This is a genomic window from Pseudomonas sp. AAC, from assembly GCF_000725445.1.
GTDB classification, from domain to species: domain Bacteria; phylum Pseudomonadota; class Gammaproteobacteria; order Pseudomonadales; family Pseudomonadaceae; genus Pseudomonas; species Pseudomonas citronellolis.
This window is the reverse complement of the sequence record NZ_KL647095.1, coordinates 937,319-979,719: the sequence shown is the minus strand read 5'-3', so window position 1 is coordinate 979,719 and position 42,401 is coordinate 937,319. Positions and strand designations below refer to the sequence as shown.

Below are 42,401 nucleotides of genomic sequence, written 5' to 3'. Positions count from 1 at the left end.
GGAACGTTGTCCCCCACTACCAGGCAGATTCCTAGGCATTACTCACCCGTCCGCCGCTGAATCAGGAAGCAAGCTCCCCTCATCCGCTCGACTTGCATGTGTTAGGCCTGCCGCCAGCGTTCAATCTGAGCCATGATCAAACTCTTCAGTTCAATACTGATCGGGTTTTGAGAAAACCCTAAACTTGGCTCAGCAATCGCAAAAAACTCTCGAATTCACGAGTGTTACTTGTGATGCTGATAATCTTGCGATCACCAGTCTTAACTCACAAGCACCCACACGAATTGCTTGATTCAACTTGTTAAAGAGCAGTTGGTTAAGGCTTTCGTCTCAACCGAGGCCGCGCATTCTACGCCAACCTCTTATTTCGTCAAGCGTTATTTTCAGAATTTTTCGTTCCTACTCAACCGCTTGCGCTTTCGATCGGCCGGAGCTTCTCGTCAGCGGGAGGCGCATTCTACAGCGATCAGGCTCGCTGTCAAGCACCTCGGCGATCTCCCTTTTGGCTCGCTGCCGGAGCAGCTGTCGAACCCAAAGGCGGCGAGTGAACCACCCGCCTGATCACCACTCTCAACTTCGAACCTGCTTAAGTGCTTGATTTTCAAGCTCTTTCAGCGCTTCATCGCTGGGAGTGGTGCGCATTATAGGGACTTCAGAATGCCCGTCAACACTTTTCTGAAAGTTTCTTCAGCGGGATGCGAAACGGGCCCGCAGCGCCGGCAATTGCCGCGCCACCGGCGGCAGGCGCAGCAACAGCAGGAATACGCCTATGGCTGCATATAGCGACCAGCGCTCGATGTCCGAACGCACCACCCACAGCATATGCAGGAGCCCCAGGGCGAGGATGACATAGACCAGCCGGTGCAGCTTCTTCCAGCCGCTGCCCAGTTTGCGCATGCTGTATTTGTTCGAGGTCAGGGCCAGCGGCAACAGGCCCAGGAAACCCAGGGTCCCGACGATGATATAGGGCCGCTTGCGTAATTCGACGCCCAGTTGCGTCCAGTCCAGACCGAGGATGAACACCAGGTAGGCGCACAGATGCAGGCATATATAGGCGAAACACCACAGGCCGAGCTGCCGGCGCACCAGGATCCAGCCGTTCCAGCGCGTCAGCTTCTGCAGCGGGGTCATGGCCAGGGTCAGCAGCAACAGGACCAGGCCGCCCTGCCCCAGGTTGTCGACCAGCGCCTTGCCCGGGTCGGGCCCCAGGGCGAAGATCCAGGCCAGGTACAGCCAGTAGAGCGGCGGTATCAGCGCCAGCAGGAATACGCTGGCGCGCCAGATGGGATTGCGCATCTGCATCAATAGTTCTTCCTCAGGTCCATCCCCGCGTACAGCGAGGCCACTTCGTCGGCGTAGCCGTTGAACATGAGGGTGGGACGAACATTGGGGCTGAATAGTCCGCTGGGCAGGCGCCGCTCGCGAGCCTGGCTCCAGCGCGGGTGGTCCACCGTCGGGTTGACGTTGGCGTAGAAGCCGTACTCGTCGGGCGCCAGGCTTTCCCAGGTGGTCTTCGGCTGCTCGGCAACGAAGCTGATGCGGATGATCGACTTGGCGCCCTTGAAGCCGTATTTCCACGGCACTATCAGGCGCAGCGGCGCGCCGTTCTGGTTGGCCAGGATGCGGCCGTACATGCCCACGACGAGAATCGCCAGCGGGTGCATGGCCTCATCCATCCGCAGGCCCTCCACGTAGGGCCAGTCGATCAGGGCGAAATTGGATTGCACGCCGGGCATGCGCTCGCGATCGACCAGGGTTTCGAAGCGCAGGTACTTGGCGTTGCCCGTCGGCTCGACACGCTTGATCAGCTCCGACAGCGGGAAGCCGATCCAGGGGATGACCATCGACCAGGCCTCCACGCAGCGCAGGCGGTAGATGCGCTCTTCCAGCTGGTAGGGCTTGATGAAGTCCTCTAGGGCGTACTTGCCGGGCTTCGCCACCTCGCCATCGATCACCACCGACCAGGGCTCGGTCCTCAGCGCGCCGGCGTTGGCGGCCGGGTCGCCCTTGTCCGGGCCGAACTCGTAGAAGTTGTTATAGGTGGTCGCATCCTTGAAGGGGGTGATGCTCTCCCCCTGCACGGTGACGGCATCCCATTTGATCGCCGGCAGCTTCTCACTGAACCAGCCCGGTGTGCTCGCAGCGGCTTCCACATCGGCATAGCGGGAAGGATCAGCCAACCCCATGGCCGGCAGACCGGCAAGGGCGGCACCTGCCGCACTGGCGGCGAGGAAACGGCGGCGGGAGAGATAGAGGGTTTCGGGGGTGACTTCCGACTCGTGGCAAGCGGAAGGTCGGGCAATACGGATCAGCATGGCGGGCTCCGCAACGACTGGCTATGTGCGCCAATAGACTGCGGAGCCCGGGGGAAATTACATCAGCTCGGACGGCGGCGACGGCGCAATTGCAACAAGTATTGCACCGGACCGGACGCGGCATAAGCGAGGAACAGCAGCAGCAGGATGCGCGGCGGGTCGGTGAAGACCACGGCGAAGGCCAGCACCACCACCAGGATCGCCACGAAGGGCACGCGGCCGCGCAGGTCGAGATCCTTGAAGCTGTGGTACTTGATGTTGCTGACCATCAGCATGCCGGCGGCGGCGACCATCAGCGCGACCAGCAGGGAGACCTTGGCGCCCTGGATGTCGAAGTCGGCGAAGGCCCACACGGTGCCGGCCACCAGGGCGGCGGCGGCCGGGCTGGCCAGGCCGATGAAGTAGCGCTTGTCGGCCTTGCCCACCTGGGTGTTGAAGCGCGCCAGGCGCAGCGCGGCGCCGGCCACATAGATGAAGGCGACCATCCAGCCGACCTTGCCCAGGCTGCTCAGCGCCCACTCGAAAGCGACCAGCGCCGGGGCCACGCCGAAGGCGACCATGTCCGACAACGAGTCGTACTCGGCGCCGAAGGCGCTCTGGGTGTTGGTCAGGCGCGCGACGCGACCGTCCAGGCCATCCAGGACCATGGCGACGAAGATGGCGATGGCGGCGTTGGAGAAGTCGCCGCTCATGGCGTTGATGATGGCGTACAGGCCGGTGAACAGCGCCGCGGTGGTGAACAGGTTGGGCAGCAAGTAGATGCCGCGGTGGCGCACCTTGCGGCCGTCGGCGTCGTGCCCTTCCTCGACGTGCTCGTCGATGGGCAGCAGGCTTTCGGTTTCTTCGGAGGCCTTGTTCGGCTCCTCGGGACCTTCACTCATGGAGACTTCCTTAGGGAACTCAGCGGAAAAAGATCGAGCGCGGGGCACGGACGCCCGGGCGCACAGGCTTTATACCAGAACCCCGGGCAAGAACGAAAAAACGCGGCCGGGGCCGCGTTTCTTCGAGTGTCGCTAAGCCCTTAGTTCTTGGACTTGTCGACGATCTTGTTGGCGGCGATCCAGGGCATCATGGCGCGCAGCTGCTCGCCGATGACTTCGATGCCATGGGCCGCGTTGTTGCGGCGGTAGGCGGTCATCGACGGGTAGTTGGTGGCGCCTTCGCTGATGAACATCTTGGCGTATTCGCCGTTCTGGATGCGCTTCAGGGCATTGCGCATGGCAGCACGGGATTCGGCGTTGATGACTTCCGGGCCGGTCACGTACTCGCCGTACTCGGCGTTGTTGGAGATCGAGTAGTTCATGTTGGCGATGCCGCCTTCGTACATGAGGTCGACGATCAGCTTCAGTTCGTGCAGGCACTCGAAGTAGGCCATTTCCGGCGCGTAGCCGGCTTCGACCAGGGTTTCGAAACCGGCTTTCACCAACTCGACGCAACCGCCGCAGAGAACGGCCTGCTCGCCGAACAGGTCGGTTTCGGTCTCGTCCTTGAAGGTGGTTTCGATGATGCCGGTACGGCCGCCGCCGACGCCGCAGGCGTAGGACAGGGCGACGTTCTTGGCATTGCCCGAAGCGTCCTGGTAGATGGCGATCAGGTCGGGGATGCCGCCGCCCTTGACGAACTCGGAACGCACAGTGTGGCCCGGAGCCTTCGGCGCGATCATGATCACGTCGAGGTCGGCGCGCGGTACGACCTGGTTGTAGTGGATGGAGAAGCCGTGGGCGAAGGCCAGGGTAGCGCCCTTCTTCAGGTTCGGCTCGATCTCGTCCTTGTACAGGCGGCCCTGGAACTCGTCCGGGGTCAGGATCATCACCAGGTCGGCGGCGGCGACGGCGCTGGCCACGTCGGCGACTTTCAGGCCGTGGTTCTGCGCCTTGACGGCGGACGGCGAGCCCGAACGCAGGCCGACGGTGACGTCGACGCCGGAGTCTTTCAGGTTGCAGGCATGGGCGTGGCCCTGGGAACCGTAACCGATGATGGCAACTTTCTTGCCCTGGATGATGGAGAGGTCACAGTCTTTATCGTAGAAAACGCGCATTTGGGTAATCCCCTGGTCTAGTGGCCTCGTGGGCCGTCTTTCAAATTCAGATGCTGAGAGTCTTGTCGCCGCGGGCGATGCCGGTCACGCCGGTGCGCACCGTCTCGATGATCGCAGCGGTACCGATGGCCTGGATGAAGCTGTCGAGCTTGTCGCTGGTGCCGGCCAGCTGCACGGTGTAGACGCTGCTGGTGACGTCGACGATCTGCCCGCGGAAGATGTCGGTGGTGCGCTTGACCTCGGCGCGCTGGGCGCCGGTGGCCTTGATCTTCACCAGCATCAGCTCGCGCTCGATGTGGGCGCTTTCCGACAGGTTCACCAGCTTCACCACCTCGATCAGCTTGTTGAGGTTCTTGGTGATCTGCTCGATGACTTCGTCATGCCCGGCCGTGGTCAGGGTGAGGCGCGACAGGGTCGGGTCCTCGGTCGGCGCCACGGTCAGGGTCTCGATGTTGTAGTTGCGCTGGGAGAACAGGCCGACCACGCGGGACAGCGCGCCGGGTTCGTTTTCCAGCAGCAGGGAAATGATGTGTCGCATGATCAGGTACGCTCCGTCTTGCTCAGCCACATGTCGCGCATCGCACCGCCGCGGATCTGCATCGGATAGACGTGCTCGCTGGTGTCGACCTGGATGTCGAGGAAGACCAGGCGGTTCTTCATGGCGAACGCCTCTTCCATCTTCGGCTTCAGGTCCTTGAGGTCGGTGATGCGCATACCGACGTGGCCATAGGCCTCGGCCAGCTTGACGAAGTCAGGCAGGGATTCCATGTAGGAGTGCGAGTAGCGGCTGTTGTACTGCATGTCCTGCCATTGGCGGACCATGCCCAGCGCACCGTTGTTCAGGTTGACGATCTTCACCGGCAGGTCGTACTGCAGGCAGGTCGACAGCTCCTGGATGTTCATCTGGATGCTGCCTTCGCCGGTCACGCAGGCCACGTCGGCCTCCGGGAAGTTCAGCTTCACGCCCATGGCCGCGGGGAAACCGAAGCCCATGGTGCCCAGGCCGCCGGAGTTGATCCAGCGATTGGGCTTGTTGAAGCGGTAGTACTGGGCGGCGAACATCTGGTGCTGGCCCACGTCGGAAGCCACGAAGGCGTCGCCGCCGGTGACTTCCCAGAGGGTCTCGATGACGCTCTGCGGCTTGATGATGCTGCCGTCGCCCTTGTCGTAGGGGAACAGGCCGCGGTTGCCGCGCCACTCGTCGATCTGCTTCCACCAGGCGGCGAGGGCTTCCTTGTTCGGCGTCTCGCCGATTTCCTTGAGGATGGTGGCCATCTCGGCCAGCACGCTGTCCACCGGGCCGACGATCGGGATGTCGGCCTTGACGGTCTTGGAGATCGAGGCCGGGTCGATGTCGACGTGGATGATCTTGGCGTTCGGGCAGAACTTGGCCGCGGTCTCGCCGTTGATGACGCGGTCATCGAAGCGCGCGCCGACGGCGAAGATCACGTCCGCGTGGTGCATCGCCAGGTTGGCGGTGTAGCTGCCGTGCATGCCGAGCATGCCGACGAACTGGCGGTCGTTGCCGGGGAAGCCGCCCAGGCCCATGAGGGTGTTGGTCACCGGGACGTTGAGCAGGCGCGCCACTTCGGTCAGCGGCTCGGAGGCATTGCCCATGATGACGCCGCCACCGGAATAGATGATCGGGCGCTTGGCCGACAGCAGCAGCTCGGCGGCCTTGCGGATCTGGCCGGAGTGGCCGCGGACCGCGGGGCTGTAGGAGCGCAGCTTGACCTTCTTCGGGTAGGCGTACTCGAACTTCTGCGTCGGGTCGCCCATGTCCTTCGGAATGTCGATCACCACCGGGCCGGGACGGCCGGACTGGGCGATGTAGAAGGCCTTCTTGATGACCTCGGGGATTTCCGAAGGGTGCTTGATGATGAAGCTGTGCTTCACGATCGGCCGGGAAATGCCGACCATGTCGGTTTCCTGGAAGGCGTCGGTGCCGACCATGTTGCTCGACACCTGGCCGGAGATCACCACCATCGGGATGGAGTCCATGTAGGCGGTGGCGATGCCGGTGATGGCGTTGGTCGCGCCGGGGCCGGAGGTCACCAGGACCACGCCGGGCTTGCCGGTGGCGCGCGCATAGCCGTCGGCCATGTGGGTAGCGGCCTGCTCGTGACGCACGAGAATGTGGGTCACGTCGTTCTCTTTGAAGAGAGCGTCGTAGATGTGCAGGAGGGCACCGCCCGGGTACCCGTAGATGTACTTAACGCCTTCGTCACGCAACGAGCGGACGACCATTTCAGCGCCGGATAAAAGCTCCACGTTGTCACCTCTAGAACGCTAAACGATCTCCCAGGGGCGGGGGACCGAAACTTGGTTGGCTGCCCGGCAGACAATTGGGCGAATGTAATCGCCGGCTACGTCGACTGCCGAATGAGCAGAACTTGGAGGCGCACCTGGTGTGTTACGGAGGGCCTCCACCCAGCGCGAGGTAACGCGAAGCAGGGTGAAACTTAGCGGCGCGGGTAGCGCCTCTTGTCTGCCGAGTAAAACCAGCTTGCGGCCGGCCCACTGCAGCGAACCTTGGATTCTTCTGATTCGGCCGCGTCAAGTCAAGCCATATATGGATTTGTGTCTAACGCAGGTTGTGATCTTTCTCTGCGGACGCATCGACACTTTTGGTTATAGTTACCCGCAGTTTCCGCATCCAAGGACCGAAACCGCATGCGACGGACGATTGTGATGGGCGCCCTGATGTTCGCCCTGAGTGCTCCGCTGATGGCCGCCCAGGTATACAAGTGGGTCGACGCCCAGGGCGTCACGCATTTTGGCGCGCAGCCGCCGCAGGGCGCCGAAGCCGCCACCGTGGACACCAAGGTCGCCCCGCCGCCCTCGGGCTTCCCGCTGCCGCCCAGGCCGGCTCCCGCGCCAGCGCCTTCGGCCAGCGACAAGCAGAAGGCCGCCGACGAGAAGGTGCGCCAGGAGGTCGCCCAGCAGGAGGCCGAGCGCGCGCGTTACTGCGACACCCTGCGGACCAACCTGGCGCAGCTGAAGAACAACCCGCGGGTGCGGGTGGCCGACGACGACGGCGAGATGCGGCGCATCCCGGAAGAAGAGCGGCAGGCCCGCATCACCCAGACCGAGCAGGACCTGCAGAAGAACTGCAACTGACAGGCGCGTAGGCGCGGCTCAGGGCGCCTCGCCGATCAGCCGGTCGAACTCGCCCAGGGCCTCGAACAGGGCGTGCATGTGTTCGCCCTCGTCCACGTAGACCATTTCGGCGATGGCGCGAATGCCCGAGGCGCGCGGCAGCTGCGCGCCCGTCTCGATGATCAGCTTCATGCGCGGCAGGAAAATCCACTGCAGCCATTCCTCCAGCTCCAGCGTATCCACGCAGAACGGCTCCTGGCTGGCCAGCGCCTCCTCCGAGGGCGGCTGCTCCCCCCACAGCGACAGCGCGCGCAGCTCCCGCTCGATCAGCAGGAGCTGGTCGGCCACGGCCGGCAGGCGATCGTCCATCACAGCGTTGCCTTGGCGTTCTGCCGCGCGGTAGCCGCGCCGGCCGCGTCACCCTGGGCCTCGCGGGCCTTGGCAATCACGTCCCACAGGCTGGCCTGCAGCGTCGGCCGGCCATTGGCCAGCGACAGGCCGCGGCGCGCCACCTGTTCGGCCTGGGCGGCGTCGCCCTGGGCCAGGCGCACCTGGGCGAGCTTGTAGAGCACCTGCGGCTCGCGCGGGGCGATGCGCTGGGCGCGCTCCAGGCTGGCCGAGGCGCCGTTGAGGTCGCCGCCGCCCTGCTGTTGCTGGGCGGTGGTGAGCAGCGCCAGGACCGGGCCATCGAGTTGCTCGTCGGCGGCCAGCGGCGCGTTGCGCGAAGGAATGCCCGACGGCGCCTGCACCGGCGCGGCCGGGGCCTGCTGCTGGTAGCTGGGCTGTTGCTGCTGGTAGACCGGCTGCTGGTAGGTCTGCTGGCTGAAACCGCCGGTGGCGCTGATGTTGCTCGGTGCGCTGGCGGCGGGGGCCGCGGGGACGCTGCCGGATGTGATCGGGCCGGTGGACAGCGGCGCCGCGCCGCTCTGCGCCGGGAAGGTCTGGATCGGTGCCATGCCGGCATCCTGGGGCACCATCACGGTCACGCCGGAATCACCCGCTGGCTGCGAGGCCGCGCTCGGCGCGGTGCTGGCATTGGCCGGGCGGTTGGCATTGGAATAGCCGACCCGCTCCTGGTTGGACACCGAGGTGCCGGAATCCCGTACCGGGATGGCGCCCTGCTGCGGGGAAGCGCAGCCGGACAGCACGGCCGCGGCGGCAGCCACGGCAAACCACGCGTTTTTCACTTCGAATCCTCTCGCCTCAGTTCAGCCAGCCACGGACCCAGTCCATGACCTCGCCGGCCGGCGTCTGGTTGTTGCCACAGCCGGCGCCGGGCGCCGGCTCGCTTCCGCGAATATAGGGCATCTGCACGGCGCCCGGACAATTGGCGTCGCTGCCCTGGCCGGTACGCGGATCGACCCAGGCCATGCTGACATTATCCGGCATCGGCATGTCCAGCGGCAGGGGGTCGGCCTTGCGCATGAAGCTGGTCCAGATCTGCAACGCGCCGGTGGCGCCGGTGAAGGGCGTCTTGCCGTTGTCGTCGCGGCCCAGCCAGACCACCGCCAGCAGGTCCTGGCCGAAACCGGAGAACCAGCTGTCGCGGGAGTCGTTGGTGGTGCCGGTCTTGCCCGCCAGGGTCAGGTTCGACGGCAGTTGGTTGTAGGCCGAGCGCGCGGTGCCCTCGCGCATCACCCGCTGCATGGCGTTCTGCAGCAGGTAGATGGAGCCCGAGTCGAAGCGCTGCTGGACCTGGAACGGATAGCGCTTGAGCGGCTGGCCGTCGGCGGCGACCACGCTGCGGATGCTGCGCAGCGGGGTGTTGAAGCCGCCGCTGGCGATGGTCTGGTACATGGTCGCCACCTGCATCGGCGTCATGGCGCCGGCGCCCAGCAGCATCGACGGGTAGGCCGGCCAGTCCACCTGCACGCCCAGACGTTCGAGGGTCTTGAGCACGTTGGGCACGCCCAGGTCCAGGCCCAGCTTGGCGGTGGACAGGTTCAGCGAACGCGCCAGCCCCTGGTAGAGGAAGATGGTGCCGTTGGAGCTGCCTTCGTAGTTCTTCGGCGTCCACACCTGGCCGTCCTTGCCCTTGATGGAGAACGGCTGGTCCTGGATCCAGGTGGTCAGGGTGTACTGGCTGGGCCGTTCGAGGGCGGTCAGGTAGACCGCCGGCTTGACCAGCGAGCCGATCGGCCGGGTGGCGTCCACCGCGCGGTTGAAGCCGGCGAAGCGCGAATCGCGGCTGCCGATCAGCGCCTGCACCTCGCCGGTCTCCGGATTGGTCACGACCATCGCGGTTTCCGTCTGGTCCAGGCCCTTGCGCCCGGCGAAGCGCTTGAAGGTCTCGCTGACCGCGGTTTCCGCCTTGTACTGCAGGATGGGGTCGAAGCTGGTGAAGATGCGCAGACCTTCCTCGGTCAGGTCTTCCTCGCGGTAGTCCTGGCGCAGCTGGCGCTTCACCAGGTCGAGGAACGCCGGGTACGAGCTGTTGGCCATGCTGCCCTGGCGCGTCACGCCCAGGGGCGCCTGCTTGGCCGCCGCGGCCTGCTCGGGGGTGATCACGCCCTGCTCGGCGAGCACGTCGAGCACCACGTTGCGCCGCTCCATGGCGCGCTCCGGGTTGCGCCGCGGGTTGTAGTAGGACGGCCCCTTGACCATGCCCACCAGCAGCGCGATCTGCGGCAGCTTGAGCTCGGCCAGCGGCTGGCTGAAGAAGTACTGGCTGGCCAGGCCGAAGCCGTTCACCGAACGCTGGCCGTCCTGGCCGAGGAACACCTCGTTGAGGTAGCCCTCGAGGATCTCGCGCTTGTCGTAGTGCAGCTCCAGCAGCACCGCCATCATGGCTTCGGTGAGCTTGCGGCTGAGGCTGCGCTCGTTGGTCAGGAAGAAGTTCTTCACCAGCTGCTGGGTCAGGGTGCTGCCGCCCTGGCGCAGCTGCCCGGCGCTGGCGTTGACCCAGACGGCGCGGGCGATGGACTTCAGCGAGACGCCGTGGTGGGACCAGAAGTCGCGGTCTTCCACCGCCACCAGGGTGTCGACCAGGTACGGCGGCACCTCGTCCAGCTTGATGAGGATGCGGTCTTCGTTGTGCGAGGGGTACATGCCGCCGATCAGCAGCGGCTCCATGCGCGCCACGTCCAGCTTGGAACCGTCGGCGCGGGACAGGCCGGCCACGTAGTCGCCCGAGAAACGCACGCGGATGCGCTGCGCGGGCTCGGCGCCCTCGTAGAACTGGAAGCCGCGGGTATTGAGGTCGACCGTGCCGCCGGACACGGCCACCATGCCCGGGCCGCTGACCGTGCCGTCGCGGCGGTAGCCCAGGGCGCCGAGTTCCTGGAGGAAGTCGTCCTTGTTCAGCTTCAGGCCGACGAACAGCTCCAGCGGCCGGGCATAGACCTTGGCCGGGATGGTCCAGCGCTTGCCGGAGAACTTCTCCTGCACGACCGCATCGAGGTACACGGCGAAACCGGCCAGCACGACCAGGCCGACGAGGCTGAGCTTGAGCAGCCAGCCCAGCCACTTGCGCGACGGAGCTGCTTTTTGATTCTTACGGGAACGGGGGGATCGGGGACGCGTCATGGCGGCGCATTATACGTACTTTATCCACAGGGGACAGACGCCGCGCGAGGCGGTGTCCGGGCTCTGTCGCAGGCGCGCGGAAGTGCCCCGGCCAAAGCGACGCAGCTTCGACCAGCGGGCGGCCGATTGGTTGCCTGCGGCGCCAGGCAAGTTTGCAGCCACCGGCGATGCCGCCATAATGCCTGCCTCCCGAATCCGGACAGCCAAGGACAATATCCCGTGAGCCAGACTCTGATCGCTGCCCTGCAGAACCCTGCCCTGTACCCCCACCCGGTGGAGCAGGTGCGGGTCATCGAAACCCACATTTCCTGGGTCCTGCTCACCGGCCAGTACGTTTACAAGATCAAGAAGCCGGTGAACTTCGGCTTCCTCGACTTCACCGACCTCGCGGCGCGCAAGCACTTCTGCGAGGAGGAACTGCGCCTGAACCAGCGCCTCACCGAAGGCCTGTACCTGGAAGTGCTGCCGATCACCGGCAGCGAGGCCGCGCCACAACTGGGCGGTGAAGGCCCGGCGATCGAATACGCGCTCAAGTGCCGCGAATTCCCGCAGAACGCCCTGCTCAGCGAGGTGCAGACGCGCGGCGAGCTGAGCTCCGAGCACATCGACGCCCTGGCGAAGCAGATCGCCGGCTTCCACCTGCGCACCCCGCAGGTGCCGCAGGACAACCCGCTGGGCTCGGCCGAGGCGGTGATGGCACCGGTGCGGCAGAACTTCGAACAGATCCGCCCGCTGCTCAGCGACAAGGCCGACCTGCTGCAGCTGGACGCCCTGGAAGCCTGGGCCGAAAGCTCCTACGACCGCCTGGAAGCGCTGCTGCAGGCGCGCAAGGCGAACGGCTTCATCCGCGAATGCCACGGCGACATCCACCTGGGCAACGCCGCGCTGATCGACGGCCAGGTGGTGCTGTTCGACTGCATCGAGTTCAACGAGCCGTTCCGCTTCACCGACGTCTGCGCCGACTACGCCTTCCTCGCCATGGACCTCGAGGACCGCGGCCTGAAGTGCCATTCGCGGCGCTTCGTCAGCCAGTACCTGGAGCAGACCGGCGACTACCAGTCCCTGGAAATCCTCAACTTCTACAAGGCCTACCGCGCCCTGGTGCGGGCCAAGATCGCCCTGTTCAGCCTGGCCCACCAGAACGACGCCGTGCAGAAGGCCGCGACCCTGCGCCAGTACCGCAACTACGCCAACCTGGCGGAGAGCTACAGCGCCATCCCCTCGCGCTTCCTGGCCCTGACCATGGGCGTTTCCGCAGTGGGCAAGAGCTCGGTGGCGCTGCGCCTGGTCGAGGCCCTGGGCGCCATCCGCCTGCGCTCGGACGTGGAGCGCAAGCGCCTGTTCGGCGAACAGCAGCAAGCCCAGCGCGGCGCCCTGCAAGGCGGCATCTACAATGCCGAATCCAGCGCGGCCACCTACGAGCGCCTCAACGCCCTGGCCGGCGACATCCTCCGCGCCGGCTACCCGGTGGTGCTCGACGCCACCTTCCTCAAGCACGCCCAGCGCCAGGCCGCGCGCCATATCGCCGACGACACCGGGGTGCCCTACCTGATCCTCGACTGCCAAGCGCCGGAAAGCGTGATCGCCGGCTGGCTGGCCCAGCGCCAGGCGCAAGGCGGCGACCCGTCCGACGCCACCCTCGAAGTGGTGCAGGCCCAACAGGCCGGACGCGAAGCCCTGGACGCCGACGAACAGGCCCACAGCAAGCGCGTCGACACCCAGGACAGTGCCAGCCTGGATACCCTGGTGGAAAGCATCCGCCAGCGCCTGCCGGGCATCTGACCCCCTCGACGCGGCCCGGGCACGATCGATGCCCGGGCTGCCGTTCGTCATGCCGAGGGCGCTTTGGCGCCTGCCGATATCACAAAGCCACATTGCCCCGCCAAGGGCCCGCTACACTTCATCGTCAAGTGAGCCGGCCGTCTCCAGCAGTTCACGGCCCTCGCCGCCATGCATGACCCACCCCGAGTGCCGCATCGCAAGGACCGACGATGAACGACGAACTGCTGCATCTGAAGAATCTCGGCAAGACCTCGGCCCAGTGGCTGCACGCCGTGGGCATCCACAACGCTTCCGACCTCCGCCGCCTGGGGGCGGTCGGCGCCTACCGCGCCGTTCGGGCCCGCGGCTTCCGGGCCTCCAAGGTGCTGCTCTATGCCATCGAGGGCGCCCTGCTGGACGTCCACTGGAACGACCTGCCGCCGGCGCACAAGGCCGAACTATTGGGCCAACTGGAGACTTTTCCTCAAAGGAATCAGAGTTAGCTCACAAGCCTTCCAGGAAATGATTTACGGCCGCGGGCCAGAACCCTATCGTTTCAGGGCCCTTCGTGCGCCCCGACCGCCAACGTCCGTCCAAGGAATTACGGCCCATGTACCTACTCGGTGAACAACCGGCCTATGCCGACCAGCTGATCAGCCGTCTGCAGGGGATTCCCGCCCAGCTGCTTTCCGGCCTCGCCCCCTGCGCGGAGCCCATCCGCCTGGAACGTACCGACGACCTGTCGGCCGAGCTGCCGAACCAGCAGCTGTTCCTGATCGAGAACGGCCTGCTCCACGCGCTGGTCGACGAACGCCCGCTGTTCTACCTGCAGGAGGGCGACCTGGTAGGCCTGCGCCAGGGCATCGACCTGCCGCCGTGCCGCTACACCAGCGACGAGCCGCTGTGCCTGGTGCCCTACTCGCGCAGCGACGTGTTCCGCCACATCCACGCCGACGAGCAGCGCCAGGAACTCTTCCTGCACTACCTGATCGGCCACACCGCCCTGCTTTCCGATGCCCTGGCGCACCTCAAGCAGCCGGACATCCGCCCGTCTACCGGCTTCCGCCACTTCGCCGCCGGCGACCAGTTGATACAGCAAGGCGACGACGCGGAGCATGTGTTCATCATCATCGAGGGCCATGCCGAGGCCTTCGTCGACGGGCAGAAGGTCGGCGACGTGCAGAAGGACGAGATCTTCGGCGCCATGGCCGTGTTCACCGGCGAGAAACGCAGCGCCAGCGTGGTCGCCAGCGAGCCCTGCACCGTGATGGTGATCCCCAAGGACCAGTTCCTCAGCCTGATGCAGAGCAACCCACGCATCGCCCACAGCCTGATCGAGGGCATGGCCCGGCGCATCGACCTGCTCAACCGCGAGGTCACCCAACTGCGCCTGCAGCTCGGCGCCGGCTAGCCGAAGCCCGGTCCAGACGAAGCCCGGCCATGTGCCGGGCTTCGTCATTTCTGCAGGGCGGACTTTTTTTGCGAAATGCTGTTGACTCACAAATGATAATAGTTATTATTACCACAGCTGGCCGCGAGGTCGGCGGGTAAGCTGAGAGCCCTACCGCAGTCGGACACTCAGGTTATCTCCTCATCAGGCTAATCACGGTTTTCGACCCGGCTCATCGCCGGGTCTTTTTTTTGCCCGCGTTTTTTCCAGGGCCCTTTCCTCTGACCGTTCGCCGGAAATTGCCGGGGCGATGAAAAAAACATTGACTCGCGAATGATAATTGTTATTATTAACTCAACTGGTCGCGAGGCCAGTCGGTAAGCTGAGCGACCACGCAGTCGGACGATCAGATTATCTCCTCATCAGGCTAATCACGGTTTCGACCCGGCTCATCGCCGGGTCTTTTTTTGCCTGGAGGAAAGTCATGGGCGGGGGATTTCTTTTCGTAGGAGCGAGCTTGCTCGCGAAGGGTGTTCTACCGGTGGCTTCGGCGCCTGTTCTGAAGAACGCCCTCTCCCTAACCCTCTCCCTGAAGGGAGAGGGGACCGTTCGGTGCGGTCTGGTTTTCCTGAGTCAGCCGGCAAAAGCGGCGGTTTCTGGCTGAAACCACGCCTTCTCTCGGCACGGACTAGCCCCCTCTCCCTTCAGGGCGGGGCGCGCAGTCGAGGGCTGGGGAGAGGGAACGGAATACCACCGAAACACCAACGCAGCCGGGAGCGCTGTTCGCGAGCAAGCTCGCTCCTACAAAAGAGGAGCCCTCCCGTCAGGCTATGCCCGCATCAACGCAACTTCGCACAATGATCCTGCGGCGGCAGCGCCGGCGTGTACCAGACGTAATCAGCCTGCTGCGGCGACACCGTCTTGCCGACCTCGGCCAGCATCAGCACCTGCATGCCCTCCCCCGCCCCCAGGTCTTCCAGGTGCAGGGGCACGCCCAGGTCACGGCGGACGTGGAAACCGCCGGCGATCAGCACGGCGGGCGCGGGCGCCGCCTTCAGCCGTTCGGCCATGCGCCGGTCGCGCTGCTGCTGTACCGCCAGCATGGCCGGCATCTGGCTCTCCGGCAGCAGGCCGCAGTGGGATTCGCGGATGTCGTCGAGCAGCACCCGGCGGACTTCCTCGGCCGTCGAACGAGTACCGGCGAGGGCCGGTTGCTCCCCGTAGATGCGCTTGATCTCGCTGCGGTCCAGATTGGCCGCCAGCAACGGCGCCGGCTGCTTGACCAGCCAGGTCACCATCGGGCCGTAGAGCGACCAGTCCCAGCCCGGCTGCCAGGCCAATGCGGCGTACAGGTCCTGAGGCGCCTTGCCGGCAGCGCTGGCCTCCTGGGCTGCCGTCACCCGTTGCTGTTGGTTGGGGTTGAGCATTTCCAGCAGCACGCTGCCCTGCTCGCGGCGCTGGGCCAGGGCGCGCACCAGCCACAGCTCCAGGGCGTGGTGGTCGGGGTTGTCGTGCTGTTCGCCGACCAGCACTCGGGGCGCGCCACTCAGGCGTTCCAGCAGTTGTTCCGGGGTCAGTGCCTGGCCGCTGCGCAGGTCGCGGATGACGCCCAGGTCGGCGCTGTCGCGGCCCTCGGGGCTCTGCCAGGCCGGCAGGGGCGGCGCGGACGGCAGGCTCTGGCAGGCTGCCAGCAGAGCCACCAGCGGGATCAGCAGGTATTTCATGCGAACTCCTTTCAACGGGCGACGATCAGCGGATGGCCGCGCTCGGGGTGACGTTGCACCAGCACGTCCAGGCCGAACACCTGGCGCAGCGGCTCTGCGCGCAGCACTTCGTCCGGGGTGCCGAACAGGTGCGGGCGGCCGTCGTGCAGCAGAAGCAGGCGGTCACAGTAGCGCGCGGCGAGGTTGAGGTCGTGCAGGATGACCAGCACTGCGGCGCCGCGGCCGGCGAATTCGCGCACCGCATGCAGGGTGGTGTGCTGGTGCAGGGGGTCGAGCGCCGAGGTCGGCTCGTCCAGCAGCAGCACCTGCTCCGCGCCGCCCGGCCACAGCTGCGCCAGGACCCGCGCCAGGTGCACGCGCTGGCGCTCGCCGCCGGACAGCGCCAGGTAGCTGCGCCCGGCCAGGTGCGAGGCATCGGCTGCAGCCATAGCTTCGGCGATGATCTGCAGGTCACGCTGGCGGCCGCTGTCGTGGGGCAGCCGGCCGAAACCCACCACCGACTCGACGCTGAAGGCGAAATTCAGCGACGAGGACTGCGGCAGCACCGCCAGGCGCTGCGCCCGCGCCGTACCCTGCCATTGATCCAGCGCGCGGCCATCGAGGTTCACGCTGCCGCCGGCCAGCGGCAGCTCGCCGTTGAGGGCGCCCAGCAGGGTGCTCTTGCCCGCGCCGTTGGGCCCCAGCACACCGAGCACCTCGCCCGGCTGCAGCGCCAGACTCACGTCCTGCAGGACCACCTGATGCCCACGCTTCACCGTCAGGTTCTCCGCCGTCAGCATCAGGAACGCCCCCGGATCAGCAGATAAAGGAAGAAGGGCGCGCCGATCAGCGCCGTGACGATGCCGATCGGCAGCTCCGCCGGCGCCAGCGCCAGGCGCGCCACCAGGTCGGCGAGCAGCAGCAGGATGGCGCCGCCGAACATCGAGGCCGGCAGCAGCACCCGGTGATCGGGGCCGACGATCAGGCGCAGCAGGTGCGGCACCACCAGGCCGATGAAGCCGATCAGCCCGGCCGCGGCCACCGCAGCGCCAACACCCAGCGCCGTGCAGAGGATCAGTTCGACCTTCAGCCGCTCGACGTCGAAGCCCAGGTGACGCGCCTCGGACTCGCCCAGCAGCAACGCGTTGAGTGCATCCACCCGGCGCGGCAGCCAGCAGGCCACCAGCAGCGTGACCAGCAGCAGCGGCCACAGCCGCGGGTAGCTGGCGCCGTTGAGGCTGCCGAGGTTCCAGAAGGTCAGGGTGCGCAGCGTGGCGTCGTCGGCGAGGTAGGTGAACAGGCCGATCAGCGCGCCGGCCAGCGCGGTGAGGGCGATACCGGCGAGCAGTATGGTGGCCACGCTGGTCTGCCCATTGTGGCGGCCGAGCCGATAGACCAGCGCGGTCACCAGCAAACCGCCGCCGAAGGCGCAGGCGGACAGCAGGTAGGGCGCGAAGGCTTCCGGCAGGCCACCCATGGAGGCGCCGAAGACGATAGCGATGGCGGCGCCCAGCGCGGCACCGCTGGACACCCCGATCAGCCCGGGGTCGGCCAGCGGGTTGCGGAACAGCCCCTGCATGGCCACCCCGGCCAGCGCCAGCACGCCGCCGGTGGCGATGCCCAACAGGGTGCGCGGCAGGCGGATCTGCCCGACGATCAGCTCGGCCTGGCCGAGGTCGTCGGCGGACACCGGCAGGCCGCACAGACGCGCCAGCGCCCGCAGCGTGTCGCCCAGCGGCAGGCTGACCGGCCCCAGGGCCAGGGACAGCCAGAGGACCAGCAGCAGAAGAAAACCAAGGAGCAGGAACAGCGGTCGGGCAGCGTGCTTCGCAGTCAAGGACGACCTTCCGGGTTCAGGGCCTGCGCGGAAGGATAAAAGGCCTTGGAGAGGCTGGCCAATGCGTCCGGAACGCGCGGACCGAGACCGCCGACCAGCAGCGTCGGATCGAGCACCAGCACGCGGGCCTCACGCGCCGCGCGGGTAGCGGCCAACCCGGGGTTCTGGCGGATCAGCGCCTCGCGGGCCTTGTCGCCGTCCAGGCTGCGGTCGGCCAGCACCACCACCTGCGGGTCGAGGGCGGTCAGGGCTTCGCCGGACAATGCCTTGTAGCCCCTGTGGCTGGCCAGGTTGCGCCCGCCGGCGTGCTGGATCATCCAGTCGCCGGCAGTATCCTGCCCGACCACCAGCAGGCTGCCGCCGGCGGCGCCGACCAGCAGCACCACGCCCGGCGCGGCCTGCCCGGCCTGGGCTTTGCTCACCCAGGCCTGCTGCGCCGCCAGGCGCGCCTGGAAGTCCGCCGCCGCCTTGCCGGCCTGCTCGGGCGCGCCCAGCAGCTCGCCCAGGCGTAGCAGGTTGTCGTGCACGGTCTTCTCGTCGGCCTTGGCCGACAGGGTTTCGATCCGCACACCCGCCGCGCGCAGTTGCTGCAGCACCGGCGGCGGCCCCATCTCCTCGCTGCCGAGGAGGATGTCCGGCTTCAGCGCCAGGATGCCTTCGGCTGCCAGCTGGCGCTGGTAGCCGATCTTCGGCAACGCCTTGAGGCTGGCCGGGTGCAGGCTGGTGGTGTCGACGCCGACCAGTCGCGACTCGCCGCCCAGGGCCACAACCCACTCGCTCAGCGAGCCGCCGGCGCTCACCCAGCGCTTGGGCAGGCTGTCGGCGATGGCGCTGGAGGCGGCGAGGCACAGCCCGGCGAAGAGGCCGATCAGCAGGGGACGCGCAGTCATGGTTGCCTCCTCAGATGGCCGCGAAGGATTCGGCGAGGCTACGCCATTCTTGCAGTTCCGGCACACCCGGCTTGCGCGCGCCGAACACCTGCAGGACCAGCTCGCCGTCGGCGTCGAAGGCTTCCCAGCTGGTGACGATGCCGTCGCTGCTCGGCTTGCGCACGCGCCACAGCTGGCGCACGCCGGAAGTCTTCAAGTGCAGGTTGAACTGCGGGTCGAGCACGTTGAACCAGTCGTCCAGCCACTTCAGGTTGTCCACGGTGCCGGTGTGGATCTGGATGCAGTGGGCGTTGCCGACGAAGATCATGATCGGCAGGCGGGACTGGCTCGCGGCCTCCAGCAGGCGCGGCAGCTCGGCGACGTCCAGCGGCTCGGCCCATTCGCGGCCGGCTAGGCGCAGCGCCTGGGTGCGTCCGGTCTTGTGCTTCTTCAGCAGGGCGAAGAAGTGGTGGGTGTCCTTCAGCGCCGCCCAGCCCTGGCGCAGGGAGGCGACGTCGATCTCGCCGTCGGCCAGCGGCGCGGCTTTCGCCTCGGCCGGACGCAGCTCCAGGCGCTCGCTCTGTTCCTCGGCGCGGAAGCGCTCCACCAGCGGTGCCCAGGCGGCGACGTCGCTGTGCTCGGTGAGGAACACCTTGTGCACCGCGGTGCCCTGGCGGTCGAACACCTGGATGCTGCGCTGGGTGCCGTGGGCGGTTTCCTCGCCGATGGCGAACACGCTGTCCCAGCCGCCGAGGAACAGGCGCAGGTCGATGTCCGGGGACACCACCAGGCCCATCTGCCCATTGCCCGATACGGTGACCTCCTGGTACGGCCCCTTGCGCTCGTGCACGCAATGCTCGTTGCGCGTCAGCGCCATGATCGGGCCCAGCTCGCCGAGGGCCGGCAACAGCGCGGCCCATTCCGGGCGCAGGCGCACGGCATCGACGCCGAGGCGGCTGGCGGTCAGCTCGGCCTCGCTCACATCCAGGTGTTGCGCGGCATCGCGGGCGCGCAGGCGCGGTTTCTCGGCACGCAGCGCCTGCCAGGCGCGGTACAGCTCGGAAGCCGGCGCGGAAAGGGTAGTCATCGCAGAAATCCTCGTTCGCAAGGGGACCTGCCGCATCGCGGCGGCACCGACGAACTGTGCCACAACAAATTTAATAAATCTATTTGATAATAATTTGCATTTAGATTTGAGAAGAATTATGGTCTGCGCCGCCTTCTGCCAACGGCCATTTGCCATCTGCCATTTCCAAGAAAAACAGGTATCCCATGTCGATCACGCCTCCGTTCGCCCGCCGACACTGGCTGGCCTTGCTGCTGCTGAGCCCCTCCCTCGCCCTGGCGGACAACGCGGTTTCCCTCGGGGAGACCACGGTCACCGCGACCCGTAGCGAGCAACCCGTGGATGCGGTGCCGAGCACCGTGAGCGTGCAGACCGAGCAGGACATCGACCGCAACAACGCCAACGACATCAAGCAACTGGTGCGCTACGAGCCCGGCGTGTCGGTGAGCGGCAGCGGCAGCCGCTTCGGCCTGTCGGGCTTCACCATCCGCGGCATCGGCGGCAACCGCGTGCTGACCCAGGTGGATGGCGTCGGCGTGCCCGGCGCCTTCGCCTTCGGCCCCTTCATGGACGCGCGGCGCAACTACATCGACCTGGACACCGTGAAACGCGTTGAAATACTTCGCGGCCCGGCCAGCTCGCTGTACGGCAGCGACGCCCTGGGCGGCGCGGTGAGCTTCCTGACCAAGGACGCCGCGGACTACCTGGAGGACGGCAAGGACTTCTACGCCCGCTTCAAGACCGGCTACGACGGCTCCGACGACAGTTGGCTGGGCAGCGCCACCTTCGCCGGGCGCCAGGGCCCGGTGGACGGCCTGCTGACCATCAGCCGCCGCGAAGGCCACGACAGCGAGACCTTCGGCGGCCAGGGCGGCATCGGTAGCAGCCGCGGCGAAGCCAACCCGGTGGACTTCGACACCGACAACCTGCTGGCCAAGGTCGGCTGGGACTACGCCGAAGGCAGCCGCCTGCAGTTGGCCTACGAGCGCTACGCCGACGACGCCGACACCCGCCTGCTCAACGAATACAGCGCCACCGGCACCACCCGCACCTCCGATGCCAGCGACAGCACCGACCGCGAGCGCATCAGCCTGCAGCACCGCTTCCGGCTCGACAGCGCGCTGGCCGACCTGGTGCAGTGGCAGCTCAACTATCAGGACAGCCAGATCCGTCAGCAGACCTACCAGGAGCGCTTCAGCGGCGGCCGCCTGCGCGACCGCACCCGGGATTCGCAATACCAGGAAACGCTCTGGGGCCTGAATAGCCAGTTGGACAAGCGGTTCGCCCTGGCCGACACCCAGCATCACCTGATCTACGGCTTCGATCTCAAGCGCCTGGAGAGCAGCGACCTGCGCAAGGGCGGCGAGACCTTCCAGAGCAACGGCCAGCCGGTGCCGCCGGCCTTCGGTAGCGAGACCTTCCCGCTCAGCGACTTCCCCGACCCGGTCACCCACGAATACGCGGTCTTCATCCAGGACAGCATCGACATCGGCCGCTGGACCCTGCTGCCGGGCCTGCGCTACGACTACTACGAGATGCGCCCGGAGGTCAGCCAGCGCTACCTGAACAGCAACCCGCTGGATACCAACCCGTCCAACTTCAGCGATCACGCGCTGTCGCCCAAGTTCGGCGTGACCTACCGCATCGACGACCACCACAGCGTCTACGGCCAGTATGCCGCCGGCTTCCGCGCACCCGAACCGGTGGATATCTTCGGCGAATTCGTCAACACCGCCATCGGCTACCAGACCATCGCCAACACCGACCTCAAGCCGGAAACCAGCGACAGCTACGAGATCGGTCTGCGCGGCAAGTACGCCATGGGCAGCTTCGGCGTCGCCCTGTTCTACAACCGCTACGACGACTTCATCGAGCAGGTCACCCTGCCCAACGACCCCACCGGCAACGGCCGCCTGACCTACCAGTACACCAACCTGGACAAGGTCACCATCCGCGGCGCCGAGGCCCGCGGCGACCTCGACCTGCACCTGGCCGCCGGCCTGCCCGACGGCACCCGCCTGCGCGGCGCCGTGTCCTACGCGCGCGGCAAGGACGAGGAAACCGGCGAGCCGATCAACAGCGTCGACCCGCTCAAGGGCGTGTTCGGTTTGGGGTATGATGCGCCCGGCGGACGCTTCGGCAGCGAGCTGACCTGGACCCTGGTGCAGGCCAAGCAGCGCATCGACGACAACGAAGTCCCCAGCCAATTCAAGCCCGGCGGCTATGGTCTGCTCGACCTCAGCGGCTGGGTGCGGATCACCGACGGCGTGACCCTCAACGCCGGCCTGTTCAACCTCACCGACAAGAAGTACTGGCAATGGGGCGACGTACGCGGCCTCACCGAGAACAGCCCCAGCCTGGATCGCTACACCCAGCCCGGCCGCTACGCGGCGGCCAACCTGATCTGGGAGATCTGACCGGCTTCAGCACAAGGACGTGCACCCTATCCCGACGTCAGAGGGCGCCCTGCGCCCTGCTGTCGGCGCCGGGAGCGTCCGGATGATCCTGCTGTGCCATCCGGGCGAGCTGGCCGAGGGGCGGACCCGCGGCTTCCAGGTCGAAGGCCTGAAGGTCTTCGCCGTGCGCTGCCAGGGCCGCGTCCATGTCTACCGCAACCGCTGCCCGCACCGCGGCGTGCCCCTGGAATGGGAGGCCGACCGCTTCCTCGATGCCAGTGGTGCGCTGCTGCAGTGCGCCCACCACGGCGCGCTGTTCCTCATCGAATCCGGCGAATGCATCCAGGGCCCCTGCCTGGGCGAGGTGCTCGACAGCCTGCCGTGCCGCGAGGACGGGCAGGGGCTGTGGATAAGCCTGTCCGAGGATGACTGAGAACCAGTCTACGACCTGCTGCGCGTCGGCATAACTGCGTTAAAAACAGGCGAGCGATGCTCATTTGGCGGACTAAACCGCGCGCTCTCGCCTGTTTCAGCCTTGTTCTGCTCCAGCTCGCGAGATCGTAGACAGGCTCCGAGCGCCCTACAGCTCGATGCGCAGCGGCCGGCTCAGGCGGATTTCGCTGACGTCGATGTCCGCGCCATAGGCCAGCATCTCGACGCCGGCGTCACGCGCCTCGCGCAGCGCCGCGGCATAGGCCGGGTCGATTTCCTCCGCCGGGCGCACCGCCTCGATGCCGGACAGGTTCACGCAATACAGCAGCACCGCGCGGGTGCCCTGCCGCGCGAGCGCCGCCAGCTCGCGCAGGTGCTTGGCCCCGCGGGTGGTGACCGCATCGGGGAAGGCCGCCACCGGCGTGGCGTCGAAGCCCAGGGTGACGCTCTTCACCTCGACGAACACCGGCCCGGCGGCGAACTCCAGGCGGAAGTCCGCGCGGCTGCTCTCCACGCCGTAGGCGACTTCCCGGCGCAGCGCGGCGAAGCCGGCCAGCTCGGCGACGCTCCCGGCCAGCAGGGCCTCCTCCACCAGGCGGTTGGCGCGCCCGGTGTTGACGCAGGCCAGGCGCCCCTGGGGCGTCTCGCTCAGCTCCCAGGTGCCCGGCAGCTTGCGCCTGGGGTCGTCCGAGCGGCTGAACCACACCCGGCAGCCCTCGCTCATGCAGTTGAGCATGGAACCGGTGTTCGGGCAGTGGATGGTCAACTGCTCGCCGCCGGCGGTTTCGATATCGGCGAGGAAGCGCTTGTAGCGGCGCAGCAGGCGCGCCTCTTCCAGTTCCGGAGCGAAGCGCATCAGGGCCGCCAGCTCTTCAGGCCGCGGGCGATGCGCTCCACCGCCTGTTCCAGGCGCTCCAGGTTCTGGGTGTAGGCGAAGCGCACGTGGTGGTCGGCCTGGTAGCGGCCGAAGTCCACCCCCGGGGTGAAGGCCACGTGCTCGGTCTCGATGAAGTGCTGGCAGAAGCGGTAGGCGTCGCCGCCGAAGGCGCTGATGTCGGCGTACAGATAGAAAGCCCCTTCCGGTTCCACGGCGATGCCGAAGCCCAGCTCGCGCAGGGCCGGCAGCAGATAGTCGCGGCGACGAGCGAACTCGGCGCGGCGCTCTTCGAGGATGGCCAGGGTGCCCTCCTCGAAACAGGCCAGCGCGGCGTACTGGGCCATGCTAGGGGCGCTGATGTAGAGGTTCTGCGCCAGCTTCTCCAGCTCGCCCACCGCCTCCGGCGGCGCCACCAGCCAGCCCAGGCGCCAGCCGGTCATGCCGAAATATTTGGAGAAACTGTTGAGGACGAAGGCCTCGTCGTCCACTTCCAGCACGCTGCTGGCGTCCACGCCGTAGGTCAGGCCGTGGTAGATCTCGTCCACCACCATGTGCCCGCCGCGGGCCTTCAGGGCCTGCGACAACGCGGCCAGTTCATCCTTGTGCAGCAAAGTGCCGGTAGGATTCGCCGGCGATGCCAGCAAAGCGCCTACACTGTCCTGATTCCAGTGCGCATTCACCAGCTCCGGGGTGAGCTGGTAACGGCTCTGCGGGCCCACCGGCACCAGTTGCGCGGCGCCCTCCACCAGGCGCAGGAAGTGACGGTTGCACGGGTAGCCGGGGTCGGCCAGCAGCCAGTGGCGGCCCGGGTCGACCAGCAGGCTGCTGGCCAGCAGCAGGGCGCCGGAACCGCCCGGGGTGACCAGGATGCGCTCGGGGTCGATGGCCAGGCGGTAGCGCGAGGCGTAGAAGCCGGCGATGGCCTCGCGCAGCTGCGGCAGGCCGCGGGCCGCGGTGTAGCGGGTGTGGCCGGCGGCCAATGCGGCCTGGCCGGCGGCGACTATGGGCGCGGCGGTGCTGAAGTCCGGCTCGCCGATCTCCAAGTGGATGACGTCGTGGCCGGCGGCCTGCAGCTCGTTGGCTCGCGCCAGCAACGCCATGACGTGGAAAGGTTCGATGGCGCGGCTGCGGGCACTGAAGGAAGAAACCATGGGAAATACCGAACTTTGCGACGAAGAGGCGATTCTAACCAAGCCATCGGCGGGTGGCAGCAGGCTCGACAACCGGGAGTAGCATCGCGATTATCGATCTGGTAAGTTCGCCCGCTTGCGAGCGCGGGGCCGGCGTCGACCGGAGAGGGACCATCCGCGACAGGATTAGCGAGAGTGAGAGGCGGCCACACATGCCCACCAATGCAAAACAGCAGAGCAGCCAACTGATTCGTGGCTTCGAGCCCTACCAGGAAACCAAGGGCGAGGAGTACATGAGCGAGCGCATGCGCGCCCACTTCACCTCCATCCTCAACAAGTGGAAAGTTGAGCTGATGGAAGAAGTCGATCGCACCGTGCACCACATGCAGGACGAAGCGGCCAACTTCCCGGACCCGGCCGACCGCGCCAGCCAGGAAGAGGAGTTCAGCCTCGAACTGCGCGCCCGAGACCGCGAGCGCAAGCTGATCAAGAAGATCGACGAGACCCTCCAGCTGATCGAGGACAACGACTACGGCTGGTGCGACTCCTGCGGCGTGGAGATCGGCATCCGCCGCCTCGAAGCCCGCCCCACCGCGACCCTCTGCATCGACTGCAAGACCCTCGCGGAAATCAAGGAAAAGCAGCTCGGCTCCTGATGCCGGCGGCTTTTCGCGAACGGGGCGCCTAGGCGCCCCGTCGCGTTTGTGCGGCGCTCCCCGCCCCTGACCACAAGCCTGCGCCATGCCCGACTCCCGCTACACCGGACGCTTCGCCCCCACCCCCAGCGGCTACCTGCATTTCGGCTCGCTGGTCGCCGCCGTCGCCTCCTACCTGGACGCCCGCGCCGTTGGCGGGCGCTGGCTGGTGCGCATGGAAGACCTCGACCCGCCGCGGGAAATGCCCGGCGCCCAGGCCGCCATCCTGCAGACGCTGGAGCGCTACGGCTTCGAGTGGGACGGCCCGGTCGAACGCCAGAGCGAGCGCGGCGAAGCCTACGCGGCGGTGGTCGAGCAGTGGCTGCGCAGCGGCCTGGCCTACGCCTGCACCTGTTCGCGCAAGCAACTCGAAGGCTCCGGCGGCATCTACCCCGGCACCTGCCGCAACGCCGGCCACGACTGGCATGGCGAGGTGGCCATCCGCATCCGCGTGCCGGAACTGGAATACGCCTTCGTCGACCGCATCCAGGGCGAGTTCCGCCAGCACCTGGGCCGCGAGGTGGGCGACTTCGTCATCCGCCGCCGCGACGGCCTCTATGCCTACCAGTTGGCGGTGGTGCTGGACGACGCCTGGCAGGGCGTGACCGACATCGTCCGCGGCGCCGACCTGCTGGACAACACCCCGCGCCAGCTGTACCTGCAGGAACTGCTCGGGGTGGCCCATCCGCGCTACCTGCACGTGCCGCTGATCGTCCAGCCCGACGGCCACAAGCTGGGCAAGTCCTACCGCTCGCCGCCGCTGGCCGCCGAGCAGGCCGCCCCGCTGCTGCTGCGCGCCCTGAAGGCCCTGGGCCAGGCCGCGCCGGCGGAACTGGCCGGCGCCACCCCGGCCGAGGTGCTGGCCTGGGGCGTGGCGCACTGGGACGCCGCGCGCATCCCCCGCGTACTGACGCTGGAAGACGCCCGGCTCTAAGATGATGGGAGGGGCCATGCGCCCCGGCTTGCAGGCGCCCATCGGCTGCCTGTAGCCTGCCGTCCGCACAACGAGAGGCATGACATGTACATCTACCGACTGGTGCTGCTCCTGGTCGTGGGCATCTACCTGTTCTCGCCCGCCATCATGGACTGGTGGATCGACCCCAACGGCGCCTGGTATCGCCCTTACCTGCTGTGGCTGATTCTCATAGTCGTGACCTTCATCCTGCAGAGCCAGCGCGATGCTGACGAGCTTTAGCCTCACCCAGCTGATCCTGATCAGCGCCGTCTACCTGACCACCCTGTTCGGTGTCGCCTGGATCACCGAGCGCGGCTACGTGCCGCGCCGCCTGGTGCGCCACCCGCTGGTGTACACCCTGTCGCTGGGCGTCTACGCCAGCGCCTGGGCCTTCTATGGCACCGTCGGCCTGGCCTACCAGTACGGCTACGGCTTCCTGGCCATCTACCTGGGGGTGTCCGGGGCCTTCCTGCTGGCGCCGGTGCTGCTCTACCCGATCCTGCGCATCACCCGCGCCTACCAGTTGTCGTCGCTGGCCGACCTGTTCGCCTTCCGCTTCCGCAGCACCTGGGCCGGCGCGCTGACCACGCTGTTCATGCTGATCGGCGTGCTGCCCATGCTGGCCCTGCAGATCGAGGCAGTGACCAACTCCATCAGCCTGCTGACCCGCGGCGCCGACGCCAACAGCGCGGCGCTGGCGTTCTGCGCGCTGATCACCCTGTTCGCCATCCTCTTCGGCGCCCGCCACATCGCCACCCGCGAGCGCCACGAAGGGCTGGTGATGGCCATCGCCTTCGAATCCCTGGTCAAGCTGATCGCCCTGGGCTCCATCGGCCTGTTCGCCCTCTACGGCGTGTTCGGCGGCCCCGACGGCCTGGAAGTGTGGCTGCTGCAGAACCAGGAGGCCCTGAGCACCCTGCACACGCCGCTGGCCGAAGGCCCCTGGCGCACGCTGCTGCTGGTGTTCTTCGCCTCGGCCATCGTGATGCCGCACATGTATCACATGACCTTCACCGAGAACCTCAACCCGCGCGCCCTGCTCAGCGCCAGCTGGGGCCTGCCGCTGTTCCTGCTGCCGATGAGCCTGGCGGTGCCGCCGATCCTCTGGGCCGGCCTGCACCTGGGCGCCTCGACCAACCCGGAATACTTCACCCTCGGCCTGGGCATGGCGGTGGACAGCCCGGCCCTCGCCCTGGCCGCCTTCATCGGCGGCATCTCGGCGGCCAGCGGGCTGATCATCGTGATGACCCTGGCGCTGTCGGGCATGGTCCTCAACCACCTGGTGCTGCCGCTGTACCAGCCGCCGGCCGAGGGCAACATCTACCGCTGGCTGAAATGGACGCGGCGGGCGCTGATCGCCACCATCATCCTGCTCGGCTACGGCTTCTACCTGCTGCTGGGCTCGGAGCAGGAACTGTCGAACCTGGGCATCGTCTCCTTCGTCGCCACCCTGCAGTTCCTCCCCGGCGCGCTCTCGGTGCTCTACTGGCCGGCGGCCAACCGCCGCGGCTTCATCGCCGGCCTGCTGGCGGGCATGCTGGTGTGGGGCGCCACCATGCTGGTGCCGCTGATGGGCAACGTGCAGACCCTGCACATCCCGCTGTTCGACTCGCTGTACGTGCTCGACGAGGCCAGCTGGCACCTGGCCGCCCTCGCCTCGCTGGCGGCCAACGTGCTGGTGTTCACCCTGGTGTCGCTGTTCAGCGAGCCCAGCGACGAGGAAAAGGGCGCCGCCGAAGCCTGCGCGGTGGACAACGTGCGCCGCCCGCAGCGCCGCGAACTGCTCGCCGTCTCGCCGCAGGAATTCGCCAGCCAGTTGGCCAAGCCGCTGGGCGCCAAGACCGCGCAGAAGGAAGTGGAGCAGGCCCTGCGCGACCTGCACCTGCCCTTCGACGAGCGCCGCCCCTATGCCCTGCGCCGCCTGCGCGACCGCATCGAGGCCAACCTCTCCGGGCTGATGGGCCCAAGCGTGGCCCAGGACATGGTCGAGACCTTCCTGCCCTACAAGGCCAACAGCGAAAGCTACGTCACCGAGGACATCCACTTCATCGAGAGCCGCCTGGAGGACTACCACTCGCGGCTCACCGGCCTGGCCGCGGAACTGGACGCCCTGCGCCGCTACCACCGGCAGACCCTTCAGGACCTGCCGATGGGCGTGTGCTCGCTGGCCAAGGACCAGGAAGTGCTGATGTGGAACCGCGCCATCGAGGAACTCACCGGGGTGCCCGCGCAGCGCGTGGTCGGCTCGCGCCTGTCGGCCCTGCCGGATCCCTGGAAGGGCCTGCTGGAAGGCTTCATCGAGGCCCCCGACCAGCACCTGCACAAGCAGCGCCTGGCCATCGACGGCCAGACGCGCTGGCTGAACCTGCACAAGGCGGCCATCGAGGAACCCCTGGCGCCGGGCAACAGCGGCCTGGTGCTGCTGGTCGAGGACCTCACCGAGACGCAGTCCCTGGAAGACAAGCTGATCCACTCCGAGCGCCTGGCCTCCATCGGCCGCCTGGCCGCCGGCGTGGCCCACGAGATCGGCAACCCCATCACCGGTATCGCCTGCCTGGCGCAGAACCTGCGTGAAGAGCGCGAGGGCGACGGCGAACTGACCGAGATCAGCGCGCAGATCCTCGAACAGACCAAGCGCGTCTCGCGCATCGTCCAGTCGCTGATGAGCTTCGCCCACGCCGGCGGCAAGCAGGTGGCCGCCGAGCCGGTATGCCTGGCCGACGTCACCCAGGAAGCCATCAGTTTGCTATCGTTGAACCGGCGCAGCGTCGAAGTGCAGTTCTTCAACCTGTGCGACCCGGACCACTGGGTGGAGGGCGATGCCCAGCGCCTGGCCCAGGTACTCATCAACCTGCTGTCCAACGCCCGCGACGCCTCCCCGCCCGGCGGCGCCATACGGGTACGCAGCGAAGCCTCGGAGAACACCGTCGACCTCATCGTCGAAGACGAAGGCAGCGGCATTCCCAAGTCCATCATCGATCGCCTGTTCGAGCCCTTCTTCACCACCAAGGACCCCGGCAAGGGGACCGGCCTGGGCCTCGCACTGGTCTATTCGATCGTGGAAGAGCATTATGGGCAGATCACCATCGACAGCCCGGCCGATCCGGAACGCGAATGCGGCACCCGCATCCGCGTGACCTTGCCGCGGCATCCTGGCCCGACGGCCGAGCAGTAGACGAGCACGTCGAGAGAGCTGAATACATGGCACATATCCTCATCGTCGAAGACGAAACCATCATCCGTTCCGCCCTGCGACGGTTGCTCGAGCGCAACCAGTACCAGGTCAGCGAGGCCGGCTCGGTCCAGGAGGCCCAGGAGCGCTACAGCATTCCGTCCTTCGACATGATCGTCAGCGACCTGCGCCTGCCCGGCGCCCCCGGCACCGAACTGATCAAGCTGGCCCAGGGCACCCCGGTGCTGATCATGACCAGCTACGCCAGCCTGCGCTCGGCCGTGGACTCGATGAAGATGGGCGCGGTGGACTACATCGCCAAGCCCTTCGACCACGACGAGATGCTCCAGGCCGTGGCGCGCATCCTCAAGGACCGCCAGGAAGGCCGTGGCGCCAGCGCCGAGGCACGGGGTAACACCCGCGCGGCGGGCGAGCGCGGTAACGGTAACGCCGCCCCGGCCGAGGGCGAGATCGGCATCATCGGCTCCTGTCCGCCGATGCTCGAGCTGTATTCGAAGATCCGCAAGGTCGCCCCCACCGACTCCAATGTCCTGATCCAGGGCGAGTCGGGCACCGGCAAGGAACTGGTGGCGCGCGCCCTGCACAACCTGTCCAAGCGCACCAAGGCGCCGCTGATCTCGGTGAACTGCGCGGCCATCCCGGAAACCCTGATCGAATCCGAACTGTTCGGCCACGAGAAGGGCGCCTTCACCGGCGCCAGCGCCGGCCGCGCCGGCCTGGTGGAAGCCGCGGACGGCGGCACCCTGTTCCTCGACGAGATCGGCGAACTGCCGCTGGAAGCCCAGGCCCGCCTGCTGCGCGTGCTGCAGGAAGGCGAGATCCGCCGTGTCGGCTCGGTGCAGTCGCAGAAGGTCGACGTGCGCCTGATCGCCGCCACCCACCGCGACCTGAAGATGCTGGCCAAGACCGGGCAGTTCCGCGAAGACCTCTATTACCGCCTGCACGTCATCTCGCTGAAGCTGCCGCCCCTGCGCGAGCGCGGCAGCGACGTGATGGAGATCGCCCGCGCCTTCCTGGCGCGCCAGTGCTCGCAGATGGGGCGCGCCCCGCTGAGTTTCTCCCACGAGGCCGAACAGGCCATCCGCCATTACCCGTGGCCGGGTAACGTGCGCGAGCTGGAGAACGCCATCGAGCGCGCGGTGATCCTCAGCGAAGGCCAGGAAATCCCCGCCGACCTGCTGGGCATCGACATCGAGCTGGACGATCTGGAGGACGACTTCGTCGACGAGACGGAGGTGCGCAACGCCGTGGCGGCCAACAACCACGAGCCCACCGAGGACCTGTCGCTGGAGGACTACTTCCAGCATTTCGTCCTCGAGCACCAGGACCACATGACCGAGACCGAGCTGGCCCGCAAGCTGGGTATCAGCCGCAAATGCCTGTGGGAACGGCGCCAGCGCCTGGGCATCCCGCGGCGCAAGTCGGGGGCCTCGGCCGACTCCTGAGGTGCGCACAGCTGTTACCGCGGACATCCCGCGTAACAAAAGCCGGGTTCATCGGTAACGATAACCCGGCTTTTTTGTGCCTGCCCGAAACCCCTTCCTACAGCTAAACCCTTGAAAAATAAGGATTCTCAAAAGTTGGCACGGCATCTGCTTTGTTATTGGCACAACAACAATAACAAGCACGAAACCACAGAACAAAAACAACACGTAACGACTCCAGCACAACAAAAACAAAATCGCGGAGGCGCAGCTAACTGATTCTTTTGGAGGAGAGTAGCTGGCGGGAGAAATCCCGCAACCGATCGAAGAACAATAAAACTGCCTCGAGGCAGCGGCGAAATCGGTTGGATCGAAAGATCACTGCTCACTCAGCGACCAAAGCAATCCGTTTGCTCTTGTCGATCCCGAATGGGAATGCCTCGAAGCGGCTAGCCTCGAGGACGGGTCTACAAACAAAAACAACAAGCCCGGCATCATAACAAGAACAAAGCACGCACCTACTTGGGGGGGAGCTTCGGCTCCCCCAGTAGCTTTCCCCGCTCTCCCCTGCTTCCCTCTCCTTCCTTCGTTCCCCATCTCCTGCGCCCCGATGCTAGAATCCGAACCCGTTCGGATATACAACGCATCAGAATTACCGCCGATTGTTTCCGCTGGCCATGCTTTTCAAGCATGATGGGCTGCCTGCCGACTGCGACCACCGGCCAGGGCACGCTGCGTTGCGCGACGCAATCCACCCCAACCTGTTAATAGTGCCTCCATGCTGAAAAAGCTGATCTCCTCCCTTCGCTCTCCCTTGCGCCGCAAGCGCGCAGTCCGCACCACTCCGGAAATCGTCGGCAGCAACCAGCATCCGCTGCGTCGCGAGCAGTTCAGCCGGCATGCGGTGAGCGTGGTGGACCGGCTGCAGAAGGCGGGATACCAGGCCTACATCGTCGGCGGCGGCGTCCGTGACCAGTTGCTGGGCATCGCCCCCAAGGACTTCGACGTGGCCACCAGCGCCACCCCCGAGCAGGTGCGCGCCGAATTCCGCAACGCGCGGGTGATCGGTCGGCGTTTCAAGCTGGTGCACGTGCATTTCGGCCGCGAGATCATCGAGGTGGCCACCTTCCGTGCCCACCACCCGCAGGAAGAAGGCGAAGGCGACAGCAACCAGGCGTCGCGCAACGAGGCCGGGCGCATCCTGCGCGACAACGTCTACGGCACCCTGGAAGACGACGCCCAGCGCCGCGACTTCACCATCAACGCCCTGTACTTCGACTGCAGCGACGAGCGCATCCTCGACTACGCCCACGGCGTGCACGACATCCGCAACCGCCTGGTGCGCCTGATCGGCGACCCCGAGCAGCGCTACCTCGAAGACCCGGTGCGCATGCTGCGCGCGGTGCGCTTCGCCGCCAAGCTGGACTTCGAGATCGAGAAGCACAGCGCCGCGCCGATCCGCAAGCTGGCGCCGCTGCTGCGCGAGATTCCCTCGGCGCGGCTGTTCGACGAAGTGCTCAAGCTGTTCCTCAGCGGCCGCGGCGAGCGCACCTTCGAGCTGCTGCTCGAATACGAGCTGTTCGCCCCGCTGTTCCCGGCCAGCGCCAAGGCCCTGGCCCGCGACCCGGAGTACACCGGCAAGCTGATCCGCCAGGCCCTGGCCAACACCGATCTGCGCATCCACCAGGGCAAGCCGGTCACTCCCGCCTTCCTCTTCGCCGCCCTGCTCTGGCCGGCCCTGCCGGCGCGCGTGGCGCAGTTGCAGGAGCGCGGCATGCCGCCGATCCCGGCGATGCAGGAAGCCGCCCACGAACTGATCAGCGAGCAGTGCCAGCGCACCGCCGTGCCCAAGCGCTTCACCATCCCGATCCGCGAGATCTGGGACATGCAGGAACGCCTGCCGCGACGCCAGGGCAAGCGCGCCGATCTGCTGCTGGAGAACCCGCGCTTCCGCGCCGGCTACGACTTCCTGCTGCTGCGCGAGAGCGCCGGCGAGGAAACCGGCGGCCTCGGCGACTGGTGGACCGACTACCAGGACGCCAGCGACGGCGAACGCCGCGGCATGATCCGCAACCTGGCGGCCAGCCCGGACGATGGCGGCGCTGCCCCGCGCAAGCGTCGCCGCGGCGGTGCTAGCCGTCGCCGCCGTGGCCCGCGCAGCGAGGGGGCCGGCAACGAGTGAGCGAGCGCGTCTATCTCGGCCTGGGCAGCAACCTTGCCGATCCCCTGGGCCAACTGCGCGCCGCCATCGAAGCCCTGCGGGCCATCCCGCAAACCACGCTGGCCGCGGTTTCGCCCTTCTACATCAGCGACCCGCTGGGCCCGCCGGACCAGCCGCGCTACGTCAACGCCGTGGCCGCGCTGGACACCGAGCTTGCGCCCCTGGCCCTGCTCGACGCCCTGCAGGCCATCGAGCTGGAACAGGGCCGCGTGCGCAAGGACGAACGCTGGGGCCCGCGCACCCTCGACCTGGATATCCTGCTGTTCGGCGAGCGCCAGCTCGACGAGCCGCGCCTGACCGTGCCGCACTACCACATGCACGCCCGCGCCTTCGTCCTCTACCCCCTGGCGGACCTGGCGCCGCAGCTGCGCCTGCCCGACGGCCGCAGCCTGTCGGAACTGCTGGCGGATTGCCCATTCGCCGGTCTCGAACGGCTATCCTGATCGTCACCCCAGTTGGCGGTAACGCCGTAACAGTCCGGTAACACCTGCGATTGACTTCGCTCCGCCCCATCCGGACTATAGGTGCCCCGCGCCGGCGCCAGCCGGCCCAACGAGGACCGTTTTCATGCCTGATGTCACCCTGACCACCCTGCAAGGCCTGAAGCAAAGCGGCGAGAAGATCGCGATGCTCACAGCCTACGATGCCACCTTCGCCCAGGCGGCCAGCGCCGCGGGCGCGGAGATGCTGCTGATCGGCGACTCCCTCGGCATGGTGCTGCAAGGCCACGACAGCACGCTGCCGGTCACGGTCGAGGAAATGGCCTACCACACCGCCTGCGTGAAGCGCGGCAACCAGGGCGCGATGATCGTCACCGACCTGCCCTTCGCCTCCGGCACCTCGCTGCAGCGCCTGCTGGACGACGCGGTCAAGGTCATGCAGGCCGGCGCCCACATGGTCAAGCTCGAAGGCGGCGCCTGGCTGGCCGAGCCCATCGTGCGCCTGGCGCAGATGGGCGTGCCGGTGTGCGCGCACCTGGGCCTGACTCCGCAATCGGTCAACCTGTTCGGCGGCTTCAAGGTCCAGGGTCGCCAGGAAGCCCAGGCCCGCCAGCTGCGCGCCGACGCCATCGCCCTGGAGCAGGCCGGCGTGGCCATGCTGCTGCTGGAGTGCGTGCCCAGCGCCCTGGGCCAGGAGATCAGCGAAGCGGTGAAGATCCCGGTGATCGGCATCGGCGCAGGCCCCGGCACCGACGGCCAGGTGCTGGTGATGCACGACATGCTCGGCCTGTCGCTGTCCGGCCGCGCGCCCAAGTTCGTGAAGAACTTCATGGAAGGCCAGGACAGCATCCAGGGCGCCTTCGCCGCCTACGTCAAGGCCGTGAAAGACGGCACCTTCCCCGGCCCCGAACACGGATTCTCCGCATGAACACCGTCAAGACCGTCCGCGAACTGCGCGCCGCCGTCGCCCGCGCGCGCGGCGAAGGCAAGCGCATCGCCCTGGTGCCGACCATGGGTAACCTGCACGCCGGCCACGCCGCCCTGGTGGCCAAGGCCGGCCAGCGCGCCGACTTCGTGGTCGCCAGCATCTTCGTCAACCCGCTGCAATTCGGCCCCAGCGAAGACCTGGACAAGTACCCGCGCACCCTCGCCGCCGACCAGGCCAGGCTGCTGGAAGCCGGCTGCCACCTGCTGTTCGCCCCGGGCGTGGAAGAGATGTACCCCGACGGCATGCAAGGCCAGACCAAGGTCAGCGTGCCCGGCGTTTCCGAGGGGCTGTGCGGCGGCAGCCGCCCGGGCCACTTCGACGGCGTCGCCACCGTGGTCTGCAAGCTGCTGAACATGGTGCAGCCGGACATGGCGCTGTTCGGCGAGAAGGACTTCCAGCAACTGGCGGTGATCCGCAAGCTGGTGCGCGACCTGAACATCCCCGTGCAGATCTTCGGCGAACCCACCGTGCGCGCCGAGGACGGCCTGGCGCTGTCCTCGCGCAATGGCTACCTGAACGAGGACGAGCGCGCCCGCGCGCCGGTCATCCAGCGCACCCTGCGGCAGCTCGCCGAGGCCCTGCGCGGCGGCTCGCGCGACTTTCCGGCGCTGCTCGAAGAGGGCCGCCGGCAGATCGAGGCCGCCGGCCTGCGGGTGGACTACCTGGAGATCCGCGAGGCCCTGAGCCTGCGCCCCGCCGACGCCGGCGACCGGCAGGTGGTGGTCCTGGCCGCCGCCTTCCTCGGCAAGACCCGCCTGATCGACAACCTGCCGCTGCAGCTCGACTGACCCGCCGTTACCCGCCCAGGCCGCGCCGCACGCGGCTTGAGGCCGGGTAACAGGTTGGGCATACTCTGCCGCCGTCCGCGCCAAGCCCCACAACAACAGGAGCGCCCGCCATGCACAGCATCATGCTCAAGGCCAAGCTGCACCGCGCCGAAGTCACCCACGCCGTCCTCGACTACGAAGGCTCCTGCGCCATCGATGGCGAGTGGCTGGACCTCGCCGGTATCCGCGAGTACGAACAGATCCAGATCTACAACGTCGACAACGGCGAGCGCTTCACCACCTACGCCATCCGCGGCGAGGAAGGCTCGCGGATGATCTCGGTCAACGGCGCCGCCGCGCACAAGGCCAAGGTGGGTGACCGGGTGATCATCTGCGCTTATGCTCAATACAGCGACGCCGAGCTCGCCAACTACCAGCCGCGCATGCTCTACATGGCCCCGGGCAACCAGCTCAGCCACACCAGCAACGCCATCCCGGTGCAGCTCGCCTGAACCGTCAAAGCCCGGAACCCCCGGGCTTTTTCACGCTCCAACGCACGTCACACCCCCGAAGGTACCGCATGGAACACCACCTCACCCCGCTGGATGCCACTCGCCTGCCGAGCTGGCAGGCATTGGCCGAGCACCGCAAGGATCTGCAGGACTTCAGCATGCGCCAGGCATTCGCCGGCGATCCGAAGCGTTTCGAGCGTTTCTCCCTGAGCGCCTGCGGCCTGTTCCTCGACTTCTCGAAGAACCTGATCCGCGAGGACACCCTCGGCCTGCTGGTCAAGCTGGCGGAAGAAGCCCAGCTGGGCGAGGCCATCCAGTCCATGTTCCGCGGCGAGGTGATCAACGCCTCCGAGCGCCGTCCGGTGCTGCACACCGCGCTGCGCCGGCCGATCGGCGACAAGGTGCTGGTGGACGGCGTCGACGTGATGCCGGAAGTGCACCGCGTGCTGCACCAGATGACCGAGCTGGTCAGCTACGTGCACAACGGCCTGTGGCGCGGCTACACCGAGAAGCCCATCACCGACGTGGTGAACATCGGCATCGGCGGCTCCTTCCTCGGCCCGCAGCTGGTCTCCGAGGCCCTGCTGCCCTTCGCCCAGAAAGGCGTGCGCTGCCACTACCTGGCCAATATCGACGGCAGCGAGTTCCGCGAGCTGACCAGCAAGCTGAACGCCGAGACCACCCTGTTCATCGTCTCCTCCAAGTCCTTCGGCACCCTGGAGACGCTGAAGAACGCCCAGGCCGCACGCGCCTGGTATCTGGCCCAGGGCGGCAACGAAGCCGAGCTGTACCGCCACTTCATCGCGGTTTCCAGCAACAAGGAAGCGGCGGTGGCCTTCGGCATCCGCGAAGAGAACGTGTTCCCCATGTGGGACTGGGTCGGCGGGCGCTACTCGCTGTGGTCGGCCATCGGCCTGCCGATCGCCATGTCGGTGGGCATCAACAACTTCAAGGAGCTGCTGTCCGGCGCCTACAGCATGGACCAGCACTTCCAGAGCGCGCCCTTCGCCCGCAACATCCCGGTGCTGCTGGGCCTGCTCGGCGTCTGGTACGGCGACTTCTGGGGCGCGCGCAGCCACGCCATCCTGCCCTACGACTACTACCTGCGGAACATCACCGACCACCTGCAGCAGCTGGACATGGAGTCCAACGGCAAGAGCGTGCGCCAGGACGGCACCCCGGTCAGCGCCGGCACTGGCCCGGTGATCTGGGGCGGCGTCGGCTGCAACGGCCAGCACGCCTACCACCAGTTGCTGCACCAGGGCACCCAGCTGATCCCGGCGGACTTCATCGTCCCGGTCTCCAGCTACAACCCGCTGGCCGACCACCATCAGTGGCTGTACGCCAACTGCCTGTCGCAGAGCCAGGCGCTGATGCAGGGCAAGACCCGCGCCGAAGCCGAGGCCGAGCTGCGCGCCAAGGGCCTGGACGAGGCCGAGGTGCAGCGCCTGGCGCCGCACAAGGTGATCCCCGGCAACCGCCCGAGCAACACTCTGGTGCTGGAGCGCATCAGCGCCCGCCGCCTGGGCGCGCTGATCGCCATGTACGAGCACAAGGTCTACGTGCAGAGCATTCTCTGGGGCATCAACGCCTTCGACCAGTGGGGCGTGGAGCTGGGCAAGGAACTGGGCAAGGCCGTCTACGGGCGCCTGGTCGGCAGCGAGGAAAGCCCGGCCGAGGACGCCTCCACCCAGGGCCTGATCGACTTCTTCCGCGGCCGCCACCGCGGCTGATTCCCGCCCTAACGTAGGGCGAATAACCGTTCGCGGTTATCCGCCGATACACCGAGGCCGCAGCCAACGCCCAGCTCAACCCCGGAGCCGCCGGGGACCAAGGCCAAACGGCGGATAACGCCGTAGGCGTTATGCGCCCTACGCCAGGCCCGACCATGACGTAGGGCGAATAACCGTTCGCGGTTATCCGCCGATACACCGAGGCCGCAGCCAGCGCCCAGGTCAACCCCGGAGCTGCCGGGCACCAAGGCCAAACGGCGGATAACGCCGTGGGCGTTATCCGCCCTACGCCTCCCCAACCGAACTGCCGGCCATCCCTCCAAGGCTTGAACCGGGCCGCGCATTGGCCCAGTCTTGAACCAGACGCCTTAGCAAAACATCACAACAACAAGGATATCGTCATGTTCGAAATCACCGCTCACCCGGTGCCGGACGCCGTTCGCCAGCGTGCCTACCTCGACGAGGAGGGCTACCGGCGCCTCTACCGCCAATCCATCGAACAACCGGACGTGTTCTGGGGCGAGCAGGCCAAGGCCCTGCTCGACTGGTTCAAGCCCTGGCACTCCGTGCACCACGGCGACCTGGCCCGCGGCCAGGCCAGCTGGTTCAAGGGCGGCCAGCTCAACGTCGCCTACAACTGCATCGACCGCCACCTGGAACAGCGCGGCGAACAGGTCGCCATCATCTGGGAAGGCGACAACCCCGCCGAGTCCGCCCACATCACCTACCGCAAGCTGCACAGCCATGTCTGCCGCCTGGCCAACGTGCTCAAGAGCCGCGGCGTGGAGAAGGGCGACCGGGTGTGCATCTACATGCCGATGATCCCCGAGGCGGCCTACGCCATGCTGGCCTGCGCGCGCATCGGCGCCATCCATTCTGTGGTGTTCGGCGGCTTCTCGCCGGACTCCCTGCGCGACCGCATCCTCGACGCCGACTGCCACACCGTGATCACCGCCGACGAAGGCGTGCGCGGCGGCAAGTACATCCCGCTCAAGCAGAACGTGGAAAAGGCCCTGCAGGACTGCCCGAACGTCTCCACCGTGGTGGTGGTGCAGCGCACCCAGGGCAAGGTGCCCTGGGTCGAGGGCCGCGACCTCTGGTACCACGAGGCCCTGCACGGCGTCAGCGAGGACTGCCCGCCCGAGCCCATGGACGCCGAGGACCCGCTGTTCATCCTCTACACCTCCGGCTCCACCGGCAAGCCCAAGGGCGTGCTGCACACCACCGGCGGCTACCTGCTGGGCGCGGCCATGACGCACAAGTACGTGTTCGACTACCACGAAGGGGACATCTACTGGTGCACCGCCGACGTCGGCTGGGTCACCGGGCACAGCTACATCGTCTACGGCCCGCTGGCCAACGGCGCCACCACCCTGATGTTCGAGGGCGTGCCCAGCTACCCGGACGCCTCGCGCTTCTGGCAGGTGATCGACAAGCACCAGGTGAACATCTTCTACACCGCGCCCACCGCCATCCGTGCCCTGATGCGCGAAGGCGAGGAACCGGTGAAGAAAACCTCGCGCGCCAGCCTGCGCCTGCTCGGCTCGGTGGGCGAGCCGATCAACCCCGAGGCCTGGGAGTGGTACTACCACGTGGTCGGCGAGACGCGCTGCCCGATCGTCGACACCTGGTGGCAGACCGAGACCGGCAGCATCCTCATCACCCCGCTGCCCGGCGCCACCTCGCTCAAGCCCGGCTCGGCGACCCTGCCGTTCTTCGGCGTGCAGCCGGTGCTGCTGGACGAGCACGGCAAGGAGATCGACGGCCCCGGCGCCGGCGTGCTGGCGATCAAGGCCAGCTGGCCGAGCCAGATCCGCAGCATCTACGGCGACCACCAGCGCATGGTCGACACCTACTTCAAGCCCTATCCCGGCTACTACTTCACCGGCGACGGCGCGCGCCGCGACGAGGACGGCTACTACTGGATCACCGGGCGCGTCGACGACGTGATCAATGTCTCCGGCCACCGCATCGGCACAGCCGAGGTGGAAAGCGCCCTGGTGCTGCACGACGGCATCGCCGAGGCCGCGGTGGTGGGCTATCCCCACGACCTCAAGGGCCAGGGCATCTACGCCTTCGTCACGCCGATGAACGGCGTCGAGCCCAGCGAAGAGCTGAAGCAGGAACTGCTGGCGGTGGTCAGCAAGGAGATCGGCAGCTTCGCCAAGCCGGAAGTGCTGCAGTGGGCGCCGGGCCTGCCGAAGACGCGCTCGGGCAAGATCATGCGGCGCATCCTGCGCAAGATCGCCTGCAACGAGCTGGACAACCTCGGCGACACCTCGACCCTCGCCGACCCCGGCGTGGTCCAGGGGCTGATCGACAATCGCCTCAACAGGTGAAGGGCGGCTGCAAGCTGCAAGACAGAGCGCCTGCGGTTAAGCTAACCGTATGCACCACTTGTAGCTTGACGCTTGAGGCTTGCAGCTCGTCGACATGGAAACCGTTCGCCGTCATATCGAAAGCCAGGTCCTGAGCCTGACCGGACTCGCCCTTGGGGGCGTCGATTTCGAATCCCCCAAGGGCGACCCGGGCCTGTTCGGCCCCGACTCGGCCTGCTGGAAAGTCCATGGCGACTTCAGCTCCATGCTCATCGGCGGCATCAGCGCCCTGCTCCTGCAGATGCTCCATCCCGCCGCCCTGGGCGGCGTCTGGGACCACTCCAACTTCCGCGCCGACATGCTCGGCCGCCTGCGCCGCACCGGCCAGTTCATCTCCACCACCACCTACGGCTCGGTGGCCGACGCCGAAAAGCTGATCGCCCGGGTGCGGCGCATCCACGACAACGTCAGCGGCACCCTGCCCGACGGCACGCCCTATGCGGCCAGCGATCCGGACCTGCTGACCTGGGTGCACGTCGCCGAGGTCAGTTGCTTCCTCAAGTCGCACCTGCGCTACCTGAACCCCGAGCTGCCCGGCAGCGAGCAGGATCGCTACTACGACGAGATCGCCCTGGTCGCCGAACGCCTGGGCGCCCGCGACGTGCCGCGCTCGCGCCTGGAGGTGGCCGAGTACCTGGAGCGCATGCGCCCCCAGCTGCGCTACAACGAGCGCACCCGCGACGTGGTCGAGGTGCTGCTCGACGCCCCGGCGCCCAGCTCCCTGGCCAGGCCCTTCAGCGCGCTGATGATGCGCGCCGGCATCGACCTGCTGCCGGACTGGGCCGCCGACATGCTCGGTTTCTCCCTGCGCCCGCTGCAACGCCAGTTGATCCGCACCAGCGTGAAGCGCAGCGTGCCACTGCTGCGCTGGGCGGTGCGCAACGGCTCGCTGCATCGCGCGCGCCGGCGCATGGGCCTGCCGCCGCTGCGCTGACCGGCCGATCCCGCGCCTGACTCAGCGGTTCGGAGAGTGGTCGGCCATGCCCGCCTGTGCAACCATGCCCGCTCGTTCGCCGCGGCCCGCGCCGCCCCCATGCTGAGGATTCGTGTCATGCAAGATGTCGTCATAGTCGCTGCCACCCGCACCGCCATCGGCAGCTTCCAGGGTTCCCTGTCGGCCCTGCCGGCCCATGAGCTGGGCGCCGCGGTGATCCGCCGCCTGCTCGAACAGACCGGCGTCGCCGCCGAGGCGGTCGACGAAGTCATCCTCGGCCAGACCCTCACCGCCGGCGCCGGGCAGAACCCCGCGCGCCAGGCCGCCATCGCCGCCGGCCTGCCGAACAGCGTACCGGCGATGACCGTCAACAAGGTCTGCGGCTCGGGCCTCAAGGCCCTGCACCTGGCCGCCCAGGCCATCCGCTGCGGCGATGCCCAGGTGATCATCGCCGGCGGCCAGGAAAGCATGAGCCTGTCGCCCTACGTGCTGCCCAAGGCCCGCACCGGCCTGCGCATGGGCCATGCGCAACTGCTCGACAGCATGATCGTCGACGGCCTGTGGGACGCCTTCAACGACTACCACATGGGCATCACCGCCGAGAACCTGGTGGACAAGTACGGCATCAGCCGCGAGGAGCAGGACGCCTTCGCCGCCGAGTCCCAGCGCAAGGCCGCCGAAGCCATCGCCGCCGGGCGCTTCGAGGCGGAGATCACCCCCATCGAGATTCCCCAGCGCAAGGGCGAACCGCTGCGCTTCGCCACCGACGAACAGGTCCGCGCCGGCACCAGCGCCGAGTCCCTGGCCAAGCTCAAGCCGGCCTTCAAGAAAGACGGCAGCGTCACCGCCGGCAACGCCTCCAGCCTCAACGACGGCGCCGCCGCCGTGCTGCTGATGAGCGCCGCCAAGGCCGCCGAACTGGGCCTGCCGGTGCTGGCGCGCATCGCCGCCTACGCCAATGCCGGCGTCGACCCGGCGATCATGGGCATCGGCCCGGTCTCCGCCACCCGCCGCTGCCTGGACAAGGCCGGCTGGCAGTTGGCCGAGCTGGACCTGATCGAGGCCAACGAAGCCTTCGCCGCGCAGTCCCTGGCGGTGGGCAAGGAACTGGGCTGGGACGCCGCCAAGGTCAACGTCAACGGCGGCGCCATCGCCCTCGGCCACCCCATCGGCGCCTCCGGCTGCCGCGTGCTGGTCACCCTGCTGCACGAAATGCTCCGCCGCGACGCGAAGAAGGGCCTCGCCACCCTCTGCATCGGCGGCGGCCAGGGCGTCGCGCTGGCCCTGCAACGCTGAGCCTCGCCGGGCGCGGCCGCAAGGTCGCGCCAACTGGGCTATCTTCATTGGGCGGATCGCGCCTTAAAGGATTGCCCATGAACAAACGCGTCATCGTGGTGGAGGATCACCCGGCCATGCGCCTGGCGATTCGCTCGCTGCTCGCCCAGGACCCCCAGTTCGAAATCGTCGGCGAGGCCGACGATGGCAACGCCGGGCTCAACCTGGTGCGCCAGCACAAGCCCGACCTGGTCATCCTCGACCTCAACCTGCCGGGCATGGACGGCATGGACCTGCTGGCGCGGGTGCACATCTTCGACGAGAACATCCGCCTGCTGGTGCTCAGCTCCCAGGACGAGCGGCTCTACGCCAGCCGCGTGGAAGCCGCCGGCGGGCACGGCTTCGTCAGCAAGAACAAGGACACCACGGCCATCCTCAACGCCGCGCG

General features: G+C 67.2%; 38 protein-coding genes and 1 rRNA gene (1 of these 39 cut by a window edge). 22 read left to right on the top strand and 17 right to left on the bottom strand.

The features are described from left to right. Nucleotides 1–152 (bottom strand): 16S ribosomal RNA (locus tag FG99_RS09830); the annotation flags it as partial. Nucleotides 153–288: 136 nt separating this feature from the next. Between FG99_RS09830 and FG99_RS32470 the strand changes: the two genes are divergently transcribed. Continuing rightward, nucleotides 289–561, top strand: coding sequence for a hypothetical protein (locus FG99_RS32470; protein WP_177330898.1), 273 nt, complete (start codon nucleotides 289–291; stop codon nucleotides 559–561). A 126-nt stretch (nucleotides 562–687) separates the two neighbouring features. Here the strand turns inward: FG99_RS32470 and msrQ are convergent, their stop codons facing one another. The 6 genes from msrQ to FG99_RS09800 all read right to left on the bottom strand — a co-directional run bounded on the left by msrQ (nucleotide 688) and on the right by FG99_RS09800 (nucleotide 6,624). Then, on the bottom strand, nucleotides 688–1,296 hold the full coding sequence (gene msrQ / locus FG99_RS09825) for a protein-methionine-sulfoxide reductase heme-binding subunit MsrQ (RefSeq protein WP_043269178.1): 609 nt from the start codon (nucleotides 1,294–1,296) through the stop codon (nucleotides 688–690). 5 nt (nucleotides 1,297–1,301) lie between these two features. Then, on the bottom strand, nucleotides 1,302–2,315 hold the full coding sequence (msrP, locus tag FG99_RS09820; RefSeq protein WP_043269075.1) for a protein-methionine-sulfoxide reductase catalytic subunit MsrP: 1,014 nt from the start codon (nucleotides 2,313–2,315) through the stop codon (nucleotides 1,302–1,304). 62 nt (nucleotides 2,316–2,377) lie between these two features. Next, nucleotides 2,378–3,196 carry a CDP-diacylglycerol--serine O-phosphatidyltransferase gene (gene pssA / locus FG99_RS09815; RefSeq protein WP_009612935.1) on the bottom strand — a complete coding sequence of 273 codons (819 nt, stop codon included), beginning with the start codon at nucleotides 3,194–3,196 and terminating at the stop codon, nucleotides 2,378–2,380. Between the two features lie 140 nt (nucleotides 3,197–3,336). After that, nucleotides 3,337–4,353 carry a ketol-acid reductoisomerase gene (gene ilvC / locus FG99_RS09810; RefSeq protein WP_009612937.1) on the bottom strand — a complete coding sequence of 339 codons (1,017 nt, stop codon included), beginning with the start codon at nucleotides 4,351–4,353 and terminating at the stop codon, nucleotides 3,337–3,339. Between the two features lie 46 nt (nucleotides 4,354–4,399). Further along, the gene (gene ilvN, locus FG99_RS09805; protein WP_009612939.1) at nucleotides 4,400–4,891 is read right to left on the bottom strand and encodes an acetolactate synthase small subunit; all 492 of its coding nucleotides are present in this window, start codon (nucleotides 4,889–4,891) and stop codon (nucleotides 4,400–4,402) included. 2 nt (nucleotides 4,892–4,893) lie between these two features. Next, entirely contained in the window at nucleotides 4,894–6,624 is a 1,731-nt protein-coding gene (locus FG99_RS09800; protein ID WP_043269074.1) for an acetolactate synthase 3 large subunit, read from the bottom strand. 402 nt (nucleotides 6,625–7,026) lie between these two features. Here FG99_RS09800 and FG99_RS09795 point away from each other — a divergent pair, with 402 nt between their 5' ends. Further along, a complete protein-coding gene (locus FG99_RS09795; RefSeq protein WP_009612942.1) occupies nucleotides 7,027–7,473 on the top strand; it encodes a DUF4124 domain-containing protein in 447 nt (148 codons plus the stop codon). Between the two features lie 18 nt (nucleotides 7,474–7,491). On the opposite strand, the gene FG99_RS09790 is transcribed toward FG99_RS09795, so the two are convergent. The 3 genes from FG99_RS09790 to mrcB are packed head-to-tail and all read right to left on the bottom strand — an operon-like array spanning nucleotide 7,492 to nucleotide 10,977. Continuing rightward, nucleotides 7,492–7,821, bottom strand: a complete 330-nt coding sequence (locus FG99_RS09790; protein WP_009612949.1) for a YqcC family protein — start codon at nucleotides 7,819–7,821, stop codon at nucleotides 7,492–7,494. Further along, nucleotides 7,821–8,639, bottom strand: coding sequence for a hypothetical protein (locus FG99_RS09785; protein ID WP_043269071.1), 819 nt, complete (start codon nucleotides 8,637–8,639; stop codon nucleotides 7,821–7,823). The genes FG99_RS09790 and FG99_RS09785 overlap by 1 nt, the downstream gene beginning before the upstream one ends. A gap of 16 nt (nucleotides 8,640–8,655) precedes the next feature. After that, nucleotides 8,656–10,977 (bottom strand): penicillin-binding protein 1B, encoded by a 2,322-nt coding sequence (mrcB, locus tag FG99_RS09780; protein ID WP_009612951.1) that lies wholly within the window; start codon nucleotides 10,975–10,977, stop codon nucleotides 8,656–8,658. Nucleotides 10,978–11,196: 219 nt separating this feature from the next. Here mrcB and FG99_RS09775 point away from each other — a divergent pair, with 219 nt between their 5' ends. The 3 genes from FG99_RS09775 (at nucleotide 11,197) to FG99_RS09765 (ending at nucleotide 14,149) form a co-directional block, all read left to right on the top strand. Continuing rightward, a complete protein-coding gene (locus FG99_RS09775) occupies nucleotides 11,197–12,759 on the top strand; it encodes a bifunctional aminoglycoside phosphotransferase/ATP-binding protein (protein WP_009612952.1) in 1,563 nt (520 codons plus the stop codon). Between the two features lie 209 nt (nucleotides 12,760–12,968). Then, the gene (locus tag FG99_RS09770; protein WP_009612953.1) at nucleotides 12,969–13,241 is read left to right on the top strand and encodes a TfoX/Sxy family protein; all 273 of its coding nucleotides are present in this window, start codon (nucleotides 12,969–12,971) and stop codon (nucleotides 13,239–13,241) included. Nucleotides 13,242–13,348: 107 nt separating this feature from the next. Continuing rightward, the gene (locus tag FG99_RS09765) at nucleotides 13,349–14,149 is read left to right on the top strand and encodes a Crp/Fnr family transcriptional regulator (RefSeq protein ID WP_009612954.1); all 801 of its coding nucleotides are present in this window, start codon (nucleotides 13,349–13,351) and stop codon (nucleotides 14,147–14,149) included. 818 nt (nucleotides 14,150–14,967) lie between these two features. On the opposite strand, the gene FG99_RS09760 is transcribed toward FG99_RS09765, so the two are convergent. From FG99_RS09760 to FG99_RS09740, 5 genes are read right to left on the bottom strand one after another with little or no spacing between them, the layout of a single operon-like run. Further along, on the bottom strand, nucleotides 14,968–15,852 hold the full coding sequence (locus tag FG99_RS09760) for a ChaN family lipoprotein (protein WP_043269070.1): 885 nt from the start codon (nucleotides 15,850–15,852) through the stop codon (nucleotides 14,968–14,970). A gap of 11 nt (nucleotides 15,853–15,863) precedes the next feature. Continuing rightward, nucleotides 15,864–16,631 carry a heme ABC transporter ATP-binding protein gene (locus tag FG99_RS09755; protein ID WP_043269063.1) on the bottom strand — a complete coding sequence of 256 codons (768 nt, stop codon included), beginning with the start codon at nucleotides 16,629–16,631 and terminating at the stop codon, nucleotides 15,864–15,866. Next, nucleotides 16,631–17,614 carry a FecCD family ABC transporter permease gene (locus FG99_RS09750; protein ID WP_141766272.1) on the bottom strand — a complete coding sequence of 328 codons (984 nt, stop codon included), beginning with the start codon at nucleotides 17,612–17,614 and terminating at the stop codon, nucleotides 16,631–16,633. The genes FG99_RS09755 and FG99_RS09750 overlap by 1 nt, the downstream gene beginning before the upstream one ends. Before the next feature lie 50 nt (nucleotides 17,615–17,664). Continuing rightward, the gene (locus tag FG99_RS09745; RefSeq protein WP_043269059.1) at nucleotides 17,665–18,558 is read right to left on the bottom strand and encodes a heme/hemin ABC transporter substrate-binding protein; all 894 of its coding nucleotides are present in this window, start codon (nucleotides 18,556–18,558) and stop codon (nucleotides 17,665–17,667) included. 10 nt (nucleotides 18,559–18,568) lie between these two features. Beyond that, complete coding sequence (locus FG99_RS09740) at nucleotides 18,569–19,624, bottom strand: hemin-degrading factor (protein WP_043269055.1); 1,056 nt, start codon at nucleotides 19,622–19,624, stop codon at nucleotides 18,569–18,571. Nucleotides 19,625–19,809: 185 nt separating this feature from the next. Here FG99_RS09740 and FG99_RS09735 point away from each other — a divergent pair, with 185 nt between their 5' ends. After that, the gene (locus FG99_RS09735; RefSeq protein WP_043269053.1) at nucleotides 19,810–22,020 is read left to right on the top strand and encodes a TonB-dependent hemoglobin/transferrin/lactoferrin family receptor; all 2,211 of its coding nucleotides are present in this window, start codon (nucleotides 19,810–19,812) and stop codon (nucleotides 22,018–22,020) included. Nucleotides 22,021–22,102: 82 nt separating this feature from the next. Continuing rightward, a complete protein-coding gene (locus FG99_RS09730; protein WP_043269051.1) occupies nucleotides 22,103–22,432 on the top strand; it encodes a Rieske (2Fe-2S) protein in 330 nt (109 codons plus the stop codon). Between the two features lie 147 nt (nucleotides 22,433–22,579). Here the strand turns inward: FG99_RS09730 and sfsA are convergent, their stop codons facing one another. Both sfsA and FG99_RS09720 read right to left on the bottom strand, forming a co-directional pair. Beyond that, nucleotides 22,580–23,287 carry a DNA/RNA nuclease SfsA gene (gene sfsA / locus FG99_RS09725; RefSeq protein WP_043269048.1) on the bottom strand — a complete coding sequence of 236 codons (708 nt, stop codon included), beginning with the start codon at nucleotides 23,285–23,287 and terminating at the stop codon, nucleotides 22,580–22,582. After that, entirely contained in the window at nucleotides 23,287–24,459 is a 1,173-nt protein-coding gene (locus FG99_RS09720; RefSeq protein ID WP_043269046.1) for a pyridoxal phosphate-dependent aminotransferase, read from the bottom strand. Before FG99_RS09720 ends, sfsA begins: the two co-directional genes overlap by 1 nt. Before the next feature lie 191 nt (nucleotides 24,460–24,650). Between FG99_RS09720 and dksA the strand changes: the two genes are divergently transcribed. The 15 genes from dksA to FG99_RS09645 all read left to right on the top strand — a co-directional run. Then, complete coding sequence (dksA, locus tag FG99_RS09715; protein WP_009612973.1) at nucleotides 24,651–25,094, top strand: RNA polymerase-binding protein DksA; 444 nt, start codon at nucleotides 24,651–24,653, stop codon at nucleotides 25,092–25,094. Nucleotides 25,095–25,179: 85 nt separating this feature from the next. After that, the gene (gene gluQRS, locus FG99_RS09710; protein ID WP_043269043.1) at nucleotides 25,180–26,067 is read left to right on the top strand and encodes a tRNA glutamyl-Q(34) synthetase GluQRS; all 888 of its coding nucleotides are present in this window, start codon (nucleotides 25,180–25,182) and stop codon (nucleotides 26,065–26,067) included. 84 nt (nucleotides 26,068–26,151) lie between these two features. Continuing rightward, entirely contained in the window at nucleotides 26,152–26,328 is a 177-nt protein-coding gene (locus tag FG99_RS32045) for a hypothetical protein (RefSeq protein ID WP_003095129.1), read from the top strand. Beyond that, nucleotides 26,312–29,263, top strand: a complete 2,952-nt coding sequence (locus FG99_RS09700) for a sensor histidine kinase (protein WP_043269041.1) — start codon at nucleotides 26,312–26,314, stop codon at nucleotides 29,261–29,263. Before FG99_RS32045 ends, FG99_RS09700 begins: the two co-directional genes overlap by 17 nt. A 26-nt stretch (nucleotides 29,264–29,289) precedes the next feature. Beyond that, a complete protein-coding gene (locus FG99_RS09695; protein ID WP_043269039.1) occupies nucleotides 29,290–30,726 on the top strand; it encodes a sigma-54-dependent transcriptional regulator in 1,437 nt (478 codons plus the stop codon). Nucleotides 30,727–31,483: 757 nt separating this feature from the next. Beyond that, nucleotides 31,484–32,887: a polynucleotide adenylyltransferase PcnB gene (locus FG99_RS09690; protein WP_043269037.1), complete on the top strand. Its 1,404-nt coding sequence runs from the start codon at nucleotides 31,484–31,486 to the stop codon at nucleotides 32,885–32,887. Next, nucleotides 32,884–33,369 (top strand): 2-amino-4-hydroxy-6-hydroxymethyldihydropteridine diphosphokinase, encoded by a 486-nt coding sequence (gene folK, locus FG99_RS09685; RefSeq protein WP_043269035.1) that lies wholly within the window; start codon nucleotides 32,884–32,886, stop codon nucleotides 33,367–33,369. Before FG99_RS09690 ends, folK begins: the two co-directional genes overlap by 4 nt. 124 nt (nucleotides 33,370–33,493) lie before the next feature. After that, complete coding sequence (gene panB / locus FG99_RS09680; RefSeq protein ID WP_009613015.1) at nucleotides 33,494–34,294, top strand: 3-methyl-2-oxobutanoate hydroxymethyltransferase; 801 nt, start codon at nucleotides 33,494–33,496, stop codon at nucleotides 34,292–34,294. Next, entirely contained in the window at nucleotides 34,291–35,142 is an 852-nt protein-coding gene (gene panC / locus FG99_RS09675) for a pantoate--beta-alanine ligase (RefSeq protein WP_043269033.1), read from the top strand. The genes panB and panC overlap by 4 nt, the downstream gene beginning before the upstream one ends. A gap of 110 nt (nucleotides 35,143–35,252) precedes the next feature. Beyond that, nucleotides 35,253–35,633: an aspartate 1-decarboxylase gene (gene panD, locus FG99_RS09670; RefSeq protein WP_009613020.1), complete on the top strand. Its 381-nt coding sequence runs from the start codon at nucleotides 35,253–35,255 to the stop codon at nucleotides 35,631–35,633. A gap of 68 nt (nucleotides 35,634–35,701) precedes the next feature. Next, complete coding sequence (gene pgi / locus FG99_RS09665) at nucleotides 35,702–37,366, top strand: glucose-6-phosphate isomerase (protein WP_043269031.1); 1,665 nt, start codon at nucleotides 35,702–35,704, stop codon at nucleotides 37,364–37,366. Between the two features lie 401 nt (nucleotides 37,367–37,767). Further along, complete coding sequence (gene acs, locus FG99_RS09660; RefSeq protein WP_043269029.1) at nucleotides 37,768–39,705, top strand: acetate--CoA ligase; 1,938 nt, start codon at nucleotides 37,768–37,770, stop codon at nucleotides 39,703–39,705. Between the two features lie 94 nt (nucleotides 39,706–39,799). After that, the gene (locus FG99_RS09655) at nucleotides 39,800–40,678 is read left to right on the top strand and encodes an oxygenase MpaB family protein (RefSeq protein ID WP_009613024.1); all 879 of its coding nucleotides are present in this window, start codon (nucleotides 39,800–39,802) and stop codon (nucleotides 40,676–40,678) included. A gap of 117 nt (nucleotides 40,679–40,795) precedes the next feature. Continuing rightward, nucleotides 40,796–41,974, top strand: coding sequence for an acetyl-CoA C-acetyltransferase (locus tag FG99_RS09650; RefSeq protein WP_043269027.1), 1,179 nt, complete (start codon nucleotides 40,796–40,798; stop codon nucleotides 41,972–41,974). A gap of 77 nt (nucleotides 41,975–42,051) precedes the next feature. Then, a protein-coding gene (locus FG99_RS09645; protein ID WP_009613026.1) for a response regulator transcription factor crosses the window boundary here: on the top strand, nucleotides 42,052–42,401 show its 5' portion. Its footprint extends 271 nt past the window's final position; the window shows 350 of its 621 coding nt (coding positions 1–350); it begins with the start codon at nucleotides 42,052–42,054; its stop codon lies beyond the right edge, outside the window.

Coding starts and splice junctions, on each gene's coding strand:
- acs (WP_043269029.1), top strand. CDS start 37,768: ATGTTCGAAATCACCGCTCACCCGGTGCCGGACGCCGTTCGCCAGCGT.
- pssA (WP_009612935.1), bottom strand. CDS start 3,196: ATGAGTGAAGGTCCCGAGGAGCCGAACAAGGCCTCCGAAGAAACCGAA.
- pgi (WP_043269031.1), top strand. CDS start 35,702: ATGGAACACCACCTCACCCCGCTGGATGCCACTCGCCTGCCGAGCTGG.
- FG99_RS09745 (WP_043269059.1), bottom strand. CDS start 18,558: ATGACTGCGCGTCCCCTGCTGATCGGCCTCTTCGCCGGGCTGTGCCTC.
- FG99_RS09650 (WP_043269027.1), top strand. CDS start 40,796: ATGCAAGATGTCGTCATAGTCGCTGCCACCCGCACCGCCATCGGCAGC.
- msrP (WP_043269075.1), bottom strand. CDS start 2,315: ATGCTGATCCGTATTGCCCGACCTTCCGCTTGCCACGAGTCGGAAGTC.
- panB (WP_009613015.1), top strand. CDS start 33,494: ATGCCTGATGTCACCCTGACCACCCTGCAAGGCCTGAAGCAAAGCGGC.
- FG99_RS09765 (WP_009612954.1), top strand. CDS start 13,349: ATGTACCTACTCGGTGAACAACCGGCCTATGCCGACCAGCTGATCAGC.
- FG99_RS09740 (WP_043269055.1), bottom strand. CDS start 19,624: ATGACTACCCTTTCCGCGCCGGCTTCCGAGCTGTACCGCGCCTGGCAG.
- panC (WP_043269033.1), top strand. CDS start 34,291: ATGAACACCGTCAAGACCGTCCGCGAACTGCGCGCCGCCGTCGCCCGC.
- FG99_RS09655 (WP_009613024.1), top strand. CDS start 39,800: ATGGAAACCGTTCGCCGTCATATCGAAAGCCAGGTCCTGAGCCTGACC.
- ilvN (WP_009612939.1), bottom strand. CDS start 4,891: ATGCGACACATCATTTCCCTGCTGCTGGAAAACGAACCCGGCGCGCTG.
- ilvC (WP_009612937.1), bottom strand. CDS start 4,353: ATGCGCGTTTTCTACGATAAAGACTGTGACCTCTCCATCATCCAGGGC.
- FG99_RS09720 (WP_043269046.1), bottom strand. CDS start 24,459: ATGGTTTCTTCCTTCAGTGCCCGCAGCCGCGCCATCGAACCTTTCCAC.
- sfsA (WP_043269048.1), bottom strand. CDS start 23,287: ATGCGCTTCGCTCCGGAACTGGAAGAGGCGCGCCTGCTGCGCCGCTAC.
- panD (WP_009613020.1), top strand. CDS start 35,253: ATGCACAGCATCATGCTCAAGGCCAAGCTGCACCGCGCCGAAGTCACC.
- FG99_RS09730 (WP_043269051.1), top strand. CDS start 22,103: ATGATCCTGCTGTGCCATCCGGGCGAGCTGGCCGAGGGGCGGACCCGC.
- dksA (WP_009612973.1), top strand. CDS start 24,651: ATGCCCACCAATGCAAAACAGCAGAGCAGCCAACTGATTCGTGGCTTC.
- FG99_RS09755 (WP_043269063.1), bottom strand. CDS start 16,631: ATGCTGACGGCGGAGAACCTGACGGTGAAGCGTGGGCATCAGGTGGTC.
- msrQ (WP_043269178.1), bottom strand. CDS start 1,296: ATGCGCAATCCCATCTGGCGCGCCAGCGTATTCCTGCTGGCGCTGATA.
- FG99_RS09795 (WP_009612942.1), top strand. CDS start 7,027: ATGCGACGGACGATTGTGATGGGCGCCCTGATGTTCGCCCTGAGTGCT.
- FG99_RS09760 (WP_043269070.1), bottom strand. CDS start 15,852: ATGAAATACCTGCTGATCCCGCTGGTGGCTCTGCTGGCAGCCTGCCAG.
- gluQRS (WP_043269043.1), top strand. CDS start 25,180: ATGCCCGACTCCCGCTACACCGGACGCTTCGCCCCCACCCCCAGCGGC.
- FG99_RS09790 (WP_009612949.1), bottom strand. CDS start 7,821: ATGGACGATCGCCTGCCGGCCGTGGCCGACCAGCTCCTGCTGATCGAG.
- FG99_RS32045 (WP_003095129.1), top strand. CDS start 26,152: ATGTACATCTACCGACTGGTGCTGCTCCTGGTCGTGGGCATCTACCTG.
- FG99_RS09700 (WP_043269041.1), top strand. CDS start 26,312: ATGCTGACGAGCTTTAGCCTCACCCAGCTGATCCTGATCAGCGCCGTC.
- FG99_RS09735 (WP_043269053.1), top strand. CDS start 19,810: ATGTCGATCACGCCTCCGTTCGCCCGCCGACACTGGCTGGCCTTGCTG.
- FG99_RS09690 (WP_043269037.1), top strand. CDS start 31,484: ATGCTGAAAAAGCTGATCTCCTCCCTTCGCTCTCCCTTGCGCCGCAAG.
- mrcB (WP_009612951.1), bottom strand. CDS start 10,977: ATGACGCGTCCCCGATCCCCCCGTTCCCGTAAGAATCAAAAAGCAGCT.
- FG99_RS09695 (WP_043269039.1), top strand. CDS start 29,290: ATGGCACATATCCTCATCGTCGAAGACGAAACCATCATCCGTTCCGCC.
- FG99_RS09770 (WP_009612953.1), top strand. CDS start 12,969: ATGAACGACGAACTGCTGCATCTGAAGAATCTCGGCAAGACCTCGGCC.